This window comes from Janibacter hoylei PVAS-1 (assembly GCF_004025845.1).
In the GTDB taxonomy this organism is placed as follows: domain Bacteria; phylum Actinomycetota; class Actinomycetes; order Actinomycetales; family Dermatophilaceae; genus Janibacter; species Janibacter hoylei.
In genome coordinates, this window is the sequence record NZ_PIPF01000003.1 from 222160 (window position 1) to 272909 (window position 50750).

Below are 50750 nucleotides of genomic sequence, written 5' to 3' on the forward strand. Positions count from 1 at the left end.
TGCCGAGGTGAGGGCTTCCCTCCCTTCGCCCGGGTCGCTCAGAGCTGGCGGAGCATCCGGGTGTTGCCGAGGGTGTTGGGCTTGACCCGCTCGAGGTCGAGGAACTCGGCCACGCCCTCGTCGTAGGAGCGCAGCAGCTCGACGTAGACGTCGGGGTCGACGGCCTGGCCCTCGATCTCGGCGAAGCCGTGCCGGGTGAAGAAGTCCACCTCGAAGGTCAGGCAGAAGAGCCGCTCTACCCCGAGCTCGACGGCGTCCTGGGCCAGCGTCTCGAGCAGCGCGCCGCCGACACCGTGGCCGAGGTGCTCCTGCGAGACGGCGAGGGTCCGGATCTCGGCGAGGTCGTCCCACATGACGTGCAGCGCGCCGCACCCGACGACCTGCCCATCGATCTCCGCGACGCGGAACTCCTGCAGCCCCTCGAAGTAGGCGACGGTGTCCTTGCTGACGAGCACCCGTCGCTCGGCGAGCGGGGCCACGAGGTCGCGGATCGCCCGCACGTCGGAGGTGCGCGCTCGGCGGATGGTCACGGTCACCGGACAAACCTACGCCCCCGCCGAATGGGCGGGGACGTAGGTCGGTGGTCGCGTCAGGCGGTGACGCGAAGGGGCCTCAGCGCACCTTGTACTTCGGCTGCGACTGGGCGTTGAACTCGTCCATGACGACCTTGTCGGCCTTCTTGGTCGCCTTGTCGTTGAACTTCAGCACGTCGAAGCCGCGGGCGATGTCCGAGGAGAAGAGGTGACCGTTGTAGTAGTAGGTCGACCAGGTCCCGCCGGTGCCCTCGCTCACGGGGAGTGGGCCGCGCTCGAAGTAGCCGAGCTCCTTGGGCTTCTTGGAGTTGGTGAAGTCCCAGACGCTCACACCGCCCTGGTACCAGGACTGGACCATGATGTCGCGGCCGGCGACGGGGATGATCGAGCCGTTGTGGGCCACGCAGTTTTCGGTCTCGCCCTGGTGGCGCGGGATCTTGTAGTACGACGTGAAGGTCAGCTTGCCGAGCGTGGACAGGCTGTAGATCGCGTTGGCGCCGCGGTTGGGCCCGGTGGCCGCGTCGCATGTCGCCGCGCCGCCGCCGCCGAGCTCGTCGGTGAAGACGACCTTGGTCGCGTCGGCGTTGAAGGTGGCCGAGTGCCAGAAGGCGAAGTTCTCGTTGTCCTGCACCCGCTCGATGACCCGCGGCTTCTCCGGGCTGGAGATGTCCATGATGATGCCGTCGCCCATGCACGCACCGGCCGCGAGGTTCTTGTGCGGGAGCGCGGTGATGTCGTGGCAGCCGGTCGTCGCGGAGCGGCCGGCGATCGGCGTCGGTCCGGGGCCACCGGGGTTGCCGCCGTCCGGGAAGAGGTTGGGCGTGGCGATGACCTCGGACTTCGTCGGTGCGTCCTTGTCGACCTTGACGATCGAGATCAGGTCGTGCGGCGTCTGGCAGTCGGGGTACTCGTCACGCGGCGAGTAGCTCGACACGTAGAGGTAGTCGTTGCCCTTCGTCCTGCCCTTGCCCGGCACGAGGGTGTGGGTGTGCGAGCCGCAGGCCGTCTCGACGGACTTGACGTAGCGCGGGTTGCGCACGTCGGAGATGTCGAAGATCTTGATGCCCTCCCAGCTGTCCTTGATCGTGGCGGACTGGGAGGTCGACGCGCAGGAGTCGTCGCTGCGGGAGGAGTCGGTCGACAGGTAGAGCAGGTCGCCGGAGACGGTGATGTCGTTCTGGCTGCCGGGGCACTTGACCTGGACGATCGTCTTCGGCTTCTTGGGGTTGCGGACGTCGATGATCGAAAATCCGTCGTAGTTGCCGACGAAGGCCTTGTCGTCCTGGAAGGCGAGGTCGGTGCCGACCCCCTCGGCGAGCGCGCCGGAGGGCGCGATGTTGGCGAGGTGCTTGACGTTGGCGCTGCGGCCGATCTCGTCGGTGAGCAGGTCGGTCCCGGAGACGCCGACGCGGTCGTCGGGCCCCTTCGCGGTGGCGGTGCCGATACCGGCTCCGGAGACGGCCAGGGCGGCGACTGCCGCGACGGCCAGGGTGGGTCTGCGCATGATTCCTCCACGGTGGCGTCCCTCGGGGCGGGGTGTGCCCCGACGGGGGTGGAGACAGCCTTGCGTGATCGGCCCCTCCCGCGGCCCCGGGCCGGCCCCCGGTTTGGTCAGGAATGGGTCAGGACCGCCGCCGCACGGCGCACCACGCGCGAAGGGGGATACCGTCGGCCCCGTGAAGTCCCGCCGCGTCGCCCCCTTCGTCCTCGCCCTGGCTCTCGGGCTGGGCGCCTGCTCCTCCGACGAGCCAAGCACGCCGACGGCCACCTCCCCCGACGCGCCGGTGCTCCAGCCCGGGACCCCGGGCGAGCCCAACACCTCGCTGAGCGGCACCTCGGCGGTCGCGACGCCGTCGACGTCGCACAACGACGCCGACGTCACCTTCTTGCAGGACATGATCGTCCACCACTCGCAGGCGGTCGTCATGGGTGACCTGGTCAAGGGGCGCCTGACCGACCGCAAGGTCCGCGGCATCGCCAGCCGGATCCGCGACGAGCAGAAGCCGGAGATGAAGGGCATGGCGACGACCCTGAAGTCGTGGGGCGAGAAGGTGCCGGTGGAGGCAACGAACCCGACGCTCGGCTCCCGCACCGGACACGCCCACCACTCGATGCCGGGCATGGCGACCAAGGAGCAGCTCGACGAGCTGGCCACGGCGAAGGGGGCGGACGTCGACCGCCTCTACCTCGACCTGATGATCGCGCACCACGAGGGCGCCCTGAAGATGTGCAGGACCTTGGGAGAGAAGGGCTCCGACGAGCGCACGGGCGAGCTGGGCGACGACATCCACGTCACCCAGACCAAGCAGATCTCCCAGATGAAGGACATGCGTCGGCGCCTGTGACCGCGAGTCACAGGCGCCGGGCCGGTGGGGGCGAGGCGCTCAGCGCGCCGTCGTCACCCGCCTCACGGTCGGTGACGCCACCGTCAACGATCTCGCCGCCCCCTACGACATCAGCCTCCAGGCGGTGAGCAAGCACCTCAAGGTCCTCGAGGAGGCGGGCCTCGTCAGCCGGCGCAAGGAGGCCCAACGCCGCCCGGTCCACCTCGAGAGCGGGGCGCTGGCCACGATGACCGGCTGGATCGAGCGGCACCAACGACGGGCCGAGGAGCGCATGGCACGCCTCGAGGAGGTCCTGGCGGACCTCCCTGCGCCCGATCACGGCAGCACGAGCACAGGAGCAGACCGATGAGCACCACGCCCAGCACCACCGACCACATCACCACCGCGACCATCGAGGCTGACCCCGAGGTGCCGGTCGTGCGGATCACGCGCGACTTCACGGCGACCGCGGAGCAGCTGCACCGCGGGCACACCTCCGGCATGGAGATCGGCATCAACGAGGGCTACGCCGCGCTCGACGCGGGCGAGGTCGCGTGACCTCCCTCGTCGACCTGTCCGTCACCGACCGCTACCGGTCGGCGGCGGACGGCTTCGCCCGACGCGTCGCCGGGACGACCGACTGGGACTCCCCCACCCCCGTCGCGGAGTGGCGGGCGCGTGACGTCGTCGGGCACCTGACCTCCTGGCTGCCGGCCCTGCTCGCCGCCGGCAGCGAGGTGCGCCTGACGCCCGGGCCCTCGCCCGAGGAGGACCCGGCCGGAGCGTGGGCCGCCCTCGACGACCAGCTGCGGAGCCTGCTCGACGACCCGGCGACGGAGGAGGTCGTCTTCGAGCACGAGCACATCGGGCGGCTGCCACTGCCGCAGATGATCGACCAGTACTTCACCAGCGACGTCGTCTTCCACACCTGGGACCTCGCCCGGGCCACCGGCCAGGACGACCGTCTCGACGAGGCCTTCGTCGCCGATGCCCTCGCCGGGATGCAGGCGCAGGCGGAGATGATCCGCGCCTCCGGGCAGTTCGGGCAGCAACAGCCGGTGCCCGACGACGCGAGCGTCCAGGAGCGCTTCCTCGCCTTCATCGGGCGGGACCCGCGGTGGGCACCGCCGGCCTGACCGCCACAGCCCGGGCATGACGAAGGGGAGGTGACCAGCGATCTGGTCACCTCCCTTCGTACCCCTCGAGACGGCGCTGGCGCGCCTCCTCGGGGAGCGGTGCAAGTCCCCTCGAGACGGCGCTGGCGCGCCTCCTCGGGAAGCGGTGCAAGTCCCCTCGAGACGGCGCTGGCGCGCCTCCTCGGGAAGCGGTAGGAGTCCCCTCGAGACGGCGCTGGCGCGCCTCCTCGGGGAGCGGTGGGTGTCAGTCGGCGGAGCCGTCGCCCGCCTCGACGAGCGGGATGTCGAGCTCGCCGACCTTGGGCGCACCGTGGAAGGTGAAGACGGCGGCCTTGCCCTCGCCCTCGACGTCCACGGCGACGATCTCGCCGGCCGTGAGCTCGCCGAAGAGGATCTTCTCCGACAGCACGTCCTCGATCTCGCGCTGGATGGTCCGCTTGAGCGGACGCGCACCGAGCACCGGGTCGTAGCCGCGCTTGGCGAGCAGCTCCTTGGCCGCGGGCGTGAGCTCGATGCCCATGTCCTTGTCCTTGAGCCGCTGGTCGAGCTTGGCGACCTCGAGGTCGACGATCTGGACGATCTCCTCCTGGCTCAGCTGCGGGAAGACGATGGTGTCGTCGACGCGGTTGAGGAACTCCGGGCGGAAGTGCTGCTTCAGCTCGTCGGTGACCTTGGCCTTCATCCGCTCGTAGTCGGTGCGCTGGTCGGTCCCCGAGGTGAAGCCCATCGCGCCCTTGGAGATGTCCCGGGTGCCGAGGTTGGTCGTCATGATGATGACCGTGTTCTTGAAGTCGACCATCCGACCCTGCGAGTCGGTGAGGCGGCCGTCCTCGAGCACCTGCAGCAGCGAGTTGAAGATTTCCGGGTGCGCCTTCTCCACCTCGTCGAAGAGGACGACGGAGAAGGGCTTGCGGCGCACCTTCTCGGTGAGCTGGCCACCCTCGTCGTAGCCGACGTAGCCGGGGGGCGAGCCGAAGAGACGGCTGACCGTGTGCTTCTCGGAGTACTCCGACATGTCGAGCGTGATGAGGCTGTCCTCGTCGCCGAAGAGGAACTCCGACAGCGCCTTGGCCAGCTCCGTCTTACCGACACCGGTCGGCCCGGCGAAGATGAAGGAGCCACCGGGACGACGCGGGTCCTTCAGACCGGCCCGAGTGCGTCGGATGGCCTGCGAGAGCGCCTTGATCGCGTCGTCGTTGCCGACGACCCGCTTGTGCAGCTCGGCCTCCATGTTGAGCAGTCGGGTCGACTCCTCCTCCGAGAGCTTGAAGACGGGGATGCCGGTCGAGGCAGCGAGCACCTCGGCGATGAGCTCCTCGTCGACCTCGGCGACGACGTCCATGTCACCGGCCTTCCACTCGGCCTCGCGCTTGGCCTTCTCGGCAAGCAGGTTCTTCTCGTCGTCGCGCAGAGCCGCCGCCTTCTCGAAGTCCTGGCCGTCGATGGCCGACTCCTTCTCGAGGCGGACCTTGGCGATCTTGTCGTCGTACTCCTTCAGCTCCGGCGGCGCCGTCATCCGACGGATGCGCAGCCGCGCGCCCGCCTCGTCGATGAGGTCGATCGCCTTGTCCGGCAGGAAGCGGTCGTTGATGTAGCGGTCGGCCATCGTCACAGCCGCGACGATCGCCGGGTCCGTGATCGTCACCTTGTGGTGGGCCTCGTAGCGGTCCCGCAGACCCTTGAGCATCTCGATGGCGTGCGGCAGCGTCGGCTCCGCGACCTGGATCGGCTGGAAGCGACGCTCCAGGGCCGAGTCCTTCTCGATGTGCTTGCGGTACTCGTCGAGCGTCGTCGCGCCGATGGTCTGCAGCTCGCCGCGGGCGAGCATCGGCTTGAGGATGCTCGCGGCGTCGATCGCGCCCTCGGCCGCACCCGCACCGACGAGGGTGTGGATCTCGTCGATGAAGAGGATGATGTCGCCGCGCGTCTTGATCTCCTTGAGCACCTTCTTCAGGCGCTCCTCGAAGTCACCGCGGTAGCGGCTGCCGGCGACGAGCGAGCCGAGGTCGAGGGTGTAGAGCTGCTTGTCCTTGAGCGGCTCCGGCACGTTGTCGTCGACGATGTCCTGGGCCAGGCCCTCGACGACCGCCGACTTGCCGACACCGGGCTCGCCGATGAGGACGGGGTTGTTCTTGGTCCGGCGCGAGAGCACCTGCATGACGCGCTCGATCTCCTGCCCACGCCCGATGACCGGGTCGAGCTGACCGTCGCGCGCCGCCTGAGTCAGGTTGCGGCCGAACTGGTCGAGGACGAGCGAGCCGGCGGGCTGCCCCTCGGCGGGGCCCGCGCCCGCGCCGACGCCGGCAGCCTGCCCCTCCTTGCCACCCTGGTAGCCGGAGATCAGCTGGATGACCGTCTGGCGCACCCGGCCGAGGTCGGCCCCGAGCTTGACGAGGACCTGCGTCGCGACGCCCTCGCCCTCACGGATCAGGCCGAGCAGGATGTGCTCGGTGCCGATGTAGTTGTGGCCCAGCTGCAGCGCCTCGCGCAGCGAGAGCTCGAGGACCTTCTTGGCGCGAGGGGTAAAGGGGATGTGCCCCGAGGGCGCCTGCTGACCGGGACCGATGATGTCCTGGACCTGCTCACGGACGGCGTCGAGGGAGACGCCGAGGGACTCGAGGGCCTTGCTGGCCACCCCTTCGCCCTCGTGGATCAGGCCGAGCAGGATGTGCTCGGTGCCGATGTAGTTGTGGTTGAGGAGGCGCGCCTCCTCCTGGGCGAGGACGACGACCCGGCGGGCCCGGTCGGTGAACCGTTCGAACATGGGATCTACCCCTTCACGTGGTGCTCTGACCTCGATGCTAACCGTGCTCGCCCTCTGAGCCGGGGGCGAACCTCTCACGGGGCACAACGCGGCGTCCTCCCAGCCTGTTCCACGAAGCGACGGGAGTGCCGCGGTGTTCGCTCACAGCGGACTGAGGCGTGCCGGCGGGCGGATCAGCCCTGCGACGGCGCCGGCACATCGATGACGACGTCGAAGCCGAGCAGCTCCGCCCCGGTGGCCACCGGCTTCCTGCCCTCGCCCGCGTGCGCGGCGCGGGCGCCGCCGTCACGCCACGCGGCGAAGGACTCCTCGTCGGCCCAGCGGGTCACGACGAAGTAGCGGTCGCCCCCTTCGGTCGGGCGGAGCAGCTGGAAGCCCTCGAAGCCCGGGGCGTCGTCGACGGTGCCCTGGCGCTCGGCGAAGCGACGCTCGAGCTCCTCGCCGGCCTGCGGGGGGACGCTGATGGCGTTGATCTTGACGATGCTCACGAGGTGACCCTAACCGCCTGCTGTGCGGCGGCGGTGGCCTCCCGGACGATGCGCCACCACAGCACGAGGGCCACGACCGCGACGACGGCGTTGACCTGCAGGGCCGCGACCCAGCCGTCGACGTCACCGGCATCGGCCAGCAGGCCGCCCGAGGTGTCGCGGACCGACCCGACGCCCATGAGCAGCCAGGCGATCCACCACGGCCAGAAGCTGCCGACCCGCGATCCGAGGGCACGGCTCGCGTCGGCCACGACCTGGTACGGGAACCAGAGGTTGACGATCGGCACGACCCAGCCGGCGAAGGCCCACCAGCGGGCCCGTCGCTGCAGATGACCCGGGTCGGCCCACTCGGCCACCCGTCGCACGCCGAGCAACCACCACCCGGTCGTCACGAGGCCGGCCAGGAGGGCGAGACCGCCCAGTCCGATGCAGAGGTTGGCGAGGTCCACCGCCGCAGAGGTCGCCGCCCGTCCCTGCACCCAGGCGTGCACGTCATCGCGACGCACGGTCACGACGGCCGCCGCGGCGACCCACGACACGGTGAGCGTCACGGCGGACACGAGGGCCGCGTGACCGGCGACCGTGGGGGCCGGGGGCGGTGGGCCGACCGGCGTGGTGCGCTCTTCGGCGAAGGGGCTGGTGACGTGAATCCGAGGCATGGCGATCACGCTAGGTCGGGACAGCAGTCGTCGCGCGGCCATCGCGCTGCCCCTGTGGACGACGTCGAGCCCTCCGTAGGCTGACTCCATGCGCACGGTCTTCGACCCCACCGACCCGGGCAGCCACGCGTACGGGCTGCTGACGAGCATCGTCGTGCCACGCCCCATCGCCTGGATCTCCACCCTCGACGCCGACGGGGTCGGCAACCTCGCGCCGCACTCCTTCTTCACCGTCGTCTCCGCGCACCCCGCGATGGTCAGCTTCACCTCCGTCGGCCGCAAGGACACGGTGCGCAATGTCGTCGCGACCGGTCACTTCGTCGTCAACCTCGTCACGGAGGACCTCGCCGAGCTCGCCAACGCGAGCAGCGCTCCCTTCGCCCCCGAGGTCGACGAGGCCCAGACCCTCGGAGTGCGGCTCGAGCCGAGCGCGGTCGTGCCCGTCCCCCGCGTCGCGGACTCGCCGGCATCGATCGAGTGCACCCTGCACTCGACGCTCGCCCTCGGCGACGCGCACCTCGTCGTCGGCGAGGTGCGTGCCATCACCGTCGACGACGCGACCCTCGTCGACGGGCTCCCGACGATCGAGGCGCTGCGGCCGGTCTCCCGGCTCGGGCGCGACGAGTGGGGGCACTCCCCCGAGGTCTTCCGCCTGCAGCGACCGCGGCGGCCCTGACTCAGCTGCGGCGCTGGCAGTTCCCGCACCAGTAGAGCGTGCGACCGGCGACGTCCTTCGCCCTCACCTTCGACCCGCAGACGACGCAGGCCTCGTCGGTGCGCTTGTAGACATAGCTCGTCCGCTCCGTGAGGTGGACGCCCTCCCCCTGCGCCAGGGCGGCCTCGACCTGCTCGACCTGCTCGTCGACGGTGACGATCCGGCTCGTCGCCACACCGAGCGGCAGCAGCCGGCGCAGGTCGGCCCAGATGAGGTCCCACGAGGCCCGCTTGAGGCGCTCCCCCGGCGTCGCGGGGTTGATCCGGTGCCGGTAGAGGACCTCGCAGCGGTAGACGTTGCCGACCCCGGCGATCACGTCCTGCTCCATGAGCAACGCCGCGATCGACTTGCGCGACCGGTGGACCCGCTCCCAGGCGGGCCCACCATCGGTGTCCCGCAGGGGATCCGGGCCGAGCTTGGCGTGCACGGCGTCCTCCTGCTCGGGGGTGACCACCGCGCACGTCATCGGGCCGCGCAGGTCCGCGACGTGCCTCTGCGAGGCGATGCGGCAGCGGACCTGACCGATGACCGGCCGCTCGCCGACGTAGGCGGCCTCGTCGATGGTGAAGGTCCCGATGAGCCCGAGGTGGACGTGCAGGATGCGGTCGCCGGCGAACTCGACGAAGAGGTGCTTGCCGTGCGCCCGCGCCTCGACGAGCTCGTGGTCGGTGAGCAGCGCCGCGCCCGCGGCGAAGCGCCCCTGCGGGGACGACACCTCGACGACCTGCCCGGCAAAGGTGGCGTGCAGGTCGCGGGCGATGCGGTGGAGGGTGTGGCCTTCAGGCATGACGAAGGGGGCTCAGCTCGCCTTCTTCTTCGGGGCCGTCTTCTTCGCGCTGGTCTTCTTCGCCGTGGACTTCGTGGCGGCGGTCTTCTTGGCTGTCGCCTTCTTCGCGGTCGCCTTCTTCGCGGTCGCCTTCTTGGCCGTCGCCTTTTTCGCGGTCGCCTTCTTCGCGGTCGCCTTCGCCGGCGCGGGGAACGACTCGCCGCGCGCGGCCTTCGCCTTCTCCACCGAGCGGGCCAGCGCGGCGAGCAGGTCGACGACCTCGCCCGACTCCTCCTCGTCGTCCTCGACCTGCTGGACCTGCCCTCCGTCGATCTTCGCGCGCACGAGGGCCTCGACGGCGAGCGCGTAGTCGTCCTCGAACTCGTCGGGGTCGTAGTCGCCGGCGAGCTCGTCGATGAGCATGCGCGCCATCGACATCTCCTTGTCGGAGAGCTCCTGGTCCTCGACGCTCGCGAAGTCGGCCGAGCGGATCTCGTCGGGCCACAACATCGTCTGCATGACGATGACCCCGTCGCGCACGCGCAGGACGGCCATCGTCATCCGCGTGCGGATCGAGACCGTGACGATCGCCATGCGTCCTTGGGCCTCGAGGGCCTCCCGCAGCAGGACGTAGGGCTTGGTCGCGGTCTTGTCCGGCTCGAGGTAGTAGCTCTTGTCGAGGAGCATCGGGTCGATCTGGTCCTCGGGGACGAACTTCTCGACGCTGATCTCCTTGCTGCTGCGCGTCGGGAGCTCGGCCATGTCCTCGTCCGTGAGGACGATCATCTGGCCGTCCTCGGTCTCGTAGCCCTTGGCGATGTCGTCGTAGGCGACCTCCCGGCCGTCCTTGCTGCAAAACCGCTTGTAGCGGATGCGGCCGCCGTCGGTGCGGTGCACCTGACGGAACTGCACGTCGTGGTTCTCCGTCGCCGAGTACAGGCGGACGGGGACGTTGACGAGGCCGAAGGAGACGGCCCCCTTCCAGATCGCTCGCATGGGTCCTCCTGACGACGTGTGGCCGTCGCCAGCCTACGCGTCGGGGTCGGGGCGCAGAGCGTAGATCCGCGAGCGCCCGTCCTCGTCCGCGGCGACGACGAGGCCCAGGCCGGAGCCGGTCACGCCGACCGGCACGCCGTCGGGGTCGGGGACCGCCTCGGGCAGAGGGGTGACCACTCCCCCCTTCGTCGTCGTGTGTCGCGGGGACCAGGCGCGGTCGTCGATGACCCGTAGGGTCTCCCACCCGCTCGCCAACGGCTCGGTCGTGCCCGTGCCGAGGTCGACGGCCACGGAGCCGGCGACCGCCCAGCTGCCGTCGGGCGAAGCCGCGAAGTCGTCCGCTCCCACGCGGCCCGGCACCGTCGTTGTCCAGCTCTCGGCCATGAGGTCGGTGACGTCGTAGCCCACGAGGTGGGTCGTGCGGTTGTTGCGCGTCCAGTTGACGACGAGGTGGGTACCGGCGACCCCGAGGACGCTGCCCGGCAGCGACCCGTAGGCCGGCGGCGCAAGGAGGGTGCCCGTCGAGACCTCCCCGCCGTCACCGGACTGCCACCAGTGGCCGGTCGTCCCGACGGACAGGACCCTCCCTTCGTCATCGGCGCCGACGGGGCTGCCGCCGCTCGGCAGGGTCCGGCGGCGCAGGGCACCGTCGTGGAGCACGAGGGCGGTCAGCGTCTCCTCGTTGGCGAGGAGCGGCACCGGGCTGCCCTCCACGAGCCGCACGTCGGCCTCGGTGAAGGTCCAGGTCTGCACCGTCGGCGCCGTGCCGCCGGACCCGAGGTGGGGCCACAGGTAGAGCTCGTTGCTCGTCGCCGCGATGACGGCCGGCCGGTCCTCCCAGGTGATGAGCTGCGGGGGTCCGGTGAGCGGCCCGTCGACGCGGCTGGACCACAGCTGGCTCCCGTCCGCCCCGCTGAGGGCGGTGATGTCGGGCTGCGCGACGTCACCGGTCGTCGTGATGACGGCGCCCTCACGCAGCAGGACCGTCGGGGCGCGCCCCTCGACGGCGATCGGCGACGAGACCCACTCGGCCTGGCTGGTCCACCCGTGGACGGGCGCGACCGGCGAGATGCGCACGGCCTCGTCCGCCGGGTCACCACCCCACGGCAGGCCACCGCCGATGACGAAGGGGGTGACCACCAGAGCGACGACGGCGACGGCCGCGACCCCGGCGAGCCACCACCGACGACGGCCCGAAGGCCGCGGGTCGTCGCGCCAGGGTCCGGCGGACGCTGCCGGCGCCCCACCGGCGAAGAGGTCACGCACGTCGATCCGCGGCTGCGTGTCCATCTCGTCGGGCGAGAGGTCGTCGGCACCGACGACCTGCTCGACCCGATCCCACGCCTCTCGCGTCGGCGGCGGCAGCGCCGACTGCCGCAGCGGCGCGACCGGGGCGCCGTCCTGATGGGGCACGGTGAGCGTCGCGCGGGCCAGCTCGGCAAACCGACCGGTCACCTCGCTCGGCGCAGGCTGCGCGGCGTGCGCCCGCGAGAGGACGACGACGGCCGAGCTCGCGAGCGCGGCCGCTCGACCACCCCGCGCGTGCATGGCCTGCAGATGGGACACGGCGGTGGCGACGTCGCCGGTCGTCGTCGCGACGACCACCTGGTCGGTGTGCTCGACGGCACCCGGCCAGTCGAGGGGGCGGGTGGCGACGGCGATGTCGAGGTGTCGGGTGCCGCGCGCGAGTCGGTGCACCGGTGCGGGCCCACCGGCCGGCGGGGCCGCGTGCTCGGCGAGCAGGGCGTACCCCTCACGACGCACCGATGCCCCGGCGAGCATCGCAGCGGTCGTGGCCGCCAGCTGCGCTCCACCGACGACGACGACGGTGCGCGTCGCGTTCGCTTCCCCCACGGGTCCCCCTGATGTCCTGCGCTCGTCCCTGCGGGCCCGAGGGGCCACCCAGCGGGGTCAGACTATCGGGGGCCTGCGGGCGCGACCGGGCAGGATGGCCCCATGCGCCCGATGCTCGCCACCCTCACCGAGGCCCTGCCCCAGGGGCCCGGCTGGGTGCACGAGGTCAAGTGGGACGGCATGCGGGTGCTCGCCGACGTGCGCGGCGGCGGCCTGACCCTCACGAGCCGGTCCGGTCGCGACGTCACCGCGTCCTTCCCCGAGCTCGTCGCGCTCGCCGAGCTCTACGACGACATGCTCCTCGACGGCGAGGTCGTCGCTCTCGAGGCCGGCCGGCCCTCCTTCGGCGCCCTCGCCGAGCGCATGCACGTCTCCGACCCGCGTCGAGCGGCCCGCGCCGCGGTGGCACGGCCGGTCACCTTCATCGCCTTCGACCTGCTGCGCCTCCTCGGCCAGGACCTCGTCGACCAACCCTGGTCGACCCGCCGCGCGTTGCTCGAGCAGCTCGACCTCGACGGTCTGCGCTGCCAGGTGCCCCCGACCTACGACGACGGCGAAGGCCTCCTCGCCGCCACCGTCGACCAGGGCCTCGAGGGGGTCGTCTCCAAGCGACGCGATGCGCCCTACGCACCCGGCCGCCGCTCGCCCGACTGGCTCAAGCGGCCCCACCGCGACAGCGTCTCCGTGGTCATCGGTGGCTGGCGACCCGAGGTCGGGGGCACCCGGCTCGGCGCCGTGCTCGTCGGGCTGCCCGACACCGACGGGTGGCGCTTCGTCGGCCGGGTCGGCTCCGGCCTCGCCGGCCGTGCCGGGGCGAGCCTGCTCACGCGGCTGCGACCGCTGGAGCGAGCGGACTCCCCCTTCGCCACGGAGGTGCCGCGTGAGGACGCGACGGGCACGACCTGGGTCGAGCCCGAGATCGTCGTCGACGTCGCCGCCCTCGGGCGCAGCTCGGGCGGCCGGCTGCGGCAGCCCGCCTTCCAGCGGGTGCGGACCGACCTCACCGCCACCGACCTGCTGGAGACGGGCGATGGCTGACCCCCGCGGCACCGTCACGCGCGTCGAGGTGGCCGGCCGGGCCCTGCGGCTCACCTCGCTCGACAAGGTGCTCTACCCCGCGACGGAGACGACGAAGGGAGAGGTGCTCTCGTACTACGCCCGGGCCGGTGAGACGGTCCTCGCCCACCTCGCCGGACGGCCGGTGACCCGCGTGCGCTTCCCCCACGGGGTCGAGGACATGAGCTTCTTCGAAAAGAACCTGCCCTCCGGCGCACCCGACTGGCTGCCGCGGGTGCAGGTCCACGACGTCACCTATCCCCTCGTCGAGGACCTCGCGCAGCTGACCTATCTCGTCAACCTCAACAGCATCGAGCTGCACGTGCCGCAGTGGCGGGTCGCCGACGGCGAGCCGCTCAACCCGGACCGGCTCGTCATCGACCTCGACCCCGGCAAGCCCGCCGGTCTGCACGAGTGCGCCCGGGTGGCGCTCCTGCTGCGGGAGCGACTCGACGCACTCGGCCTCGAGCTCTACCCCGTCACCTCGGGCAGCAAGGGCATGCAGCTCTACGCGACGCTCGGGGGCGACCTCACGAGCGACCAGGTCCGCGACCTGACCCAGCAGCTGGCACAGGAGATGACCCAGCGCCACCCCGACCTCGTGCTGTGGAAGATGACGAAGTCGTTGCGGCCGGGCAAGGTCTTCATCGACTGGAGTCAGAACGTCGCGGCGAAGACGACCGTCTGCCCCTACTCGATGCGCGGTCGGGAGGACCCGTGGGTCGCGGCCCCGCGGACGTGGGAGGAGGTCGAGGCCGGCGCCGAGGACCCCGGCGCGCTGACCCAGCTCGACCACGAGCAGGTGCTCGAGCGGCTCGAGACCGACGGTGACCTGCTCGCCCCGCTGCTCGGGTGACTCAGCCCTGCCGGGGGCAGCCCGCGCACGGCGCGCACCCGGGCAGCGCGTAGAGCAGGCAGCACGACTCCCGCTCCGGCGGCGGCGCACCGTGCAGCCGGGCCAACGCCATCTCCCACATGTCCTCGACCATGCCGAGGCGCTGGCGGCTGCTCATCTTCGTCGGCGTCGGCAGGGCCTGGGCGATCGTCCGGGCCGTCGCGACGTAGCCGGCCCGGGCCGCGTCCAGGCGTGCCACGTCGTCGTCGACGCGGCGGTGGTCACCGGGCCGCACCTGCACGGCGACCGGGTAGAGGTAGACGGGGTCGAGACCGGTCGACCACAGCGCGGGGTCCGCCGACAGCACGAAGGGGGTCCGCGTCGCCGCCGTCGCGATGACCGTGGCGAGCGGGTCGATCAGGTACTGCAGGACGAAGGCCGAGGGCATGCCCGGCGGGGCGACCCCCGACTGTTCGAGCGTCACCTCGGCGTAGCGCTCGATCCACGCGGGGGCCAGCTGCGTGGCCCGGGCCAGCGACACCCCGAGGTCCGGGTCGCCGTCGTCGGCGACCCGGACCCGGAGCACGGCGAGGTGCCGGTCCAGCTGCGCGACGGCCTCACGCAGCTCGGCACCCGTGGGGGCGGCGCTCAGCCGTTGGCCCGGGCGTAGGCGTCGCGCACCTTCTGGCTGATGCGACCGCGGTCGGAGACCTCGTGGCCGTTGGCCCGGGCCCACTCGCGGATCTTGGTCAGCTCGCTGCTGCTCGTGCGCGACGACGAGGCGCCACCCGAGCTCTTGCGACCGGCGACCCGACGACCGGCGCCGACGTAGCCGGCGAGGGCGTCACGCAGGGCGGCGGCATTGCGCTCGTTGAGGTCGATCTCGTAGGTCACGCCGTCGAGGCCGAAGGTGACGGTCTCGGTCGCGTCGCCACCGTCGAGGTCGTCCTCAAGGATGATCTGCACACGCTGTGCCATAGGGGATCCAATCATGAGAATGAATTGACGGATCCAGACTAACCATCACTGGCGCAGATGTCGCATTCGAGAAATGCTATTCCTTGTCCGCCTTTTCGGAAGGCTCGGAATGTGCACTTGAGGACTGCTGCTTCGCCTTCTGCTCGGCATTCCATCGCGCGAGGGCCTGGCGCTCTCGCCGGTCACCTTCGATCATGTACTTGATGATCCAGTAGAAGAGAAATGCGACGCCGACGGTCGGCAGCAGGGCTGCCGCATAGGGCCACCAGGTGTCGATGAATTCCATGGGATCAGGCCTCCGGCTTCAGGTGCGGGAAGAGGATGGTCTCCCGGATACCGGCACCGGTGAAGAGCATGATGAGACGGTCGATGCCGAGCCCGAGGCCACCCATGGGCGGCGCACCGAACTCGAGGGCCCGCAGGAAGTCCTCGTCGAGCTGCATCGCCTCGTCGTCACCGGCCGCGGCCCTTCGGGACTGGTCCTCGAGGACCTCCCGCTGGATGACGGGGTCGATGAGCTCGGAAAAGGCGGTCCCGCGCTCCACCCCGCCGATGAAGAGGTCCCAGGCCTCGATCTGGCCCGGCTTGTCGCGGTGCGGGCGCGCGAGGGGCTGGGCGATCGCCGGGTAGTCGCAGATGAAGGTCGGCTGGACGCAGGTCGGCTCGACGAGCTCGGCGACGAGCTCCATGGCGACCTTGCCCGCCTCCCACGACGGGTCGAGGTCGACCCCCTTCGCCGCCGCGATCTCACGCAGCCGCTCGACGGGCGTCGTCACGTCGACGGCCTCGCCGACGGCCTCGCTCAGCCCGTCGTAGAAGGAGAGCCAGCGCCACTCGCCACCGAGGTCGACCTCGCCCGCGGGCGTCGTGACGACGCGGCTGCCGGCGACGTCTGCGGCCGCGAGGTGCAGCTCCTTGATGAGCTCGGCCATCGTGAACTGGTCACCCCAGGCCTCGTAGACCTCGAGCGAGGTGAATTCCGGAGAATGCGTCGAGTCGACACCTTCATTGCGGAAGAGACGACCCATCTCGTAGACCTTGTCGACACCGCCGACAACTGCCTTCTTCAGCGGCAGCTCGAGGGCGATGCGCAAGGACATCTTCTGGTCGAAGGCATTCATGTGCGTGTCAAAGGGGCGCGCTGCCGCGCCGCCGTGCACCAGCTGCAGCACCGGCGTCTCGATCTCGATGAAGCCGCGCGCGTGCAGGGTCTCGCGGATGGCCCGCACGATGCCGGCGCGCAGCCGCACCATGTCCCGTGCCTCCTGGCGCACGACGAGGTCGGCGTAGCGCTGACGCACGCGCGCCTCCTCGGAGAGGTCCTTGTGCAGGACCGGGAGGGGTCGCAGCGCCTTGGAGGCCAACGTCCACGAGGTCGCCATGACCGACAGCTCGCCGCGGCGCGAGCGGATGACCCGGCCGGTGACGGCGACGTGGTCACCGAGGTCGACGTCGGACTTCCACGCCGCGAGGGCCTCCTCGCCCACCTCCGCGAGCGAGAGCATGACCTGCAGGCGGGTCCCGATGCCCTCCTGCAGCGCGGCGAAAGCGAGCTTGCCGGTGTTGCGCACGAACATGACGCGGCCGGCGACCGTGACGACGTCGTCGGTCTCCTCACCGGTCTCGAGGTGCCCCCAGGACTGCGCCACCTCGGCCAGCGAGTGGGTCCGCCCGACGCCCACGGGGTAGGCCTGCCGCCCCTCGGCGAGGATGCGGTCGCGCTTGTCGCGCCGGATGCGCATCTGCTCGGGCAGCTCGTCGTCGGCGGGGGTCTCCATGGGGGCGTCACTCACGGGAGCCACGATATCCGCGCGCCGCGCCGTGCCCGAATCCTCGCCTACTCCCGAGGGCGCAGCAGCTGCCAGCCGAGGAGGGCGAGCGTCGCGCCCACCGCGAGCGACCACAGCCCCCGGGCGTCGGCGGCGAGGACGAGCAGCCCGACGCCGACGGCGAGGTCGGGACCGTGGACGACGGCGCGCACGAGGCCCATCGGCAGGGCGCCACCGGGTGTGGCGACGACGAGCCCGAGCCCGGGCGGCGGCGGCTCGGCCGCCCGCACGGCCGCTGCGGTCACCCCGGCGGCGACGGCCACGGGCGCCCACGGCGGCAGCCCGAGCGGCAGCAACGCCAGCGAGCTGCCCACCCCGACGAGGGCGAAGGGGGCCACCGCCAGCACGGCGGCGACCGCACCCGGGTGAGCCGGCAGGGCACGACGCAGACCAGGGGTGGCGACCCATGCGGTGAGCCCGCCACCGGAGAGTCGCGCGAGGACGAGGCCGGCGATGCAGGTGAGCACGACACCGACCAGGGGGCCGATGAGCAGCCCGGCGGCGAGCGCGGCGAGGCAGCCGAGCAGCGCCGACAGCAGCCGCGAGCGGCGCCGGACGAGCGCCCGCAGCTCGTGGGTCAGCAGCCCGGTGAGCGGGCCCCCGACACCGACGGCGCTGGTGAAGCGTCCTCGGCGACCCAGCCGACGGCGTGCGGTCAGGGCGTCGAGAGCGGTGCCGTCGAGCATGAGGGTCGTCGCCCGGACGGCGGCAGTGACCTCTCCCGCTCGACGGAGGTCGGCGTCGGCCACACCGCGCGCGGCGGCCGCGATCGGGCGGGCACGCCCCTGCCGGACGAGTGCCGCGGCGGCGAGCACGAGGGCCAGGACGGCCCCCGCGACGGCGGTCAGCACGACGGGCGCGACGGGTGAGCCGCTGCGCCCGAGCCCGACGGCGAGGGCAAAACCGGTGAGCACGCCCCAGGCCCCGGCGGCCACGGCGGCGACCCCGGCGACCTGCAGCACCCCGCCGCGCAGGAGGGCTCCACGGTCGGCGGGCGTCGAGAGCAGCCAGGTGGCCCGGCCGGGGTCGGCCCAGGCCGGACCCGCCGCTCGCAGCCCGGCCGCGGCAGCGACGGCGCCGAGCAGCCCCATCGCCATGGCCATCCAGCGGTGCTGGGTGCCGCTGAGGCAGGTCGTCGCGCAATCGGGGCGCAGGATCGACGGCCCGGTCGCGGCGAAGAGCAGGGTGAGCAGGGTCGCGGTGACGAAGGCGCCCACGTACCAGTCCTGCAGCAGCTGCCCCCACCCGGCGGTGTGGGTGCCGCCCCGCACCGCCCGCACGGCGGCCCGCGCCGAGGCCCGGTCCCCGACGAGGTCACCCGGCGGGACGACCGGGCCGGCAGCCTCAGGCATCGCCCTCGACGGTCACGACCCGGGCACCGCTGCGGGAGATGACCTCGGGGTCGTGGCACGCGACGAGCACCGCGCGCCCGGCGGCGGCGTGAGCGGCGAGCCAGTCCCCGAGCCAGGCCCGGCCGGTGTCGTCGAGCCGCTGCTCGGGCTCGTCGGCGAGCAGCAGGGCCCAGGGCCGCACCATGGCGGAGGCGAGGGCGAAGCGCTGTGCCTGGCCCGACGACAGCGTGCCCGGCAGCTGGTCGGCGACGTGCTCGATGCGGGCCTCGTCGAGCGCCCCGGCGACGACGTCACGCGGGTCGGCCACGCCGTGACCCCTGGCGAGCACGTCGAGGTGCTCGGCGACGGTCAGCTCGGGCAGGACGCCGAGGTCGCCGAGCACGGTGCACAGCGCGCGCCGGGTCTGCGGGACACGGGTGTCGAGCAGCGCCTCGCCGAGGCGGACCTCGCCCGCGTCGGGTGACTCGCTGCCGACGATGCAGCGCAGTGCCGTCGACTTGCCGACGCCGTTGGGCCCGACGAGCGCCACGACCTCGCCGGCTGCGACGTCGAGGTCGAGCCCGTCGAGCACAGTGCGGCCCCCGTAGCCCTTGGTGAGTCCCCGGACCTGCAGCACGTCAGACGAGGTCGAGCGCGAGGTCGATGATCGGCGACGAGTGCGTCAGACCGCCGACGCTCATCCAGTCGATGCCGGTGGCGCCGTAGGCGGCAGCGACCTCGAGGGTCAGCCCACCGGTGGCCTCGATCTCGACCGTCTCGCCGCGCTCCGCGGCCCAGCCGCGCGCCGCCGTGACGGTCTCGCGCAGCAGGTCCGTCGACATGTTGTCGCACATGAGGAACCTCGCCCCGGCCTCGAGCGCCTCGATCGCCTGCGCGGTGGTCTCGACCTCGACCTCGATCGTCACGTCGGGGTGGCGCTTGCGGATCGCGGCGAAGGCCGCACCCACTCCCCCGGCGGCGAGCACGTGGTTGTCCTTGACCATCGCGACGTCGTAGAGGCCCATCCGCTTGTTGGTGCCGCCGCCGGCGCGCACCGCGTACTTCTCGAGGGCGCGGAGCCCCGGGGTCGTCTTGCGGGTGTCGAGCACGGTGCAGCCCGTACCGGCGAGCGCATCGGCCCACCGGCGGGTGTGGGTCGCGACGCCCGACAGGCGGGACATGATGTTGAGCAGCGTCCGCTCGGCCATGAGCACCTGCTGGGTGGCGCCGGCGACGACGGCGATGACGTCGCCGGCCTGCAGCCGGGTCCCGTCGGCGACCCGCACGTCGACCGCGGGCGGCCTGCCGCCCGTCCGCTCGGCGACCCCGGCGAGCACGATGTCGATGACGGGCGCACCGGCGAGCACACCGGCCTCCCGCGCGACGACGTGGCCGGTCGCCTGCTGGTCGGCGGGGATCGTCGCGGTGCTCGTGACGTCGAGACCGTCGGGCCCGAGGTCCTCGTCGAGAGCGGTGGCGACGAGCCGCCGAGCGGCCTCGGTCGGGAAGTCGAGCGCCGTCACTGCATGCCCTCCTGTGGGTCGTCGCCGTCGACGTCCTCGTCGCCCTCCGGCCAGGCCAGCGCGACGTCGAGCTTGATGACGGCGAGCTCGCCGTCATCGGGGTCGCGCACGTGCACGAGGTGGGCGGCCCACCGGTCGTCGTCGTGCTCGGGGTGGTCCCGGCGGACGTGCCCGCCGCGGGTCTCCTCGCGCAGGTGTGCCGCGGTCGCGAGGGCCTGACCGAGGTGGAGCAGGTTGGTCGTCTCCCACGAGCGGGGACCCGGCTCGGCCGGCCCGTCGGTGCCGGCAGCGAGGGCGGCGAGGTCGGCGAGCGCTGCGGTCGTGGACTGCGCGGACCGGAGCGGGCCGACCCCCTTCGTCATCACCTGCTGCAGCTGCGCCCGACGCGAGGAGTCGAGCAGGCCCGTCGTGCCCTCGCCCCGCGGCGTGGCCGGCGGCAGCTCGCCTGCGGCCAGCCGCGCGGTGAGGTCCTCGGCGATGCGGTGGGCGAAGACGAGACCCTCGAGCAGCGAGTTGCTCGCGAGACGGTTGGCCCCGTGGACCCCGGTGCACGAGGCCTCGCCGCACGCGTAGAGACCGACGAGGTTGGTCCGGCCGTGCAGGTCGGTGCGGACACCGCCGGAGGCGTAGTGCTGGGCGGGCGCGACGGGGATCGGCGCGGTTGCCGGGTCGATGCCGAGCTCGCGGCAGCGGGCGACGATCGTCGGGAAGCGGCGCTCGAGGAAGTCGCCACCGAGGTGCCGCGCGTCGAGGAGGACGTGGTCGGACCCGGTCGCCTCCATCCGGTCGAGGATCGCCCGGGCGACGACGTCGCGGGGCGCCAGGTCGGCCATCGGGTGCAGACCCGTCATGAAGGCCTCACCGGTCGTGTCGACGAGCACGGCGCCCTCGCCGCGCACGGCCTCTGAGACGAGCGGCTGCTGGCCCGTCGCACCGGCCCCGAGGTGCATGACGGTCGGGTGGAACTGGACGAACTCGAGGTCGGCGAGCGCCGCGCCGGCGCGCAGGGCCGCCGCCATCCCGTCGCCCGTGGCGACGGGAGGGTTGGTCGTCGCCGAGTAGATCTGTCCCAGCCCGCCGGTGGCGAGCACGACGGCGCGGGCGTGGGCCGCGCCGATGCCGTCGACCTCTCCCTCCCCGATGACGTGCACGGTCGCGCCGCAGACGACGCCCTCGTCGGAGGTCAGCAGGTCGACGACGAGCGCGTGCTCGATGACCTCGATGCCCGGGTCGGCGCGCACGGCCTCGAGCTGGGCGATGAGCGCCCGGGAGATCTCGGCACCGGTCGCGTCGCCGCCGGCGTGCGCGATCCGGTCACGGTGGTGACCCCCTTCGCGCGTCAGGGTGATCTCTCCGGAGGCGTCGGTGTCGAAACGCGCGCCGAGCCCGATGAGCTCGCGCACGCGGGCCGGGCCCTCGGTGACGAGGACCTCGACGGCGGACTCGTCGCACAGGCCGACGCCGGCGACGAGGGTGTCGTCGAGGTGCTCGGCGGGCGAGTCCTCGGGCGCGAGCGCGGCAGCGATCCCACCCTGGGCCCAGGCGGTGGACCCGGCCGAGAGCTCGGTCTTGGTGACGAGCAGCACCCGCTCGACGTGCTCGCGCAGCCGCAGCGCACAGGTCAGGCCGGCGATGCCGGAGCCGACGACGAGGACGTCTGCCTCCGTCGTCCACCCCGGCGAAGGGGAGGTCAGGAACCTCGGCAGGGTGACCGCCGCGGGGTCACCCACCGAGGGCGCCGTCCCCCGAGTGGTCGCGGTGGGTGACCGCAGAGGTCTTCAGCCCGTAGCCGTCGGGTACGTCGCCCGCGTCGTGGTACTGCTCGACGATCTTGTTGTCGCCGTCGACGAAGACGACGTTGGGCTCGAAGGTGCGCGCCTCGTCGTCGTCCATCGCGGCGTAGGCGATGATGATGACGAGGTCACCGGGCGAGACGAGGCGTGCCGCCGCGCCGTTGATGCACACGATGCCGCTGCCGCGCTCGCCCTCGATGGCGTAGGTCGTCAGTCGGTTGCCGTTGTCGATGTCGACGACGTCGACCTGCTGGCCGGGGAGCATGCCCGCGGCGTCCAGGAGGTCCATGTCGATGGTGAGCGAGCCGACGTAGTGCAGGTCGGCCTGGGTGACCGTGGCGCGGTGGATCTTGCTGTGGAGCATGAAGCGCTGCACGCGAGTGTCCTTTGTCGTGTGTGGCGAGGTGTGCGTCCCCCAGTCTCGCAGAGTCGCGCCGGGCCCCGCGCACTTCCCCGGCAGATGCCTGATGCGGGAGCACTGATCCGCATTTCCCTAGGGAAATACGCATGGTGGGGGCATTTCCCTAGGGAAATACGCATGGTGGGGGCATTTCCCTAGGGAAATGCGGACGAAGGGAGCGAAGGGGGTCAGCCGGCGGGAGCCGCGGCCGGCCCCTCCGCGAAGGTCTCCCGGGGCCCTCCCCCCGGGCCGACGAGCACCGGCAGGTTGTCGATGAGGCGGGTCGTGCCGACCCGCGCCGCGACGGCGAGCAGCGCCTCGCCCTTGTACCACTCGGGGACGTCCTCGAGGGTGGTCGGGTGGACGAGCACGAGGTAGTCGACGAGGGCGAGCGGCTCCTCGATGAGCACCTCGCGGGCGGCCCGCCGGATGGCGGAGGGCCCCTCGACGGCGCGGTCGGCCCCGGCACGCAGCGCGCGGGAGAGCGCGAGCGCCGTCTCACGGTCGCTCGGGGAGAGATAGGTGTTGCGGCTGCTCATCGCCAGGCCGTCCTCCTCGCGGACCGTCGGCACGGCGACGACGCTGCCGGGGAAGTCGATGTCCCGGACCATGCGCTTGATGAGCAGCAGCTGCTGGGCGTCCTTCTGCCCGTAGTAGAAGAGGTCGCCGCGGGTGAGGTGCATGAGCTTGGCGACGACGGTGAGCATCCCGTCGAAGTGCCCCGGCCGGGACTGGCCCTCGAGGACGTCGCCGAGCGGACCGGCGGAGATGCGCACGCCGGGGTCGCCGTCGGGGTAGATGACGTCGGGGGTGGGCGCGAAGACGAGGTCGACGCCTTCGCGGGTGCAGATCTCCAGGTCGGAGTCGAAGGTGCGCGGGTACCGCGAGAGGTCCTCCTTGGGCCCGAACTGCAGCGGGTTGAGGAAGATCGTCACGATGACGTGGCGGGCCCGCTCGCGGGCGGTGCGGATGAGGCGGGCGTGTCCCTCGTGGAGGGCACCCATGGTCATGACGACGGCGACGTCACCCTCGGTGAGGGCGGCGCGGGCCGGGCCGAGCTCGTCGCGGGTGCGGGCGACGACGGGGGCGGTGCTCATCGGGTCTCCTCGTCGAGGGTGGTCAGGATCCTGGCGGCGGCGTCCTCACGGAGTCGTCCGCTGCGCTGCGCGCGAAGGGCGGTGGCCCGGGACTGCGCCCGGTAGGCAGTGGCGACGTCCTCGGGCAGGGCGGCCAGCTCCGCGAGGTGCGCGGCCACGGTACCGGCATCGCCGCGGGCGACCGGTCCGGTGAGGGCGGCGTCGCCCGAAGACAGGGCGTTGTCGAGGCTGGCCTGCAGGAGCGGCCGCAGCACGCGGTCGGCGGGGTCGATGCCGGCCGACCGCAGGACCTCGAGGGCCTGGGCGACGAGCGTGACCATGTGGTTGCTGCCGTGGGCGAGCGCGGCGTGGTAGCGGCCCCGGGCCGCCTCGGGGACCCACACCGGCTCCCCGCCCATCTCCACGACGAGCGCCTCGGCGACCGGCCGCAGCTCCTCCGGCGTCGTGATGCCGAAGCAGCATTCGCTGAGGCGCGCGAGGTCGAGGCTGGTCCCGGTGAAGGTCATCGCGGGGTGGATCGCCATGGGCAGCAGTCGGTCGGCGACGGGAGCGAAGGGGGTCAGCCCGTGCCGTCCCGAGGTGTGGGCCACGAGCTGTCCGGTCACCCAAGTGTCGGTGGCGTGCAGTCCGGCGACGAGGTCGGTCAGGGCGTCGTCGGGCACGGCGAGCAGCACGAGCTGCGCCGAGCGCACGACCTCGGGGACGGTGAGGACCGGGACGCCGGGCAGGAGGACCTCGGCGCGGTCACGGGAGGCGTCGGAGACCGCGGAGACGCCGACGACCTCGTGGCCCGCCGACCGCAGCGCCGCGCCCAGGACCGCACCGACCCGTCCGGCGCCGACGACCCCGACACGCAGCGTGGGTCGCTGGCGGGGTGCGGGAGAGGGCTGCGGTGCGGGGCTGCTCACCGCCCCGACGCTACCCGCGCGGCCCCTCCCCTTCGCATCTCCCTAGGGAAATCCCCACCCAGACCGTCATCTCCCTAGGGAAATGCGCACGTCGGCTGACATCTGCCACGGGGTGTGCGCGCCTGGGGAGGGCAGGTACCTAGGGTCGTGGGGGTGGAGCGGACGTGGCAGGAGGCGTGGGCGGACGCCCTGTACGGCGAAGGGGGGTTCTACCGGCGCCCGGAGGCCCCGGCCGGGCACTTCGCGACCTCGGCTCAGGGGGGCACGGCCGGTGTCCTCGCGGCCGCCCTCCTCGAGCTGGCGCGAAGGGAGCACCTCACGACCTTCGTCGACGTCGCCTGCGGTCGCGGCGAGCTGCTGGCGGCCATGGCGGAGGTGGCGGTCCCCTCCCTCCGTCTCGTCGGGGTCGACGTCATCGACCGGCCTGCGGGCCTGCCGGAGCGCGTCGAGTGGGTCCGCTCCCCCGGCGGCCGAGACCTGCCCGACCTCGGGCGGCTCGACGAGGCGCTCGTGCTCGCCCACGAGTGGCTCGACGTCGTCCCGTGCCCCGTCGCCGAGGCCGACGACGACGGCGTGCTGCGCGAGGTGCTCGTCGCCCCCGACGGCGCGGAGCATTTCGGCGCCCCCCTCGGCGGCGCCGACCTGGCGTGGACGCAGCAGTGGTGGCCGGGGCCGCACTCCCCCGGCGACCGGGTCGAGGTCGGCCGCGCCCGCGACGAGGCCTTCGCCGGTCTCGTCGACCGCGTGGGCTCGGGGCTCGTCGTCGCCGTCGACTACGCGCACACCCGCGACGACCGCCCCGTGGCCGGGACGCTCGTCGGCTTCGCACACGGGTCACTCACCGCCCCCGTACCCGACGGGTCCTGCGACCTCACCGCGCACGTCGCCGTCGACTCGCTGGGCGCCGACCGACTGCTCGCCCAGCGCGAGGCGCTGCGCGGACTGGGTGTCGACGGCGCCCGCCCGTCGCTGGACCTCGCCCGCACGGACCCGGCGGGCTACCTGACCGCTCTGGGCGCCGCCTCGCAGGCGGCGGCCCTGACCTCAGGAGGGCCGGGTGGATTCGTCTGGGCCCTGCGCCGGGTCGCGCCCCGTGCCGGCTGACCCCGGGGTGTCCTGCTCGTCCTCGGGCGCAAGCGCCTCGACGAGGCTCGAGGCGATGAGCGGCTGCCCGTCGGCGGAGGGGTGCAGCCCGTCGATGTAGTAGCGCGAGCCCGGCCGTGCCGCCGGCAGCACGGCGGAGAGGTCGATGAAGCTCACGCCCTCGTGGTCGGTGCGGGCCGCCATCTGCCGCAGGTACCCCGACCAGTCCGGCCCGTCGGTGCCCGGCGTGAACCAGCCGACGAGCAGGATCGGCCCCTCGTAGCCGAGCGAGCGCGCCTGCCGCACGAGCGTGTCGAGGCTGCGCCCGAAGTCCGCGGGCCGCACCCCCGCCCGGCGGTCGTTGAAGCCGAGCGGCACGAGGACCAGGTCGGGGTCGAGGGACAGCGAGTCCTTGAGATAGGTCGGCGTCTGGGCGATCGTCTGCGCCGACACGCCTGAGCGGGAGGCGTCGAGCACGTGCACGCAGCGGCCCCGGTCCCCGCGGAAGGGGGTGAGGTCGGTGACCGTCGCGAAGTGCGAGCTCGTCGCCGGCTGGGGGTTGCTCACGGTCACCCGGTGGGAGCCCGGCCCCAGGTCGCCCGACGACCACACCTTGCGCTCCGCACTCGGGTCGGCGTCGGTGGGCACGGAGATGCCGTCGGCCGGCACCTGCCCGTCGATCTCGACGCGCAGCGGTCCACCGGCGAAGCGGGTGCGGTAGCCGATGTCGACGGAGCGGGCGTCCACGAGCCAGGTGACGCTCGCGCCCGGGCGCAGGGTGAGCCCCCGGCCCCCGGGCCCGAGGGTCGGCGCGGGGTCCGCCCGCCCGCCCACGCGAGGGTGCGGCAGGCTCTGGGCCCGGTAGTCGGCGGGCACGAGCGAGGTCGTGCCGTGCCAGCCACCGGGGGTCGTCGGGCAACCGGGGGCGCCGGCTCGCTGGCGCAGGCCGGCCTGGAGCCGGTCGACCCAGCGGCGCTCGAGGTGGTTGCTCAGGCCGTACCCCTCGCTCACCGAGTCGCCGAGGACGACGACATTGGCGGCCTCGACATCGGAGGTGCTCACGGCATCGAGCCACGGGTCGAGGACGGCCGTGCGCTCCCAGGTGGCGCCGCCCGTCGGCTCCGGGGCCTCCTCGGTGTCGGTGCAGCCGGCGAGCAGGGCGAGCCCGAGCGCGAGGGCGCTCAGCCCCGCACCCGCCCGTCGTCCCCTGGGTCGCACCCGACCATCGTGCCAAAGGCTCACGGGCCCACCGCCTGGCGCATACTGGCGGGCATGACGAGCGCACCGGGCCCCGCCGGTACCCGAACCCTTGACGTCGGGGTGGGCGATGGTTCGCTCGCGAGCGCCGACATGGTGCTCAACATCGGCCCGCAGCACCCAGCCACCCACGGCGTCCTGCGACTGCGGGTGGCTCTCGACGGCGAGCGGATCGTCTCCGCGGACCCGGTCGTCGGCTACATGCACCGCGGCGCGGAAAAGCTCTTCGAGGTCCGTGACTACCGCCAGATCACCGTGCTGGCCAACCGGCACGACTGGCTGTCGGCCTTCGGCAACGAGCTCGGGGTCGTCCTCGGGGTCGAGGCGATGCTCGGCATGGAGGTCCCGGAGCGGGCGACGTGGGCGCGCACCCTGCTCGCGGAGCTCAACCGGGTGCTCAACCACCTGATGTTCCTCGGCTCCTACCCGCTCGAGCTCGGCGCGATGACCCCGATCTTCTACTCCTTCCGCGAGCGGGAGGAGATCCAGGCGGTCATGGAGGAGATCTCCGGCGGCCGGATGCACTTCATGTTCAACCGCGTGGGCGGGCTCAAGGAGGACCTCCCGGCCGGGTGGCTGGACCGGGTGACCGCCGCCGTCGCGGCGGTCCGTGCCCGGATGCCACAGCTCGAGGCGCTGCTCGTGGGCAACGAGATCCTCGAGGCGCGCACCCGCGGCATCGGGGTGCTCCCCTCTTCGCTCGCCGAGGCCTACGGCGTCTCCGGGCCGATCGCCCGCGCCAGCGGCGTCGACCTCGACCTGCGGCGCGACGCGCCCTACCTCGCCTACGGCGAGCTCTTCGCCGCCGACGGCCCCGGCCGGGTCGTGACCCGGACCGCGGGTGACTCGCTCGCCCGCCTCGAGGTGCTGCTCGAGCAGACCCACGTGAGTCTCGACCTCGCCGACGCGTGCGTCGAGCGGATGCGCTCCCTCCCGCCGGGGCCGGTCAACCAGCGACTGCCCAAGGTGCTCAAGGTGCCCGAGGGCGAGCGCTACACCGCGACCGAAAACCCGTTGGGTCTCAACGGCTACCACCTCGTCTCACGGGGCGACAAGACGCCGTGGCGGCTCAAGCTGCGGTCGGCCTCTTTCAACAACGTGCAGGTGCTGAGCGAGCTGCTCCCCGGCGCTCTCGTCGCCGACATGGTGTCGGTGCTCGGCTCGATGTTCTTCGTCGTCGGCGACGTCGACAAGTGAGGCGAAGGGGGCCGGCCGCCCCCCCTCGTGCCGGCCACCGCAGGTGACCAGCTGGTAATAAAAGGCTGGGAAATGGTTGTGAGCCTTCTCAGCGAACGGTAGGTTGGCTCGCGGAAGGCGTCCTCAACGTGGTGGCGCGACCAGAGATCCAAGGGGAGAATTTCATGGCCAAGCGCCTCAAGACCCGCCTGTCCGCGGGTGCCGCAGTCGTCACCGGGCTGAGCGCCTTCGGGGTGGGCCTCATGGCGACGCCGGCCCAGGCGGACACCGTGACGCTCAACTACACCTGCTCCTTCGACGTGCTCAACGTCGGCGTGACCTACGACGCGGCCCCCGTGTCCGTCGACCTGACCGTCGACGCGCCCACCTCCGTCGAGGTCGGCGAGGAGATCGACTCCGCCGTCACCGCCGACGTGACGATCCAGAACGAGCAGCGCGACGCCCTCTACGGCCTGCTCGGTGTGCGTGCGGTCGACGGCCCCGACGCCGCCACTGCCGCTGCCGAGGACGGCGGGCTCAACACCAAGAATGCCCGCAACCAGGCGGACTTCACCCTGACCAACGGCACCGAGTCGGCCGACGGCATCATGCCGCTCGAGGTCCCGGTGACCGCCGTGCCCGAGTCCGGTGACCTGACCGTCTCCGCGACCGGCGCCGTCGAGCCCGTCAAGGCGGAGGTCCCCGGCACCTACACGATCGAGGCCGGCGACTTCCAGGCCTACATCCGCGGCTACTCCAACGCGGACGGCACCGGCTACAAGACCAACATCACGATGGACTGCACCAACGTCTCCGAGTCGTCGACGGTCGCGACCGTCGAGGTCACCGAGGCCAGCGGCGAGCCGAGCGAGACGCCCGACCCGAGCGAGACGCCCGACCCGAGCGAGACGCCCGACCCGAGCGAGACGCCCGACCCGAGCGAGACGCCCGACCCGAGCGAGACGCCCGACCCGTCTGACACGACCACGACCACTCCGGCCGAGCCCAACGACTGGTTCACCGAGCCGGGCAGCCTGCCGATCACCGAAGACGGCAAGCACTTCACCGTCGAGGGCACCGCCACCCAGGCGGGCACCGTCAACGTCGTCCTGCTCGACAAGGACAAGCAGGTCCTGCGCACCGAGGCTTGGGAGGTCTCGGAGGGCTCCAACAGCAAGGACTTCGCCTTCGCCGACGGCACCAACTACGTGCGTCTCGTCTCCGAGGACTGCGTCGACGCGGACGGCAACGACGGCTCGGTCGCCGGCGGTTGCAACGTCGAGTACGTCGCCCCGTGGGTCAACCCCGACGACGCCGGCTCCGGTGATGACGACGACAACGGCAGCTCGGACGACGACGGTGCCGGTTCGGGTGACGACGACGGCGCCGCCCCCGAGACGCCCGGTGTCGTCCAGACCGACGGCTTCACACGCGTCGAGCAGCCGGCCGACGACAACACCGCCGCTCTCCTGCTCGGCGGGACCCTCCTCGCCGGTGTCGGTGCCGCGTCGGTCGTCATCGTCCGTCGCCGCCAGAGCGCCCAGCACTGAGGCAGCACCACTGACCACTGTCAGTGGCTGACGTCCACGGGCCGTCGGATCGGGGTCTTCCCCGAGCCGGCGGCCCGTGGCACGTGCCGGGGGGAACTTCGCCGACTCCCCGGTCGTTCGCACCCGTGAGCACCCCCGTGACGCCAGGAGGAGACCTGTGACCCCACCGACGCGCCGTCAGCGCTGGCGGGACCGCACGCAGTACCGACGCACCACCGCGCTCCTCGCGGTCGCGGTCGCCGTCCTGCTCGGCGGCGGTGTCGCGGCCGGCACCTGGTGGGGCCAGCACGACGACGAGGCGGTCTCCCCCGGCACCTACGTGCCGCCGAGCCAGATCACGTCGACCACCCCCTCGTCGTCGTCCACCACGACGACAAAGAAGCCGAAGAAGACCTCGACGAGCTCGAGCACGACGGCCGCGACGCGCAGCGACGCGACCCACACCCCCGCCCCCAAGAAGGCGCCGGCGGGCACCCCCACCCGGGTCCAGGTGACCTCCGGGGGCCGCGAGCTCGTCGACGCCTCGCTCGGGGCGACGAAGCTCGACGCGCAGAAGGTCCTGGCGCCGCCCTACGGCACGGCCGGCTGGTACGCCGAGCCGGGCTGGCCGAAGCCGGGCAACAAGGGCGCGAGCATCCTCGTCGGCCACATCAACCACCAGGGCAACCCCGACGTCTTCTGGAACCTGCCGAGCGTCAAGCTCGGCGACATCGTCACGGTGACCTACGGGTCGGGGCGGCAGGTGAAGTTCAAGATCACCCGCTCCGAGGCGGCCCCCAAGACGGGTGTCCCCAAGGACGACACGATCTGGGACTGGGACAACCCCGAGCCGGTCCTGCGCCTCATCACCTGCGACCCCGACACCCCGCTGAGCGGCGGCCACTACGAGGGCAACTGGGTCGTCTGGGCCGACGAGATGGTCAGCTGAGGCTCGACCGCTCCTCGTCGTCGTCATCGTCGTCGACTCGGCACCATGCCTGGACGACGAGCCCGGCCACCGTCAGCAGCACCGCACCGACGGCCGCCACCGCCCATCGGAGCGCCATGCCTCCTCGACCGGCGTACCCGGCGTCGGGCGCGAGGGCGAGCGCCTGGCCGAGGTAGAGCCCGGCGATGATCGCTCCGGTCACGGCGCTCGCCTGCGCGAGCCCGAGGATGCGGGCGGCCACGAGCGGCTCGACGTGGGTGCGCCCGCGGCGCATCCGCCACATCCGGGAGCCGGTGACGAGGACGATGCCGCCCATGGCGAGCAGCAGCAGCCCGGTGAGCCAGCCGACGCGCAGCGGCGCGTGCCCACCGGCAAGCCACCAGTGACCGGCGGACCAGCTGAGGGCTCCGCTCGCGACGAGCACGACCGAGACGGTCGCGACGCCCAGGCCCCGCTGGAGCATCAGAGGTCCTCGATGTCGCTCGTGTCCAGCCCCGCGAGCAGCTCGGCCACCGCGACGGGGCGCCCGTCGACCCGCAGCACCGCGTCGGGGTCGACCCGCGACCAGGGCTGCAGGACGAAGCCGCGCTCGTGCGCCCTTGGGTGCGGCAGTGTGAGCGCCGCGTCCTCGCTCGTCACGTCGCTGCCGGTGGCAGGCTCGCCGTACTGGACGAGGTCGAGGTCGAGCGAGCGCGCCCCCCAGCGCACCTCGCGCACCCGCCCGTGGCGTGCCTCGACGGCGTGCAGTCGCGCGAGCAGCTCCTCGGGCGTGAGCGAGGTCGTCGCGACGGCGACCGTGTTGACGTAGCGGGGCTGGTCGGGCCCGCCGACCGGGTCGGTGCCGACGAAGGGAGCCCGCCGCACGTCGTGCAGGGCGTCGCCGAGGTCGTCGAGCGCGGTCTGCAGCGTCCGCGGGGCGTCGCCGAGGTTGGCGCCGAGCGCGATGACGACGGGCACCTCGCGTCGTCGGGTGATCGTGACGGCGACGTCGCCGAAGGGCACGCCGACGGGAGCGGAGGGCTTGTGGACCGTCACCTCGACGGCACGCACGCCCGGGCGCTCGAGCGCGTCACCGGCGATCTGCTCGGCGAGTGCCTCGATGAGGTCGAGCGAGGGCCCTTCGATGCGCCGGACGACCTCGGCGCCGACCTCGGCGTAGTTGACGGTCGCCGTGAGGTCGTCGCTCGTGCCCGCGGGCCGCAGGTCGAGGTGGAGCTCGACGTCGACGACGAAGTCCTGCCCGTCGCGCTTCTCGTCCGCGAGGACACCGTGGTACCCGCGCGCGCGCACCCCGAGGAGGCTGATCCGGTCGCTCACGGTCGCTCGCCCCGACCGCTCTCCCCGGTCCCTGAGGAGCCCCGACCGCTCTCCCCGGTCCCTGAGGAGCCCCGACCGCTCTCCCCGGTCCCTGAGGAGGTCGCGAAGCGACCGTCTCGAAGGGAACCGACCTCCCCAAGTGCCGTCGTCACGTCGATGGCGTCGACGGTGGCGGTCACGTCGTGCACCCGCACGCACCAGACACCGGCCCTGGCCGCGCGGGCGCTCGTCACGGCGGTGGCCACGGCGCGGCCGTCGAGGGGCCGCTCGTGGCCCTCCTCGCGACCGACGGAGCCGAGGAAGCCCTTGCGGGAGGTCCCGAGGAGCACGGGGTGGCCGAGGTCGACGACCTGCTCGAGCCCGGCGAGCAGGCGCCAGTTGTGCTCCGCGGTCTTGGCGAAGCCGATGCCGGGGTCGAGCACGAGCTGCTCGGGGGTGGCCCCGACGGCGCACAGCGCCTCGACCCGGGCCGTCAGCTCGGTGCACACCTCGGCGACGACGTCGGCGTAGTGGGCCCGCGACTGCATGTCGTGGGCGTGGCCGCGCCAGTGCATGACGACGAAGGGAGCCCCGCTCGCCGCGACGAGGTGCGGCATCTGCGGGTCGGCCAAGCCCCCGCTCACGTCGTTGATGATCGCGGCCCCGGCCTCGAGGGAGGCCGCGGCGACGCTCGCCCGCATGGTGTCGACGGAGACGGCGATGCCCTCGGCGGACAGCGCGCGCACGACGGGCACGACTCGGCGCAGCTCCTCGTCCTCGCTGGGGCGCTCGGCGCCGGGGCGGGTGGACTCTCCCCCGACGTCGACGACGCTCGCTCCGGCGGCGACGAGGGACCGGCCGTGGGCGATCGCGGCGTCGGTCTCGATCCACCGCCCGCCGTCGCTGAAGGAGTCAGGCGTGACGTTGACGATGCCCATGACGACCGGACCGGGCCGGTCGTGCTCCGCCGCGATCCGGGTCAGGACCGGGTGGGTCACCGAGCGGCTCCGGTGAGCAGGGCCATCGCCTCGGCGCGCGTCGTCGAGTCACGCAACTGACCGCGCACGGCGGAGGTGATCGTCGTCGCCCCCGGCTTGCGGACCCCGCGCATCGACATGCACAGGTGCTCGGCCTCGACGACGACGATGACGCCGGCGACGTCGAGGTGCTCGACGAGTGCGTCGGCGATCTGACTGGTCAGCCGCTCCTGGACCTGCGGCCGCTTGGCGAAGATGTCGACGAGCCGGGCGATCTTCGACAGGCCGGTGACCTTGCCGCTCTTGCCCGGGGTGTAGCCGACGTGGGCGACGCCGTGGAAGGGCACGAGGTGGTGCTCGCAGGTCGAGTAGAGCGCGATGTCGCGGACGATGACGAGCTCGTCGTGGTCGATGTCGAAGGTCGTGGCCAGCAGCTCCGCGGGGTCGGCCCGCAGCCCGGCGAAGACCTCGGCGTACGACCGCGCCACGCGGGCCGGGGTCTCGAGGAGACCATCGCGGCCCGGGTCCTCACCGACGGCGAGGAGGATCTCGCGCACGGCCGCCTCGATGCGACCCAGGTCGACGTCAGCCATGTCTCAGGCGTGCCCGGGGCCGTCGCCGTCGACGGCCTCACCCGGCGGGACCTGGCGGATCTCGGTCGTCGGGTGCTCCTCGGGGAGGACAGCACCCTCCTCCGCGGCGCGGTCGATCGCCTGGGTGACCTGCGGGTCGGTCGGGGGCGCGGTCTGCTCGGCGCGCTCCTGCTCGCCCTCGCGGGCCCGCAGGGCGGCCTGCTCGGCGGGGGTGAGCACCGGCGGGATGTCGGAGATCGTGCGGTGCTCGCTGCTCAGCCACGTGGGGCGCTGGGGACGCTTGCGCACGTCGGCGAAGATCTCGGCGAGCTCCTTGGCGTTGAGCGTCTCGTGCTCGAGCAGCTCGAGCACGAGCCGGTCGAGGATGTCGCGGTTGTCGTTGAGCGCGTGCCATGCCTCGTCGTGGGCCGCCTCGATGAAACGGCGCACCTCCTCGTCGACGATCGTCGCGACGTTTTCGGAGTAGTCACGCTGGTGGCCCATGTCGCGGCCGAGGAAGACCTCGCCCTGCGACTGGCCGAGCTTGACCGCGCCGATGCGCTCGCTCATGCCAAACTCCGTGACCATCTTGCGGGCCATGCCGGTGGCCTTCTCGATGTCGTTGGAGGCGCCGGTCGACGGGTCGTGGAAGATGATCTCCTCCGCGACGCGACCGCCGAGGGCGTAGGCGAGCTGGTCGAGGATCTCGTTGCGCGTCGTCGAGTACTTGTCGTCGACGGGCATGACCATCGTGTAGCCCAGGGCCCGACCGCGCGGCAGGATCGTGATCTTGGTGACCGGGTCGGTGTGGTTCATCGCGGCTGCGACGAGGGCGTGGCCCCCTTCGTGGTACGCGGTGATCTTGCGCTCCTGGGCGCTCATGATCCGGGTGCGCTTCTGCGGGCCGGCGATGACCCGGTCGATCGCCTCGTCGAGGATCGCGTCGTCGATGAACTGCTTGTCGGTGCGCGCCGTGAGCAGCGCGGCCTCGTTGAGGACGTTGGCCAGGTCGGCACCGGTCATGCCGGGGGTGCGGCGGGCGACGGCCAGCAGGTCGACGCCGGGGGCCATCGGCTTGCCGGCGGCGTGCACCTCGAGGATGCGGTGGCGACCGATCATGTCGGGGTTCTCGACGGCGATCTGACGGTCGAAGCGGCCCGGGCGCAGCAGCGCCGGGTCGAGGATGTCGGGGCGGTTGGTCGCCGCGATGAGGATGACATTGGTCTTGACGTCGAAGCCGTCCATCTCGACGAGCAGCTGGTTGAGCGTCTGCTCCCGCTCGTCGTGGCCGCCACCGAGTCCGGCGCCGCGGTGGCGACCCACGGCGTCGATCTCGTCGACGAAGACGATGGCCGGCGAGTTGGTCTTGGCCTGCTCGAAGAGGTCGCGGACCCGGCTGGCGCCGACACCGACGAACATCTCGACGAAGTCGGACCCGGAGATGGAGTAGAAGGGCACGCCCGCCTCGCCAGCGACGGCGCGCGCGAGGAGCGTCTTGCCGGTACCGGGCTGGCCGTAGAGCAGGACGCCCTTCGGGATCTTGGCCCCGACCGCGAGGAACTTGCTCGGGTCGCGGAGGAACTCGACGATCTCGTGGAGCTCCTCGACGGCCTCGTCGGCGCCGGCCACGTCGGCGAAGGTGACCTTGGGGGTGTCCTTCGTCGCGAGCTTGGCCTTGGACTTGCCGAACTGCATAACCTTGGAGCCGCCGCCCTGGGCCTGGCTGAGGATGAACCAGAAGAGACCAACGAGCAGGAGCAGTGGCAGGAGGGAGAAGAGCAGGCTCGACCAGACGCTCGGCTCCTCGACGGTGTCGTTCTGCACCCCCTCGACGTTGGCCTCGACGACCTTGAGCATGTCGTCGGCGCGGGCGTCGATGAACTCGGTCTCGACCTTGTCGGCGTCCTTGACCGAGTCACCGTCGGAGTAGGTCTGCCCGTCCTTGAGGTCGAGCTGCAGCAGGTTGTCGGTGGTGAAGTGCGCGTCCTTCACCTTGCCGTCCGTCACGAGCTTTTCGGCAGCGGAGGTGTCCACCCGCGCGTACTCGCTGTTGCCGCGCGTCATGAACATCAGGACGAAGACGGCGATGAGCAGCAGTGCCCAGAAGGCAGGGGCACGGAAGATCTTCTTGGCGTTCATACGGGTACGGGGACTTCCCGGACTTCCTGACTCGACGACGTGGCGGCCACCGGCTGTGCCGGGACATCAGGACGAAACTACCTGACCCCCGCTCACCAGCGGCTAACAGGCCAACGAGCACCTGCGCCCCGGTGTTCCCGTGGCCAGCTCCGTGGTCGACACAAGCAGCACCCGGCGCTGGGGATGAAGCCCCGCTCGTCGGCCTGCTCCTCACGCGGTCCTGAGGCGGGGCTTCATCCTTGATTCGCGCCGCGCACTCCTTGCGTCTCCCCCTCGCTCCCTGAGGAACGAGCGCCCCACCCCCGCTCCCTGAGGAGCGAGGAACGAGCGTCTCGAAGGGAACGTCAGGAGTAGACGTGCGGCGCGAGCGTCGCGACGTCGCGCAGGTTGCGGTAGCCCTCGGCGTAGTCGAGCCCGTAGCCCACGACGAACTCGTTGGCGATGTCGAAGCCGACCCAGCGGGTGTCGATCTCGACCTTCGCGGCATCGGGCTTGCGCAGGAGGGTGAGGATCTCGACGGAGGCGGGCGAGCGCGAGTCGAGGTTGGACCGGATCCACGAGAGGGTCAGGCCGGAGTCGATGATGTCCTCGACGATGAGCACGTGCTTGTCGGTGATGTCGGTGTCGAGGTCCTTGAGGATCCGCACGACACCGGAGGACTTGGTGCCGGAGCCGTAGGAGCTCACGGCCATCCAGTCCATGGGGGCGGAGCCGGGCAGGTGACGCATGAAGTCGGCCATGACCATGACCGCGCCCTTGAGGACACCGACGAGGAGCACCTCCTTGTCGCGGTAGTGCTCCCAGACCTCGGTGGCCAGCTCGGCCAGCCGTGCCTGGATCTGCTCCTCGGTGATGAGCACCTCGACGAGGTCGTCCTGGATGTCCTTGGAGTCCACGGTTCTCCTTAGCGAGCGGGCCTGGGCGGTCTCATTGTCCACCAGTGACCGGGGTGATGTGCACCCGGCCGTCGGCCCTGCCCACCCGCAGGTTGCCGGGCACGTGCAGCGGGCCCTGACCGTGCCAGTCGGTGACCAGCCCGTCGCACGCGGCGACGTGGGCGGCGGTGACCGCGCCGGCGGGCGAGCCGGCCCGCAGCAGCAGTCGGCGCCACACGCGGGAGCGAAGGGCGGGAGCAAGGTCCGCCAGCACCCCGACGGGCACTCCGGCCGGGTCGTCGTCGGGCACGGCCGCCTCGGCGAGGTCGTCGAGCAGGTCGGCGTCGTCGCGCAGCAGGTCGGCGCTGCGCGCCAGCGCCTCACCGAGCCCCGGGCCCAGGTCGTCCTCGAGCATCGCGAGGGCCTGACGCACCCGCACGCGGGCGTAGGCCCGGTCGGAGTTCATCGGGTCCTCCCACGGCACGAGTCCCCACGCGGCACAGGCCTGCTCGGTCGTTTCGCGGGGCAGGTGCAGCAGCGGCCTGACGAAGGGAGTGCCCTCCCGCACCACGAGCGCGGGCATGCCGGCGAGCGAGCGAGCGCCCGACCCGCGGGCGAGCCCGAGCAGCACCTGCTCGGCCTGGTCGTCCCGGGTGTGGCCGAGCAGCACGACGTGCGCAGGGTGCTCCTCCCCCATCGCGGCGGCGGTCTCGGCGAGGGCCGAGTAGCGGGCCTCGCGGGCGGCTGCCTCGAGCCCGTCGCCGCTGGCGGCGACGACGGCCTGGACGATCGCGACGGGCGCGAGCCCCAGGTCGCCGCACTGCTGCGCGGCGAGCAGGGCGGTCTCCGCGGAGTCGGGCTGGAGACCGTGGTCGACGATGATCGCGCCGACGGTGACGTCGTGGGGGGCGCCCTCGGCGGCCAGCGCCCCAGCGAGGGCGAGGGAGTCGGTGCCCCCGCTCACGGCGGCCAGGGCCAGGGACCCGGCGGGCAGCCCTTCGAGGACGGCGCGGACCCCCCTTCGGCAGTGGGCCTGCGCAGGGTGACCGGCCCCCATCAGCCGTGGACCCGCCGCACCCAGGTGGTGGGGTCGGTGATCTCGAGCGGAGTCGGCAGGGTCTCCGGCGAGGTCCACACGGCGTTGAAGCCGTCGACGCCGACCTGCTCCTGCACGCCACGGACGAAGTCGGCACCGTCGCGGTACTGGCGCATCTTGGCCTCGAGACCGAGGAGCCGGCGCAGCATGCGGTCGGCGGCGCCGGCCCCCTTGCGTCGGCGGGTGAAGCGCTCGCGGATCGTCGCGACGCTCGGCACGTGCTCGGGGCCCACGTCGTCCATGACGACGTCGGCGTGCCCCTCGAGCAGCGACATGACGGCGGTGACGCGGGCCATCTGCTCGCGCTGCTCGGGCGTGATGACGAGGTCGGGCAGGCCCTGGCCCTCGCCGCTGAGCACCTTGGGCAGCCGGGCGGTCACCTGCTCCAGACGCGAGCGCAGCGACTCCATGTCGGGTGCGAGCTCACCGGCGAGGTCGCGGGCCTGCCCGATGAGGTGCTCACGCAGCCAGGGCACCGCGGTGAACTGCACGCGGTGGGTCTCCTCGTGGAGGCAGACCCACAGCCGGAAGTCGCGGGGCGTCACGCCCAGCTCGCGCTCGGTCGCGACGATGTTGGGGGCGACGAGGAGCAGCGCCGGGGTGCCGTCGGGGGCGATGTCGTACTGCCCGAGGACCTTCGTCGAGAGGAAGGCGAGCATGCCGCCGGCCTCGACGGCCGTGACCTTGGAGCCGATGGCCTGAGCGGCGGCCGAGGGCTCCTTGTCACGGCGGGAGGCGACCCGCTCCAGCGCGGGCTGCAGCAGCGCGGCCATCGAGTCGGCGTTGACCCCGATCCACGTCGGGCGGTCGACGACGAGCGGCGCCGGGGCGTCCCCGGGGGCGGTGAGTCGTGAGGTGGCCGCGACCGGCGCGACGGCCGCCGCTGCCAGCTCGCGGATCTCGGCGACGGCCTCGGCAGCCTCGTCCTCGCTCACGTCAGGGCCCGGCGGCACGAGCCGGGCACCGGTGGACTTGGCGAACTTCCAGTCGACGTACTGCGTCACGACCCCATCCAAACACCCCGCGCGCCGGCCCGACACCTCTGTCAGTCGCAGCCGCAGTCGGTGATGCCGGCGACGATCCGGTCCAGTGCGGCCCGGGCGCCCAGCGTGCCGGTCGTCGAGGGGACGCGGTCGGCGATGATGACGTAGGTGAGCAGCCGACCGTCCGCGGTCGTCGTTGTGCCGGCGAGGGCCGAGGTGCCGGTGAGCGTGCCGGTCTTGGCGCGGGCGATGCCCGCGGCGTCCCGCGACTCGTCGGTGCGGTAGCGCTCGTGCAGGGTCCCGGTCAGGCCGGCGACGGGCAGCTGCGAGAGCACGACGCTCATCGTCTGCGCCGAGCCGGTGATGCCGAGCTGCATGACGTCGGAGATGACCCGGGCGGGGACCACCTGGCCCGAGCTGAGCCCGCAGTTGTCCTTGAGCTTGACCCCGGTGAGGTCGATGCCCGCGTCGTCAAGGGTGGAGCGCACCCAGGCGGTGGTCTCCGCGAAGGACGCGCCGGCCCCGTCGGCGACGGCGGCCTGGCGGGCGACGTTTTCGGTCAGGGCGTTGTCGCTGTCGTCGAGGGCCAGGGCGAGGACGTCGCCGAGGGGCGCCGACTCGACGGAGGCCAGCTGCTCGCCGTCGGCGGGGGCCGCCCGGCGCCACGTCGTGGGCGAGTCGTCGACCGTGACCTTCACGCCCGCCTTGTCGAGCTGAGCGGCGAAGGACGCGAGCACCGCCTTCTCCGGGAAGGTCGGCGACGGCTTGAAGGGCTCGGGCCGGTCCCCCGCCAGCCCGATCATCGAAACACCCTGGGTGTAGCCGGCCGCGACGTCGGCACGGTCCCAGGTCGGCGCGTAGCGCTCACCTGCGGCGTACGTCGCGTCGAGGCGAAGGGAGCGGGACCCGCCCCCCTTCGTCCCGAGGGAGTCGGCGACCTGCTCGGCGAGGTCGGCGAGACCGGCGCGGCCCTCGACGGCAGTCGGGTCACCGTCGCCGCGGGCGAGCATCGTGTCGCCGGCGGCGACGAGCACGAGGTCGTCCCCGTCGGCGACGACGGTCGTCTTCATCGTCCGGCTCAGATCGGTGCGCTCGGCGACGGCGGCCGCGGTGAGCAGCTTGGCGGTGGAGGCCGGGGTCTGGGGGCGGTCGGCCCCCTTCGTCCAGACGGGGTCACCGGTGACGGCGTCACGCACGACGATCCCGACCCGCGGGCCGAGGGCGGAGGAGCCGACGTCGTCGGCGATCGCGTCGCGCAGGCCGGCCGCGGTCGGCAGGGGGGCGGACTCGTCGGCGGGCGGGAGCACGGGCGTGGGCTCGACCGGCTCGGGGGGCTGCTCCGAGGCCGCCTCGTCGATGGTGAGCACGCCGGGGACGCGGTCGTACGCGTCGGCCACCCCGTAGCCCACCGCGAGCGCGGCGACGGTGGTGACGGCGACGAGAGCACGTCTCACGGGCGGCCCCTTGCGGTGTTTTGGCGGAGGTGGTGGAACACTGGCCTCCGAGAGTAGTTCACCCATTCACGGACAAGAGGTACACCTGTGGAGTTCGACGTCACCATCGAGATCCCGAAGGGCCAGAAGAACAAGTACGAGGTCGACCACGCGACGGGCCGCATCCGTCTCGACCGCATGCTCTTCACGTCCATGGCCTACCCGAGCGACTACGGGTACATCGAGGACACGCTCGGCGAGGACGGCGACCCGCTCGACGCCCTCGTGCTGCTCGACGAGCCGACGTGGCCCGGCTGCCTCGTGCGCGCCCGGCCGATCGGCATGTTCCACATGCGCGACGAGGCCGGTGGCGACGACAAGGTGCTGTGCATCCCGGCCGGTGACCCGCGCAAGGAGCACATCAAGGACCTCGAGGACGTCAGCGAGTTCGATCGTCTGGAGATCCAGCACTTCTTCGAGACCTACAAGGACCTCGAGCCGGGCAAGTCCGTCGAGGGCGCCCACTGGGTCGGCCGCGAGGAGGCCATCCAGACGATCCTCGAGGCCATCGAGCGCGCCAAGGCCAATGGCGTGACCACCGCCCGCTGGAACATGCCCAACTCCGGCCACGCCCCGCAGGAGGACGTGACCCACTCGGAGGAGGACATCAAGGCCGCCGCCGCCCGTGCCCGCGAGGAGCTGGCGACGAAGGAGAAGCCGCTCAGCGACGACTGAGCGATCGCGCCAACCCGCGGCGGCCCTGCCGCATCATCCACGCGTGGTTGGCCCGCAGCACTGCAGGCGCGAGGGTCGCCGCCCGGGACCACCGGGCGACGACCCTCACGTCCTGGTCGAAGGTCGCGCACACCCCGCCCTGCGGATCGCTGCCGACCGACCACTGCGCCCACCCCTCGAGGTCACCGTCGACGCGAACCCGCAGGCGGCCCCGTGCGTGGTCCTCGATCTCGCGGGTGAGGACCAGGTGCAGGGTGAGCGGCAGGGCGCTGCGGATCCGGGCCCGCCCACTCCGCTCGTCGAGCCGCCCGACGGAGCGCACCTGTGGCCACCACGCCGGGTATCCATCGATGTCGGCGAGTGCCGCGAGCACCGCCTCCCGGGGGGCAGCGAAGGACCACTGGTGGTGGAAGGTGAAGGTCGGTCCGGTCACCCATCCATCCTCTCCCCGCGGCTCCCTCCTCCCCCGGTCCCTGAGGAGCGAGGCCGTCCACGGCCCTCCCGTCCCCCCGGTCCCTGAGGAGCGAGGCCGTCCACGGCCCTCCCGTCCCCCCGGTCCCTGAGGAGTGAGGCCGCCTGCGGCCGAGCGTCTCGAAGGGACGTCACCAACCTCCCTTCGAGACGGTCGCAGAGCGACCTCCTCAGGGAGCGAAAGTCTCCCCTACGGTCCCTGAGGAGCGAGGCCGCCCACGGCCCTCCCGTCCCCCCCGGTCCCTGAGGAGTGAGGCCGCCCGCGGCCGAGCGTCTCGAAGGGACGTCACCAACCTCCCTTCGAGACGGTCGCAGAGCGACCTCCTCAGGGAGCGAAAGTCTCCCCTACGGTCCCTGAGGAGCGAGGCCGCCTGCAGCCCTCCCGTCCCCCCGGTCCCTGAGGAGCGGGGCCGCCCGCGGCCGAGCGTCTCGAAGGGACGTGAACTACGTTGGCCCCGTGCGCTACTACTCCCGCGACGGACTGACCTTCGACGTTGACGACACCGGCCCCGAGGGCGCCGATCTCGTCGTCCTCCTGCACGGCTGGCCCCAGGACCGGACGGCCTGGCAGCACGTGACGCCGCGACTGACGGAGGCCGGGCTGCGGGTCATCGCGCCCGATCTGCGCGGCTACTCCCCCGGGGCCCGTCCGGGCAACCACCTCGAGTACGGCCTCGACGAGATCGTCGGTGACGTCGTCGCTCTCATCGACGCGGCTGGAGCCGAGCGGGCGCACGTGGTCGGGCACGACTGGGGCGGCGCGCTGGCCTGGGCGGTCGCCGCGCGCGAGCCCCACCGGGTCGAGACCCTCACCGTGCTGTCGACACCGACCGGCGCGGGCATGGCGGCGGGCTTCCGCGCGGGCGAGCAGCACAAGCACAGCTGGTACATGGCGGCCTTCGCGCTGCCGCTCGTGCCGGTGCTCTTCTTCCGCCTCTTCGCCCAGCAGATCCTCGAAAAGATCGGCATGCCCCGCGAGCGCGCGGCCCACGACGCCTTGCGGCTCAAGACGCCCGGCGCGGCCCAGGGCACCTTCGCCTGGTACCGGGCGGCGCTCTCCCCCACCCTCATGTGGCGAGCACGCCGGACGAAGGGGGGTCCCCGCAGCAGCGAGCACCGCCGGGTCATCCCGACGGCCTACCTGTGGGGACGCAAGGACCCGGCCTTCGGCGAGGTCGCGACGACGCACACCGTCGAGCAGCTGCGGCGCCGCGCGGGCGACCGGCCGGAGCTGGCGATCACGCGCGAGCTCGACGCCGGGCACTGGCTCATGGAGACCCACCCGGACGTCGTGGCCGACGTGGTGCTCGAGCGGATCGGCAGCGGGCGCGACGAGGCGCTCGCGGACTGATGCGCACCTCGCGTCGCGCCGTCCTGCTCGGGGCGCTCATCCTGCCGGTCGCGGCGTGCGGCCGGAGGAGCGACGTGCCTGCCGTGCAGGCCGCGCTGCGCTCCGCGGTCGAGGCGCTGCCCGAGCACGTCGCCGGACTGGTGCAGTACCAGGACTCGACCTCGGCAGGCACGACGATCAGCGGGGTGCTGACCCTCCAGGGCTCCGACCGCGCAGCCGTCACCGCCTCCCTCGAGCGCGTCCTCGAGGCGGTGGCCCGCACCTATCGCGACCAGGCCGACGCGCGCACGGCCTTCGTGCGGCTGGAGGCTCATCCGGCCGACGACCCGGCCACGCGGGTGCTCACCACCGAGGTCGTCGCACCGTCCGAAGACGCCAACACCACGACGGACGACCTCGACGCGCACTTCGACCTCTGAGGCGCGCGACCCGATTACGCACCACAGGCACTCATCCGTATACTTGTGCCTCGCGTCCTCGGGCGCACGCCGCCTTAGCTCAGTCGGCTAGAGCGTCTCACTCGTAATGAGAAGGTCGTCGGTTCGATTCCGACAGGCGGCTCCACACGAAACCCTCGAGAAATCGAGGGTTTTCGTCATTTCCAGAGCCTTTCTGGTCACGGCTGCTCCCCCATCGCGCGCGAGTTGGTACCCCCCTGGTACCCCCATCCAAAATTGAGCCTCTCGAGACCCGCCCTGTCGGCCCCCGTTCCGAGGAAGTGCAGGTACCGATTCGTCGTTGACGCGGACTCGTGTCCCATCCACGCCTGGACGGTCCCGAGGTCGACCCCGCGGGCGAGCCAGAGGCAGGCGGCGGTGTGCCGCAGGTCGTGCAGCCGCCGGCCCCGCCCTGTCTTCTCCCACTTCAGCGTTCGGATGAAGGCGGTGCGATTGAGCAGCCCGCCCGCGTCGGTCGTGAAGAGCGGGTCCCGCTCGTGGTTGCCCGCCGCCAGCGCCTCGAGATGCGGGACGATTCCGTCCGCGACAGGCACCCGGCGCCACCGGCGGCCCTTGGTCGACTTCGTGCCGATGCCTTCTGACCGCGAGCGACGCACCATCAGACCGGCCGTCGGCAGCTGGACGACGTCACCGACCGCCATCGCTCGAGCCTCGCCCCACCGCAACCCGGTCCAGCCGAGCACGAGGACGATGCTCGCCAACCGTTCGTTCTTCGCGCGGCAGTCTTCGAAGACCTCCCAGAGCTCGTCCTCGGTAAAGGGCATCATCTCGGCCCGCTCCTCGGATCCCTTGGGGACCTTGGCCGACGTGACCGGGTTGGTCAGGATCAGCTTTTCGCGGACACACCAGCCGAAGAAGGCCGACAGGCTGGCCCGATAGCGGACCACCGATGACTCGACCAGCCCGTCGGCCAGGAGCTGCACGAAGACGCGGCTCACTTCCCTTTCGGAGATGGCCGACAGTTGCAGAGCCAGCATGCTGGTCGGGGTCAGCCGCATCAGGTCGCAGTCCGCACGGTGCGTCTTCACGGCGACCGTGGTCCGACGGATCTCCAGCCAGCGCTTCAACGCCTCCCGCATTCGCTCGCGACCCGCTCGAGGGTCGACACCACCGTCTAGGGCGGCACGTTCCCGAGCCAGCCAGGCCTTGGCCTCGCGCTGGGTGTCGAAGGTGCGGCCGGCGATGAAGTCGCGCCCGGACTTCAGTTTGGCGTAGTACCGCCCGTTTCTCTTGATGATTGTCATCTCAGGCCGCCGCGTGCTTGAGCCACTTCTGGACGTCGTCCCACAGGTAGCGCGGCATGGTCGGAGACAGCCACGTCACGCGCGGCCCCTCTCCTCGCTGGCGCCATCTGCACACGGTGGAGGCATCCACCCTTGCCAGTGTGGCCAGTTCGGCGGTCGTCAGGTAGATCGGCAGCTCCAGGTCTTGCAGTTCTTTCGTGCTCATCGTCGTGCCCTTTCCCCTTGTGTGGTCACTTCGTCGTTGCTGCGCGGTGCTGTGCGTACTCGCGCGCTCGAGCAGCCGCAGCGGTAGCGATCTCGGCTTCCCCTTCGTTGGCCCAGCCGGTACCGACGAACTCCCAGACGCCGACGACGAGGGTGGCCGATTCGTCGGCCTCTTCCCGGAGGGCTTCCTCGACGGACTTCGGGTCAACCGGTCGGCCGGCCCGTCGGGCGCGCTCGGTCTCGTCGCTCATGACCTGTTGGAATCGTGCTCGGCGACGACGCAGGGTCCGGTAGGTGACGCTGTAGCGGCGCGACTTGGACGAGTAGTGCCCGCGGTAGCCAAGCTCTTTGGCCCACTTGCCGATGAGCGCGTAGTGGTCCCTGCCCTCAGCGTCGACCGGGGCCTCGAGGACTTCGCCTGCTCTTCGACGCTCGGCACGAAGCACCGCGAGATCGTGCACCTCCTGGCACGTGGTTTGCAGACGGCGCGCGTGCTCCCCATCGGGCACCGACAGGGACGTGTCCTTGGTCGAGTACTTCGCGAGGTAGGCAGCCACCTGCTCCCCCGTGATGGGCCCGTCCGGGTCATCGGTCCGGCAGCCGTCACGCACGACGCGCACGTCGATCTGGCGTCCCCACTTCAGAACCCGCTCGAGGTCCTGCTCGCCGGTCTTGGGAGCAACGACGCGGGTCCGAGCGAAGGCCGCGTGAATCGCGTCGACCATCACGTCGACGTCAACGGCACATGTGGCACCGATGCCGTGCTCCGCTGGGCCATCGAGGCGAAACAACGCGTGGAAGTGCACCGCCCCTCGGGCCTGCATCTCGGCGGTGCGGCCGTACTGACGTGAGGCGAACTTGGAGACCTTCGAGACCGGGACGCCCAGGCGCGCGGCGAGTTGGCGGCTGACGTCCTGGACGGCTCGACGCCACAGCTCGGGTGCGTGGAACTGCCACACGACGTGGCCGAGGTAGTCGTAGCAGTCGTGGCAGATGGGCGAGCCGACGACGTCGTCGTCCTTGTCGTGGCGTGCCGTGCACGAGAGGGAGCGGCCGTGCTCGCAGGTCTCGCGCCCCCGGGGATGACACATGCGGCCCCCGCGGGTGGAGTGGACAGCCCCGAAGGACGGTGCAGTGACCGTGACGAAGACAAGAGGGTTCTCAGCGACCGCGCCGGGGACGCCCTTCCCGCCCTCGAGGCCGCATCGGATCAGCTCGAAGGTGTCGCGCGCGTAGACGCGGGAGCACGAGGTACACACGGACTCGCGCCGGTTGCCGCAGCGGGTCAGCAGGACGCCGGTCGGCGCTTCGTCCGAGGAGAAGGTCGAGAGCACCTCGCCGGTGGTCTTGTCGACGCTCGAGGAGTGCCCGGCCAAACGAATGGGCCGCTGGCAGAAGCCGACTCGGCTCGCGGCCTGCGCGAAGTCCTCGAGGTGCCTACGCGACAGCAGCTCTTGGACCGCCTCCAGTGAATGTTCGGTCAGGCCCGCGAGAGCGCCGTCGAGTCGCTGGCCGCTCGTCATGCCGTCCACCAGCCCAAGAGATGCAGGACGAGACGCACCAACGCGAGGACCGCGAAGGCCGCAGCGACCCACCGCATCCGTCCCCGGGTACCCGAGTCCCGCATGGTGCTCACGCCTCCCGGGCCGGAATGACCCTGGAAGTTGGGGTCAGTCCCAGGCCCCGTGACTTGGGCATCAGAACTCGCCTACAGCGCCGCGCGCGACCACGCAGTCTTCGCACACGAGATGGTCGACGCCCTCGCCGACGACGTACGCCCAGCCTTCGCAAAAGGTCGTGGCCGCCGCGATGGCATCCGAACTCGTCGGGAAGATCACCCGCCCGTCGACGCGCCGCACGAAGACGGTCTGACACTCGTCGCAGGCAACTGCGGCGCCCCTGCCGAGTCCCGAGCGAAGGGGCAGGACCTGCGATGGCGCGACGGCCAGCATCCAGCTCATGCCGTCTCACCCAGCTCCAGCCCGGGGAGGGTCATGTCGGCCCATTCCGCGGGGATGGTCAGGAGCTGGCGCTTGTGGCGCTCGTCGTCGGTGCTGCCGCCCCACACGCCCCGGTCGTCCCACGTCTGCGCGTAGTCGCGGCACATGCGCTGCACCGGGCACGTGTCGCAGACGAGGAGCGCCTTGTCGGTGTCGTCGTGGCCGCGCTCGGGAAACCACCAGTCGGGGTGCGGGTGGCCTACGCAGGCGCCGTGAGTGTTGAGGGTCGCGAGCGTGCGCGTCGCGGCGCGGGTTCGATCATTCGGGAGCATCGCGGATTCCTTCCAGTGCAATGACGTTGGTTTCTTCAGTCCTGTGAGCGGGGCGTCGCGGTGACCTCTTGCGTGGGCCTCGCGGTCTAGGTGCCCGGCCTCCTTCGTCGGGCTGCGCCGCGGCTGCCTGGACGAACTGCGCTCCTCCCGTGGAGGACTCCTCGAGCGGTGGCACCCAGCGCTTGGCGGCGGGGTAGTGGGCGGCCGTGGCCTTGATCAGGAGATCCGGCCAGTAGTGGGCGCGCACCCGAGCCACAGCGCCTTCCTCGGTCACGAGGTATCCGGCGCCAGGCATGTTCATCGGGATGCGGTGGGCGGGGGCTTCGTCGCTCATGCCCTGCCCCAGGACCATGCGGACCTCGTCGGCGGAGGCGAGGCGAAGGGCGATGGTCTGGGTGAAGAGGCCGCGCGCCGGGACTGTCTCCTTCTTCGGGTCCTGGACGAAGGCCACGACGACCACGCCCATGGCTCGGCCCTGCGTGAGGATCTCGGCCAGGAGCCGATTCCCCTCCTTCTTCACCTCGGCATCGGCGTAGGCCGTGAGCGCCGCGAGCTCGTCGATGACGAGGACGTGAAGTGGATCGCCGGGCATGGCCTCGTGAAGTCGGGACTGGCCGACCATGCGGGTGGCCCGCTCGTCAATGATCGTGAGCAGGTCGCGCAGAACCGTCAGCGCCTGCTCAGGTCGGTAGGCGGTGCGGTACATCAGACCGTCACCCATGGCGATCTCCACACCGCGCTTGAGATCGACGCCGTGGACACGGACGGTGTCTTGGGCGATCCACGGGGCCAGGGAGGCGACGGACCCCCAGAGGACGGAGCCCTTGCCGGAGCCGGATCGGCCAGCGACGAGGGTGTGACGGCCGACGAGCGAGAGACGCCACGGCATCCCGGACTCATCGCGGCCGACGTCGACGGGAGTGAGCATGGACCCGACGTCGACTTGCTCCGGCAGATCCGCGACCGTCGAGGCGGGTGAAGGTAGTCAGGTCAGGGCGCGTGAAGGTAGCGTCAGGCACGTCGAGGTCTTCCGGACGGGTTGTGTGAGAACTCCCATCATCGGAAGACCTCGACCCTCACCCCGACACCGACGCGCCGCCCCAGGTCGCACCACAGCTACACCCTCATCTGTGAAGAGCCGTCAAAAGAGTATTGACAGGAAATGTTTTCTGGGTCGGTCGGAGTTGACACTCGGGACAGAGCTCAATCAAGAGGAGACAGCTCATGGCCTACCGCACCGAGAACCCCGCCACCGGCGTCATCGAGAAGGAGTTCACCTCCGCGACGGATGCTGACGTGACCCGCGCCATCGAGCGTGCCGACGCCGCCTTCAGCACCTGGCGTACTACGGAGGCCGCCGAGCGTGCCGCCGCCCTCGCCAAGATCGCGGACCTCTACGACGAACGAGCCGACGAGCTCGCGGGTGTCATCGGCACCGAGATGGGCAAGCCGCTCGCGCAGGCCCAGGGCGAGGTTGCGCTCGCATCGTCGATCTTCCGCTGGTACGCCTCGCACGGCGAGGACCTCCTCGCCGAGGAACAGCTGAGCATCGGTGACGACGCGAAGTCGGTCGTCGTCACCGATCCGATCGGTGTGCTCATGGGCGTCATGCCGTGGAACTTCCCGCACTACCAGGTCGCACGTTTCGTGGCGCCGAACCTCATGCTCGGTAACACGATCCTGCTCAAGCACGCCTCGATCTGCGCGCGCACGGCCGAGCTGATCGAGGAGATCCTGCACGCCGCGGGCGTGCCGCAGGATGCCTACATCAACCTGTTCGTCAGCAACGAACAGATCACGTCGATCATCGAGGACCCGCGCGTGCGCGGCGTCTCCCTGACCGGCAGCGAGGGCGCTGGCAAGGCCGTCGCGGAGACGGCCGCGCAGAACCTCAAGAAGAGCGTCCTCGAACTCGGTGGCTCCGACGCGCTCATCGTTCTCGACGACGTCGATGTCGCCGAGACCGCCGAGACCGTCGCCACCGCGCGCATGAGCAACGCCGGCCAGGCGTGCAACTCGCCGAAGCGCATCCTCGTGCCGTCCGCGATGTTCGACGAGTTCGTCACCGGCGTCGTCGAGACCGTCGACACCATGACGGTCGGCGATCCCGCGAACGAGAGCACCGACATGGGGCCGCTGTCGTCGATCGAGGCCCGCGATGACGCGATCGCCCAGGTCGAGCGCGCCGTCGAGCAGGGCGCGACGCGGCACACCGGCGGCAAGGCCCTGGAGCGCGACGGCGCCTGGATGTCCCCGGCCGTCCTCACCGGCGTGACCCGGGAGATGGACGCGTTCACGGAGGAGATCTTCGGGCCTGTCGCCGTCGTCTACCCCTACGACTCGATCGAGGAAGCTGTCGAGATCGCGAACGACTCCTCGTTCGGCCTGTCCGGCTCGGTCTGGTCGAAGGACACGACGAAGGCCGAGCAGGTCGCACGTCGTCTCGAGGTCGGGATGACCTACGTCAACGAGCACGGCACGACGAAGGCCGGTCTTCCGTTCGGCGGCGTCCGACGTTCCGGGTACGGGCGTGAGCTCGGGCGCTGGGGCTTCGGCGAGTTCGCCAACACCAAGCTCGTCCGCGTGGCGAAGTGACGCCGACGCCCCGGGCCGAGCCCGCCCGGGACACGAACGATTCGAGGAAGAAGCATCGAATGGCACGGTTCACCCGACTGACCGAATCGCTGCGCTCGCTGGCCGAGCCGGCGCCGCCCGCCACTCGCGGTCAGAACGCGGCCCGCCTCGGCCTCGGTACCTTCATGTCGTTCGCGGGCGCGTCGCACCTGACGTTCGCGCGCGACGACTTCCAGGCGCAGGTGCCCGACTGGTTCCCGATCGACAAGGACGCGGTCGTGCTCGGTTCGGGCGTCATGGAACTCGCGTTCGGTGCGGCTCTGCTCGCGCTGCCGAAGCGCCGTGCCGCCGTGGGGGTGGCCCTGGCCGCCTTCTACGTCGCGATCTTTCCCGGCAACATCGCGCAGTACGCGGAACGTCACGACGCCTTCGGGCTCGACACCGACGGCAAGCGTCTCGCCCGTCTGTTCGGCCAGCCGGCGCTCGTCGCGGCGGCGCTCATGGCCGCCGGCTTCCCACGTCGAGGGATGAAGAAGCGCTGACCCGGAGCCCCCACCGGCCCTCAGGCGGGGCTTGGGGGGTGAACCGGCTCTTCGCAGTTGAGGGTGTAGCCCGGGACCGCCGGCTGGTTCGCGGATAGGCGTCGAGGTCTTCCAGGATGGAAGTTCTCACGCTCACCATCCGCCGGAACACCTCGACTTGCACCACCCTACGTTCGTGACCCCTGACCTGACCACGTTCTGCCGTCTCGACGAGCTCGGCCTTCAAGCCGTCGGGCAGCTGCTCGAGGCTGATCGGGCGGTGCTGGAGTGCCGCGTCGTCGAGGACGACCCGTGGTGTCGGAAGTGCGGCGCGGAGGGCGTGCCGCGTGACACGGTGACGCGGCCGCTGGCGCATGAGCCGTTCGGGCATCGACCGACGACGCTGCTGGTCCGGGTGCGCCGCTACCGGTGCACGCACTGCCGCCGGACCTGGCGGCAGGACACGTCGAAGGCGGCAGCGCCGAGGGAGAAGATCTCCCGCGGCGGGATCGGGTGGCACTCACGGCGATCGTGGTCGACCACCTCACCGTCTCCCGCGCCGCAGCAGGGCTCGGGGTGTCGTGGCATACCGCGAACACCGCGATCATCGCCGAAGGCAAGCGTCGCCTGATCGACGACCCGGCGAGGTTCGACGGGGTCACCACGATCGGTGTCGATGAGCACGTCTGGCGTCACACACGGTTTGGCGAGAAGTACGTGACCGTGATCATCGACCTCACCCCCGCGAGGAACAAGACGGGCCCGGCCAGGCTGCTGGACATGGTCGAGGGCCGCTCGAAGCAGGTGTTCAAGGAGTGGCTCGCCGCCCGGCCTGCGGAGTGGTCGAGCCGGATCGAGGTGGTCGCGATGGACGGGTTCTCCGGGTTCAAGACCGCCGCGGCCGAAGAGCTCCCCGACGCGGTCCCGGTGATGGACCCGTTCCACGTCGTCCGCCTGGCCGGCGACGCGCTCGACCGGACCCGGCAGCGCGTCCAGCAAGACACACTCGGGCACCGCGGTCACGCCGGCGACCCGCTCTACGGGGTCCGCCGCACCCTCCACACCGGCGCGAGCTTCCTCACCAAGAAACAGACCGCGCGGCTCGACGCGGTGTTCGCCGCCGAGGAGCACGTCGAGGTCGAAGCGACCTGGGGCATCTACCAGCGCATCGTCGCCGCCTACCGCGAACCCGACAAGAACAAGGCGAAGGAGATGATGCGGGCGGTGATCGACTCTGTCAGCAACGGCGTCCCCGCGCTGCTCAAAGAGATCCGTCACCTCGGCCGCACGCTGAAGCATCGCGCCGCGGACATCCTCGCGTTCTTCGACCGCCCCGGAACGAGCAACGGCCCAACGGAGGCCATCAACGGCCGGCTCGAGCACCTTGGCGGTTCCGCCCTCGGCTTCCGGAACCTCACGCACTACGTCGCCAGATCGCTCCTCGAAGCCGGCGGATTCAGACCGCTCCTACACTCTCATTCGCGATGAGCCCAATTAGCCCTCCCCGGAAGGACCAGCGATGGGAACAGCAACGCCGCAACCGAAGCGAAGTGAACCGCACTGGGTTGGT

General features: G+C 71.6%; 52 protein-coding genes, 1 tRNA gene and 2 pseudogenes (1 of these 55 running past the window's edge). 19 read left to right on the top strand and 36 right to left on the bottom strand.

Annotation, left to right across the window (positions count from 1 at the left end; all coding sequences use genetic code 11):
* On the top strand, positions 1 to 11 hold the 3' end of the coding sequence (locus CWN80_RS04465) for an HhH-GPD family protein (RefSeq protein ID WP_007924131.1). 892 nt of this gene lie to the left of the window's left edge; only the last 11 of its 903 coding nucleotides appear in the window; its start codon lies beyond the left edge, outside the window; the stop codon is at positions 9 to 11.
* Positions 12 to 38: 27 nt separating this feature from the next.
* Here the strand turns inward: CWN80_RS04465 and CWN80_RS04470 are convergent, their stop codons facing one another.
* Entirely contained in the window at positions 39 to 536 is a 498-nt protein-coding gene (locus tag CWN80_RS04470) for an amino-acid N-acetyltransferase (RefSeq protein ID WP_007924132.1), read from the bottom strand.
* A gap of 76 nt (positions 537 to 612) precedes the next feature.
* Positions 613 to 2037 carry an LVIVD repeat-containing protein gene (locus CWN80_RS04475; protein WP_007924134.1) on the bottom strand — a complete coding sequence of 475 codons (1425 nt, stop codon included), beginning with the start codon at positions 2035 to 2037 and terminating at the stop codon, positions 613 to 615.
* A 172-nt stretch (positions 2038 to 2209) separates the two neighbouring features.
* On the opposite strand from CWN80_RS04475, the gene CWN80_RS04480 reads away from it, so the two are divergent.
* The 4 genes and pseudogenes from CWN80_RS04480 (at position 2210) to CWN80_RS04495 (ending at position 3993) form a co-directional block, all read left to right on the top strand.
* Positions 2210 to 2878 (top strand): DUF305 domain-containing protein, encoded by a 669-nt coding sequence (locus CWN80_RS04480; protein ID WP_007924148.1) that lies wholly within the window; start codon positions 2210 to 2212, stop codon positions 2876 to 2878.
* Between the two features lie 52 nt (positions 2879 to 2930).
* Positions 2931 to 3227 (top strand): annotated as a pseudogene (locus CWN80_RS04485) (ArsR/SmtB family transcription factor); the annotation flags it as partial.
* The gene (locus CWN80_RS04490) at positions 3224 to 3415 is read left to right on the top strand and encodes a hypothetical protein (RefSeq protein WP_007924152.1); all 192 of its coding nucleotides are present in this window, start codon (positions 3224 to 3226) and stop codon (positions 3413 to 3415) included. The pseudogene CWN80_RS04485 and the gene CWN80_RS04490, both read left to right, overlap by 4 nt.
* The gene (locus tag CWN80_RS04495) at positions 3412 to 3993 is read left to right on the top strand and encodes a TIGR03086 family metal-binding protein (protein ID WP_007924153.1); all 582 of its coding nucleotides are present in this window, start codon (positions 3412 to 3414) and stop codon (positions 3991 to 3993) included. The genes CWN80_RS04490 and CWN80_RS04495 overlap by 4 nt, the downstream gene beginning before the upstream one ends.
* 244 nt (positions 3994 to 4237) lie before the next feature.
* Here the strand turns inward: CWN80_RS04495 and CWN80_RS04500 are convergent, their stop codons facing one another.
* The 3 genes from CWN80_RS04500 to CWN80_RS04510 form a co-directional block, all read right to left on the bottom strand.
* A complete protein-coding gene (locus tag CWN80_RS04500; RefSeq protein ID WP_007924154.1) occupies positions 4238 to 6757 on the bottom strand; it encodes an ATP-dependent Clp protease ATP-binding subunit in 2520 nt (839 codons plus the stop codon).
* A 173-nt stretch (positions 6758 to 6930) separates the two neighbouring features.
* Positions 6931 to 7245, bottom strand: coding sequence for an antibiotic biosynthesis monooxygenase family protein (locus CWN80_RS04505; RefSeq protein WP_007924155.1), 315 nt, complete (start codon positions 7243 to 7245; stop codon positions 6931 to 6933).
* Entirely contained in the window at positions 7242 to 7904 is a 663-nt protein-coding gene (locus tag CWN80_RS04510) for a DUF4328 domain-containing protein (RefSeq protein WP_128276941.1), read from the bottom strand. The genes CWN80_RS04505 and CWN80_RS04510 overlap by 4 nt, the downstream gene beginning before the upstream one ends.
* Before the next feature lie 88 nt (positions 7905 to 7992).
* On the opposite strand from CWN80_RS04510, the gene CWN80_RS04515 reads away from it, so the two are divergent.
* Entirely contained in the window at positions 7993 to 8580 is a 588-nt protein-coding gene (locus CWN80_RS04515; protein WP_128276942.1) for a flavin reductase family protein, read from the top strand.
* A 1-nt stretch (position 8581) separates the two neighbouring features.
* On the opposite strand, the gene CWN80_RS04520 is transcribed toward CWN80_RS04515, so the two are convergent.
* From CWN80_RS04520 to CWN80_RS04530, 3 genes are read right to left on the bottom strand one after another with little or no spacing between them, the layout of a single operon-like run.
* Entirely contained in the window at positions 8582 to 9406 is an 825-nt protein-coding gene (locus CWN80_RS04520; protein WP_007924159.1) for an Fpg/Nei family DNA glycosylase, read from the bottom strand.
* Between the two features lie 12 nt (positions 9407 to 9418).
* Positions 9419 to 10381, bottom strand: coding sequence for a non-homologous end joining protein Ku (ku, locus tag CWN80_RS04525; protein ID WP_007924161.1), 963 nt, complete (start codon positions 10379 to 10381; stop codon positions 9419 to 9421).
* Between the two features lie 33 nt (positions 10382 to 10414).
* The gene (locus CWN80_RS04530) at positions 10415 to 12235 is read right to left on the bottom strand and encodes a hypothetical protein (protein ID WP_007924163.1); all 1821 of its coding nucleotides are present in this window, start codon (positions 12233 to 12235) and stop codon (positions 10415 to 10417) included.
* A 102-nt stretch (positions 12236 to 12337) separates the two neighbouring features.
* Here CWN80_RS04530 and ligD (CWN80_RS04535) point away from each other — a divergent pair, with 102 nt between their 5' ends.
* The gene (gene ligD / locus CWN80_RS04535) at positions 12338 to 13273 is read left to right on the top strand and encodes a non-homologous end-joining DNA ligase (RefSeq protein ID WP_007924165.1); all 936 of its coding nucleotides are present in this window, start codon (positions 12338 to 12340) and stop codon (positions 13271 to 13273) included.
* Positions 13266 to 14147, top strand: a complete 882-nt coding sequence (gene ligD, locus CWN80_RS04540; RefSeq protein ID WP_007924167.1) for a non-homologous end-joining DNA ligase — start codon at positions 13266 to 13268, stop codon at positions 14145 to 14147. Before ligD (CWN80_RS04535) ends, ligD (CWN80_RS04540) begins: the two co-directional genes overlap by 8 nt.
* 1 nt (position 14148) lies before the next feature.
* Here ligD (CWN80_RS04540) and CWN80_RS04545 read toward each other — a convergent pair whose 3' ends face one another.
* From CWN80_RS04545 to CWN80_RS04595, 11 genes are all read right to left on the bottom strand, one after another.
* Positions 14149 to 14712: a (2Fe-2S)-binding protein gene (locus CWN80_RS04545; protein WP_007924169.1), complete on the bottom strand. Its 564-nt coding sequence runs from the start codon at positions 14710 to 14712 to the stop codon at positions 14149 to 14151.
* Positions 14713 to 14774: 62 nt separating this feature from the next.
* Entirely contained in the window at positions 14775 to 15104 is a 330-nt protein-coding gene (locus CWN80_RS04550) for a histone-like nucleoid-structuring protein Lsr2 (RefSeq protein ID WP_007924178.1), read from the bottom strand.
* A 76-nt stretch (positions 15105 to 15180) separates the two neighbouring features.
* Positions 15181 to 15390 carry a hypothetical protein gene (locus CWN80_RS04555; protein WP_128276943.1) on the bottom strand — a complete coding sequence of 70 codons (210 nt, stop codon included), beginning with the start codon at positions 15388 to 15390 and terminating at the stop codon, positions 15181 to 15183.
* A 4-nt stretch (positions 15391 to 15394) separates the two neighbouring features.
* On the bottom strand, positions 15395 to 16882 hold the full coding sequence (gene lysS / locus CWN80_RS04560) for a lysine--tRNA ligase (protein WP_040880474.1): 1488 nt from the start codon (positions 16880 to 16882) through the stop codon (positions 15395 to 15397).
* A 59-nt stretch (positions 16883 to 16941) separates the two neighbouring features.
* Positions 16942 to 18285, bottom strand: a complete 1344-nt coding sequence (locus tag CWN80_RS04565) for a DUF6297 family protein (protein ID WP_128276944.1) — start codon at positions 18283 to 18285, stop codon at positions 16942 to 16944.
* Positions 18278 to 18901 carry an ABC transporter ATP-binding protein gene (locus CWN80_RS04570; RefSeq protein WP_007929921.1) on the bottom strand — a complete coding sequence of 208 codons (624 nt, stop codon included), beginning with the start codon at positions 18899 to 18901 and terminating at the stop codon, positions 18278 to 18280. The genes CWN80_RS04565 and CWN80_RS04570 overlap by 8 nt, the downstream gene beginning before the upstream one ends.
* Before the next feature lies 1 nt (position 18902).
* Positions 18903 to 19787, bottom strand: coding sequence for a carboxylating nicotinate-nucleotide diphosphorylase (gene nadC / locus CWN80_RS04575; protein ID WP_007929922.1), 885 nt, complete (start codon positions 19785 to 19787; stop codon positions 18903 to 18905).
* Positions 19784 to 21517: an L-aspartate oxidase gene (locus CWN80_RS04580; protein ID WP_202865221.1), complete on the bottom strand. Its 1734-nt coding sequence runs from the start codon at positions 21515 to 21517 to the stop codon at positions 19784 to 19786. The genes nadC and CWN80_RS04580 overlap by 4 nt, the downstream gene beginning before the upstream one ends.
* Positions 21510 to 21956: an aspartate 1-decarboxylase gene (panD, locus tag CWN80_RS04585; RefSeq protein ID WP_007929926.1), complete on the bottom strand. Its 447-nt coding sequence runs from the start codon at positions 21954 to 21956 to the stop codon at positions 21510 to 21512. The genes CWN80_RS04580 and panD overlap by 8 nt, the downstream gene beginning before the upstream one ends.
* A gap of 212 nt (positions 21957 to 22168) precedes the next feature.
* Complete coding sequence (gene panC / locus CWN80_RS04590; RefSeq protein ID WP_007929929.1) at positions 22169 to 23077, bottom strand: pantoate--beta-alanine ligase; 909 nt, start codon at positions 23075 to 23077, stop codon at positions 22169 to 22171.
* Positions 23074 to 23985, bottom strand: coding sequence for a Rossmann-like and DUF2520 domain-containing protein (locus CWN80_RS04595; protein WP_007929931.1), 912 nt, complete (start codon positions 23983 to 23985; stop codon positions 23074 to 23076). The genes panC and CWN80_RS04595 overlap by 4 nt, the downstream gene beginning before the upstream one ends.
* Positions 23986 to 24138: 153 nt before the next feature.
* Here CWN80_RS04595 and CWN80_RS04600 point away from each other — a divergent pair, with 153 nt between their 5' ends.
* Positions 24139 to 25089 (top strand): SAM-dependent methyltransferase, encoded by a 951-nt coding sequence (locus CWN80_RS04600; protein ID WP_007929932.1) that lies wholly within the window; start codon positions 24139 to 24141, stop codon positions 25087 to 25089.
* Here CWN80_RS04600 and CWN80_RS04605 read toward each other — a convergent pair.
* Positions 25030 to 26286: an SGNH/GDSL hydrolase family protein gene (locus CWN80_RS04605; RefSeq protein ID WP_157986907.1), complete on the bottom strand. Its 1257-nt coding sequence runs from the start codon at positions 26284 to 26286 to the stop codon at positions 25030 to 25032. The two genes, CWN80_RS04600 and CWN80_RS04605, sit on opposite strands and share 60 nt — an antisense overlap.
* 54 nt (positions 26287 to 26340) lie before the next feature.
* On the opposite strand from CWN80_RS04605, the gene CWN80_RS04610 reads away from it, so the two are divergent.
* The 3 genes from CWN80_RS04610 to CWN80_RS04620 all read left to right on the top strand — a co-directional run bounded on the left by CWN80_RS04610 (position 26341) and on the right by CWN80_RS04620 (position 29979).
* Positions 26341 to 27522, top strand: a complete 1182-nt coding sequence (locus CWN80_RS04610) for an NADH-quinone oxidoreductase subunit D (RefSeq protein ID WP_040881737.1) — start codon at positions 26341 to 26343, stop codon at positions 27520 to 27522.
* 164 nt (positions 27523 to 27686) lie between these two features.
* Positions 27687 to 29051: a DUF6801 domain-containing protein gene (locus CWN80_RS15775; protein ID WP_238148060.1), complete on the top strand. Its 1365-nt coding sequence runs from the start codon at positions 27687 to 27689 to the stop codon at positions 29049 to 29051.
* A gap of 157 nt (positions 29052 to 29208) precedes the next feature.
* On the top strand, positions 29209 to 29979 hold the full coding sequence (locus CWN80_RS04620) for a class F sortase (protein WP_157986908.1): 771 nt from the start codon (positions 29209 to 29211) through the stop codon (positions 29977 to 29979).
* On the opposite strand, the gene CWN80_RS04625 is transcribed toward CWN80_RS04620, so the two are convergent.
* The 9 genes from CWN80_RS04625 to dacB form a co-directional block, all read right to left on the bottom strand.
* Complete coding sequence (locus CWN80_RS04625) at positions 29972 to 30442, bottom strand: DUF3180 domain-containing protein (RefSeq protein WP_040880863.1); 471 nt, start codon at positions 30440 to 30442, stop codon at positions 29972 to 29974. The two genes, CWN80_RS04620 and CWN80_RS04625, sit on opposite strands and share 8 nt — an antisense overlap.
* Positions 30442 to 31296, bottom strand: a complete 855-nt coding sequence (gene folK / locus CWN80_RS04630) for a 2-amino-4-hydroxy-6-hydroxymethyldihydropteridine diphosphokinase (RefSeq protein ID WP_128276947.1) — start codon at positions 31294 to 31296, stop codon at positions 30442 to 30444. The genes CWN80_RS04625 and folK overlap by 1 nt, the downstream gene beginning before the upstream one ends.
* Positions 31293 to 32273 (bottom strand): dihydropteroate synthase, encoded by a 981-nt coding sequence (folP, locus tag CWN80_RS04635; protein WP_007925857.1) that lies wholly within the window; start codon positions 32271 to 32273, stop codon positions 31293 to 31295. The genes folK and folP overlap by 4 nt, the downstream gene beginning before the upstream one ends.
* The gene (gene folE, locus CWN80_RS04640; RefSeq protein WP_007925858.1) at positions 32270 to 32845 is read right to left on the bottom strand and encodes a GTP cyclohydrolase I FolE; all 576 of its coding nucleotides are present in this window, start codon (positions 32843 to 32845) and stop codon (positions 32270 to 32272) included. The genes folP and folE overlap by 4 nt, the downstream gene beginning before the upstream one ends.
* A gap of 3 nt (positions 32846 to 32848) precedes the next feature.
* The gene (gene ftsH, locus CWN80_RS04645; RefSeq protein WP_007925859.1) at positions 32849 to 34963 is read right to left on the bottom strand and encodes an ATP-dependent zinc metalloprotease FtsH; all 2115 of its coding nucleotides are present in this window, start codon (positions 34961 to 34963) and stop codon (positions 32849 to 32851) included.
* Positions 34964 to 35307: 344 nt separating this feature from the next.
* Positions 35308 to 35859: a hypoxanthine phosphoribosyltransferase gene (gene hpt, locus CWN80_RS04650; protein WP_128276948.1), complete on the bottom strand. Its 552-nt coding sequence runs from the start codon at positions 35857 to 35859 to the stop codon at positions 35308 to 35310.
* A gap of 31 nt (positions 35860 to 35890) precedes the next feature.
* Positions 35891 to 36895 carry a tRNA lysidine(34) synthetase TilS gene (gene tilS / locus CWN80_RS04655; protein ID WP_007925865.1) on the bottom strand — a complete coding sequence of 335 codons (1005 nt, stop codon included), beginning with the start codon at positions 36893 to 36895 and terminating at the stop codon, positions 35891 to 35893.
* Positions 36895 to 37938: a zinc-dependent metalloprotease gene (locus tag CWN80_RS04660; RefSeq protein ID WP_238148061.1), complete on the bottom strand. Its 1044-nt coding sequence runs from the start codon at positions 37936 to 37938 to the stop codon at positions 36895 to 36897. Before CWN80_RS04660 ends, tilS begins: the two co-directional genes overlap by 1 nt.
* 41 nt (positions 37939 to 37979) lie before the next feature.
* On the bottom strand, positions 37980 to 39371 hold the full coding sequence (dacB, locus tag CWN80_RS04665) for a D-alanyl-D-alanine carboxypeptidase/D-alanyl-D-alanine endopeptidase (protein WP_192899835.1): 1392 nt from the start codon (positions 39369 to 39371) through the stop codon (positions 37980 to 37982).
* Positions 39372 to 39458: 87 nt separating this feature from the next.
* Between dacB and CWN80_RS04670 the strand changes: the two genes are divergently transcribed.
* The gene (locus CWN80_RS04670) at positions 39459 to 40085 is read left to right on the top strand and encodes an inorganic diphosphatase (protein ID WP_128276950.1); all 627 of its coding nucleotides are present in this window, start codon (positions 39459 to 39461) and stop codon (positions 40083 to 40085) included.
* Here CWN80_RS04670 and CWN80_RS04675 read toward each other — a convergent pair.
* Positions 40072 to 40518, bottom strand: coding sequence for an SRPBCC family protein (locus CWN80_RS04675; RefSeq protein WP_083853654.1), 447 nt, complete (start codon positions 40516 to 40518; stop codon positions 40072 to 40074). The two genes, CWN80_RS04670 and CWN80_RS04675, sit on opposite strands and share 14 nt — an antisense overlap.
* Positions 40519 to 41013: 495 nt before the next feature.
* Between CWN80_RS04675 and CWN80_RS04680 the strand changes: the two genes are divergently transcribed.
* The 3 genes from CWN80_RS04680 (at position 41014) to CWN80_RS04690 (ending at position 42471) form a co-directional block, all read left to right on the top strand.
* Positions 41014 to 41907 carry an alpha/beta fold hydrolase gene (locus tag CWN80_RS04680; RefSeq protein ID WP_007925889.1) on the top strand — a complete coding sequence of 298 codons (894 nt, stop codon included), beginning with the start codon at positions 41014 to 41016 and terminating at the stop codon, positions 41905 to 41907.
* On the top strand, positions 41907 to 42326 hold the full coding sequence (locus CWN80_RS04685) for a hypothetical protein (protein WP_007925891.1): 420 nt from the start codon (positions 41907 to 41909) through the stop codon (positions 42324 to 42326). Before CWN80_RS04680 ends, CWN80_RS04685 begins: the two co-directional genes overlap by 1 nt.
* A gap of 68 nt (positions 42327 to 42394) precedes the next feature.
* Positions 42395 to 42471 (top strand) — tRNA-Thr (locus tag CWN80_RS04690).
* 52 nt (positions 42472 to 42523) lie between these two features.
* Here CWN80_RS04690 and CWN80_RS04695 read toward each other — a convergent pair.
* The 6 genes from CWN80_RS04695 to CWN80_RS04720 all read right to left on the bottom strand — a co-directional run bounded on the left by CWN80_RS04695 (position 42524) and on the right by CWN80_RS04720 (position 47040).
* Complete coding sequence (locus CWN80_RS04695; protein WP_007925892.1) at positions 42524 to 43609, bottom strand: tyrosine-type recombinase/integrase; 1086 nt, start codon at positions 43607 to 43609, stop codon at positions 42524 to 42526.
* A gap of 1 nt (position 43610) precedes the next feature.
* Positions 43611 to 43814, bottom strand: coding sequence for a helix-turn-helix transcriptional regulator (locus CWN80_RS04700; RefSeq protein WP_083853655.1), 204 nt, complete (start codon positions 43812 to 43814; stop codon positions 43611 to 43613).
* Positions 43815 to 43839: 25 nt separating this feature from the next.
* The gene (locus tag CWN80_RS04705) at positions 43840 to 45336 is read right to left on the bottom strand and encodes a replication initiator (protein WP_128276952.1); all 1497 of its coding nucleotides are present in this window, start codon (positions 45334 to 45336) and stop codon (positions 43840 to 43842) included.
* 174 nt (positions 45337 to 45510) lie between these two features.
* The gene (locus CWN80_RS04710) at positions 45511 to 45774 is read right to left on the bottom strand and encodes a hypothetical protein (protein ID WP_007930008.1); all 264 of its coding nucleotides are present in this window, start codon (positions 45772 to 45774) and stop codon (positions 45511 to 45513) included.
* Positions 45771 to 46085, bottom strand: coding sequence for a WhiB family transcriptional regulator (locus CWN80_RS04715; protein WP_007930002.1), 315 nt, complete (start codon positions 46083 to 46085; stop codon positions 45771 to 45773). The genes CWN80_RS04710 and CWN80_RS04715 overlap by 4 nt, the downstream gene beginning before the upstream one ends.
* On the bottom strand, positions 46072 to 47040 hold the full coding sequence (locus tag CWN80_RS04720; RefSeq protein ID WP_272948429.1) for an FtsK/SpoIIIE domain-containing protein: 969 nt from the start codon (positions 47038 to 47040) through the stop codon (positions 46072 to 46074). The genes CWN80_RS04715 and CWN80_RS04720 overlap by 14 nt, the downstream gene beginning before the upstream one ends.
* 269 nt (positions 47041 to 47309) lie before the next feature.
* Here CWN80_RS04720 and CWN80_RS04730 point away from each other — a divergent pair, with 269 nt between their 5' ends.
* The 3 genes and pseudogenes from CWN80_RS04730 (at position 47310) to CWN80_RS04740 (ending at position 50668) form a co-directional block, all read left to right on the top strand.
* Positions 47310 to 48680 (top strand): NAD-dependent succinate-semialdehyde dehydrogenase, encoded by a 1371-nt coding sequence (locus tag CWN80_RS04730; RefSeq protein WP_007929993.1) that lies wholly within the window; start codon positions 47310 to 47312, stop codon positions 48678 to 48680.
* A gap of 59 nt (positions 48681 to 48739) precedes the next feature.
* Complete coding sequence (locus tag CWN80_RS04735; protein WP_007929990.1) at positions 48740 to 49201, top strand: DoxX family protein; 462 nt, start codon at positions 48740 to 48742, stop codon at positions 49199 to 49201.
* Between the two features lie 157 nt (positions 49202 to 49358).
* Positions 49359 to 50668: pseudogene (locus CWN80_RS04740) on the top strand (ISL3-like element ISPfr18 family transposase).
* The last annotated feature ends 82 nt before the right edge of the window (positions 50669 to 50750 follow it).

What these genes read in the sequence shown, in the direction of transcription:
- CWN80_RS04730 (WP_007929993.1), top strand. Translation starts at nt 47,310, where the DNA reads ATGGCCTACCGCACCGAGAACCCCGCCACCGGCGTCATCGAGAAGGAG.
- tilS (WP_007925865.1), bottom strand. Translation starts at nt 36,895, where the DNA reads ATGGGGGCCGGTCACCCTGCGCAGGCCCACTGCCGAAGGGGGGTCCGC.
- ligD (WP_007924167.1), top strand. Translation starts at nt 13,266, where the DNA reads ATGGCTGACCCCCGCGGCACCGTCACGCGCGTCGAGGTGGCCGGCCGG.
- ku (WP_007924161.1), bottom strand. Translation starts at nt 10,381, where the DNA reads ATGCGAGCGATCTGGAAGGGGGCCGTCTCCTTCGGCCTCGTCAACGTC.
- ftsH (WP_007925859.1), bottom strand. Translation starts at nt 34,963, where the DNA reads ATGAACGCCAAGAAGATCTTCCGTGCCCCTGCCTTCTGGGCACTGCTG.
- CWN80_RS04685 (WP_007925891.1), top strand. Translation starts at nt 41,907, where the DNA reads ATGCGCACCTCGCGTCGCGCCGTCCTGCTCGGGGCGCTCATCCTGCCG.
- folE (WP_007925858.1), bottom strand. Translation starts at nt 32,845, where the DNA reads ATGGCTGACGTCGACCTGGGTCGCATCGAGGCGGCCGTGCGCGAGATC.
- CWN80_RS04705 (WP_128276952.1), bottom strand. Translation starts at nt 45,336, where the DNA reads ATGACGAGCGGCCAGCGACTCGACGGCGCTCTCGCGGGCCTGACCGAA.
- CWN80_RS04695 (WP_007925892.1), bottom strand. Translation starts at nt 43,609, where the DNA reads ATGACAATCATCAAGAGAAACGGGCGGTACTACGCCAAACTGAAGTCC.
- CWN80_RS04550 (WP_007924178.1), bottom strand. Translation starts at nt 15,104, where the DNA reads ATGGCACAGCGTGTGCAGATCATCCTTGAGGACGACCTCGACGGTGGC.
- CWN80_RS04735 (WP_007929990.1), top strand. Translation starts at nt 48,740, where the DNA reads ATGGCACGGTTCACCCGACTGACCGAATCGCTGCGCTCGCTGGCCGAG.
- CWN80_RS04515 (WP_128276942.1), top strand. Translation starts at nt 7,993, where the DNA reads ATGCGCACGGTCTTCGACCCCACCGACCCGGGCAGCCACGCGTACGGG.
- CWN80_RS15775 (WP_238148060.1), top strand. Translation starts at nt 27,687, where the DNA reads ATGGCCAAGCGCCTCAAGACCCGCCTGTCCGCGGGTGCCGCAGTCGTC.
- CWN80_RS04500 (WP_007924154.1), bottom strand. Translation starts at nt 6,757, where the DNA reads ATGTTCGAACGGTTCACCGACCGGGCCCGCCGGGTCGTCGTCCTCGCC.
- CWN80_RS04700 (WP_083853655.1), bottom strand. Translation starts at nt 43,814, where the DNA reads ATGAGCACGAAAGAACTGCAAGACCTGGAGCTGCCGATCTACCTGACG.
- CWN80_RS04565 (WP_128276944.1), bottom strand. Translation starts at nt 18,285, where the DNA reads ATGCCTGAGGCTGCCGGCCCGGTCGTCCCGCCGGGTGACCTCGTCGGG.
- CWN80_RS04710 (WP_007930008.1), bottom strand. Translation starts at nt 45,774, where the DNA reads ATGAGCTGGATGCTGGCCGTCGCGCCATCGCAGGTCCTGCCCCTTCGC.
- lysS (WP_040880474.1), bottom strand. Translation starts at nt 16,882, where the DNA reads ATGGAGACCCCCGCCGACGACGAGCTGCCCGAGCAGATGCGCATCCGG.
- panC (WP_007929929.1), bottom strand. Translation starts at nt 23,077, where the DNA reads ATGAGCACCGCCCCCGTCGTCGCCCGCACCCGCGACGAGCTCGGCCCG.
- CWN80_RS04490 (WP_007924152.1), top strand. Translation starts at nt 3,224, where the DNA reads ATGAGCACCACGCCCAGCACCACCGACCACATCACCACCGCGACCATC.
- CWN80_RS04475 (WP_007924134.1), bottom strand. Translation starts at nt 2,037, where the DNA reads ATGCGCAGACCCACCCTGGCCGTCGCGGCAGTCGCCGCCCTGGCCGTC.
- CWN80_RS04625 (WP_040880863.1), bottom strand. Translation starts at nt 30,442, where the DNA reads ATGCTCCAGCGGGGCCTGGGCGTCGCGACCGTCTCGGTCGTGCTCGTC.
- CWN80_RS04610 (WP_040881737.1), top strand. Translation starts at nt 26,341, where the DNA reads ATGACGAGCGCACCGGGCCCCGCCGGTACCCGAACCCTTGACGTCGGG.
- ligD (WP_007924165.1), top strand. Translation starts at nt 12,338, where the DNA reads ATGCGCCCGATGCTCGCCACCCTCACCGAGGCCCTGCCCCAGGGGCCC.
- CWN80_RS04715 (WP_007930002.1), bottom strand. Translation starts at nt 46,085, where the DNA reads ATGCTCCCGAATGATCGAACCCGCGCCGCGACGCGCACGCTCGCGACC.
- CWN80_RS04520 (WP_007924159.1), bottom strand. Translation starts at nt 9,406, where the DNA reads ATGCCTGAAGGCCACACCCTCCACCGCATCGCCCGCGACCTGCACGCC.
- CWN80_RS04555 (WP_128276943.1), bottom strand. Translation starts at nt 15,390, where the DNA reads ATGGAATTCATCGACACCTGGTGGCCCTATGCGGCAGCCCTGCTGCCG.
- CWN80_RS04510 (WP_128276941.1), bottom strand. Translation starts at nt 7,904, where the DNA reads ATGCCTCGGATTCACGTCACCAGCCCCTTCGCCGAAGAGCGCACCACG.